This window comes from Martinezella calliandrae (assembly GCF_030272695.1).
GTDB lineage: Bacteria > Pseudomonadota > Alphaproteobacteria > Rhizobiales > Rhizobiaceae > Rhizobium > Rhizobium calliandrae.
Genome location: NZ_JARFYN010000041.1, coordinates 1 through 57,671, shown reverse-complemented (window position 1 = coordinate 57,671; position 57,671 = coordinate 1). Strand labels below are relative to the sequence as shown.

Below are 57,671 nucleotides of genomic sequence, written 5' to 3'. Positions count from 1 at the left end.
TCGGCGAGGCTGGTCTGATCGACCGCTATCAAGAGGGCGCGTGGGCCTATTTCCGTCTGAAGCAGGAAGGCAAGGCGGTCATTCTCGTGCGCACGCTTCTCCGGCACGCGGCTGAAAATGATCCAGTGTTGTTGCGCGATGGCGAGCGGCTCGCCGCCGTCAAGCGCATTCGTGCCGAGCGGGCGCAAGCCTATTTCAGCCGCAATGCCGCCGAATGGGACGAATTGCGCCGCCTGCATGTGGCCGATGAGGATGTCGACAAGGCCTTGATCGAGTTGATCGGTCCGCAACAGATCGACTCTTTCCTCGATCTCGGCACAGGTACAGGCCGGATGCTGCAATTGCTGGCGGGCAATTATCGTCGCGCAGTCGGCATCGACGCCAGCCGCGACATGTTGGCCGTGGCACGAGCCAATCTCGACCGATCGAACATTACCGCCGCTTCGGTCAGGTATGGCGATATCTTCAATCTGCCGCTCGAGGCGCAGGATTTCGACCTGATTACCATTCACCAGGTGCTGCATTTCCTCGACCAACCGGAGATCGCCATCAACGAGGCGGCCCGAATGCTCAGGCCCGGCGGCCGGCTGGTGATCATCGATCTTGCCCCGCATGGGCTGGAATATTTACGCGACGAACATGCGCATCTGAGACTCGGCTTCTCGCATCAGACCATATCGGAATGGCTGAAATTGGCGGGGCTCGATGTCGAGCAGGTGCTGGACCTTCATTCGGGGAGGGAAGGCGGTAAAGCGCTGACGGTCACGATCTGGCTGGCACGCGACCCGCGGCTGCTGATCGCCGCCGGGCAGGACCGTCAGTCGTCCCCCGTTCTTGCCGGGAGAGCTTGATATGTCTTCAAAGACTGAAAACGGCCAGCGTGACATTCGAATTTCCTTCGAATTCTTCCCGCCGAAATCGGAAGAAGCCGAGACGCAATTGTGGAACACTGTCGCTGAACTGACCGAGTGGGACCCGGACTTCGTCTCGGTCACCTATGGCGCCGGTGGTTCGACCAAAGCGCCGACATTGTCTGCTGTGCGCCGGATGGTTCGCGAGACGCCGTTCTCGACTGCTTCGCATCTGACCTGCGTCGGTGCAACGCGCGAGGAGACGCATCGCGTCATCGACGATTTCCTCGCCGCTGGCGTCCTCCGCTTCGTGGCGCTGCGCGGCGACCCGCCGGGCGGCGCAGGCTCCGCCTACCAGCCGCATCCCGACGGCTATGCCAATGCGGCCGAGTTGGTATCGGCACTGCGCGAGCGCGGTAATTTCGATATTTCCGTCTCCGCCTATCCGGAGAAACATCCGGAAAGCCGTGATACCGCAGCCGATATCGATATGCTGAAGCGCAAGGCCGACAACGGCGCCGACAGGGCACTCACCCAGTTCTTCTTCGACAATGACGCCTTTGAACGCTATCACGATCGCGTTCGTGCCGCCGGCGTCAAGATCCCCGTTGTGCCGGGCATCATGCCGATCCAGAACCTGACGCAATTGAAGCGTTTTGCCGGCACCTGCGGCACCAGCATCCCTTCCTGGCTGGACGAGCGTTTTGACGGCCTAGACCAGCAGCCCGATAAGCGGGCCAATGTCGCCGCAGACGTCGCCGCAGAGCAGATCGAAGACCTGGTTCGTCGCGGCATCAATGAGTTTCATCTTTACACGATGAACCGCTCGCCGCTTGTCTCAGCCGTTCTCGAGCGGTTGGGCATTCGGCGCAAGGCAGAGGCACCCGCGGGCGCGGCTGCCTAACAGCATAGAGGATGCGAACATGAAAAAGCGCATGTCGAATTTCGGCACGCGCTCTTTGAATGGAATAGGTTGTTTTGTTAGCTTTCAGGAGTACGGCTGCCTGCGATGTTCGCTGTTTGCGTTAGATGAAAAGCATCGTCAGCACGAATACGAACGCTGCACTGACCACTAGGACGTTGATGGATCGCGTCAATCCCATGTCTTCCTCCCCAGTCAACTGGTAAACTCTATGTCGAAAATGTGTTGCTTGGAAAGCGAATTCGATGCTGCGTCGCGGCATGCAGCGCCGATCTTTGATGGCGATCATCAAGCAAGCTATTGTTTTTATATCGATATTTTGAACGTGACCTTGCTCACGAAATTTAATGTATCGTTAATTTAGCCGTGATTAAATTAAGGCGAATGTGTTCGACTGAACCAGGAATCGGTTAATCTTGACGATGGTCCAGCGATTGAGCGCTCGTTCTTGAGTTCGGTCGCATGCGCGTATAGAGCCGCCCGTCGAGAATGAGCAGGCCGGCACCGATCAACAGCATGCCGGCGATTTCAGTTATCCCCAGTTGCTCGCCCAAGAAAAGAAAGCCAAGCAGAATGGCGCTCGGCGGCACGAGCAAGGTCACCAGTGAGGCGTTGGTGGCGCCCGAAAGCGCCATGATGCGGAAATAGAGGATATAGGCGAAGGCGGTCGACAATAGCGCCATGCCGAGAATGGCGGCAAGGGCGCTGGCCGGAGGCGTGGCCAAAGCGAAGGGCTGGTCAAGTAAAAGAGCCACCGGCAGTATGAGAGCGGCCGAGCAAGTCAGTTGACCCGCCGCGATAACGGGCGGCGCCATGCCTTTGAAACGTTTGGCATAGATCGCGGCGAAGCCATAGGAGATCGCAGCGAGGATCGGCAGCAGCAGCGCCCAGAACGGCACCTCGGCTCCACTCGTCACGCTCGGCCCGATGAGCACGACCGTTCCGATGAGCCCTGTCAGGCAACCGGCGAGCTTGGCAGAAGTCAGCCGCTCGTCGGTGGTGAAGTGGTTGCCAATCAATACGGTCCAGATCGGCGTTGTTGCGTTCAGGATGGAGGCGAGCCCCGCACCCATCTGCGTTTGGCCGACAAAGATCAGCGCATGCGGCACTGCATTGTTGATCAGGCCCAACAACAGGAACTGCCGCCAATGCGTTCGCAGGAGATCATAGATTGCGAAACGACCGGCGATGTAGGCATGCAACGCCATTGCCGCCAGCGATAAGCGGAGGAAGACCAGCGTAAAGGGCGGCACATAGTGAACGGCGATGCGGGCAAAGAAGAACGAACCGCCCCAGATGAGGCCGAGCAATAGCAGCAGCCCCCAGGTCAATGCGGTCATGCCATTGTTGGTGTTCAACGTCTGCTTCCCCGCCATTTTGGTCCATATTGACGAAAGCAAGGGCAGTTGCCACCCGTTTCTTGCCGCGCCTGGATCAGCTTCGGTCAATCACCAGATGCCGGGGTCGGCGCCACAAAAAGAAAAAGGCGACCCGACAAGGCCGCCTTCGACAATAGAGCATCAGCGCTCAGAGCGCGTTCAACAGCGATTGCGTTGCCCAGCCATCAGCGGGAAGGCCGAGGCGAAACTGTTCCTTCTGGACGGCGACGCGCGTGCCGGAGCCGAGAATGCCGTCAATCTTGCCGACATCGTAGCCGCGCGCCACGAGTTTGGTCTGAAGCGCTTTCATATCGCCATCGCTCAGGCCCGCTTCTGGTGCGCCCTTATTGTAGGTCGGAGCGCCGCTGAAGCGTGTCGCGAAATAGGCCGCGGACGTCGTGTAGATGAACGACTGGTTCCATCCGAGATAGGCGTTGTAGTTCGGATAGGTCAGGAAAGCCGGGCCCTTGCGGCCCTGCGGCAAGATGAGGGCGGCCGGAAGCGAACCGAAATTCGTATTGCCGTCGCGCGGCTTGACGCCGAGCTGGAACCAATCGCCGGCCGTGAGCGTGCCGCCGATGCCGGATTTCTCCCAAGGCAGATTATCCGGCACGGTGACCTCCTGCAGCCAGGGCTGGCCGCGCTGGAAGCCGAGATGCTGGATAAATCTTGCCGTGGTCAGAATGACGTCAGGTGCGCTTGTCTTCAAATTGACATGACCGTCGCCATCGCCATCGGTGCCGTAGGCAATGATATCGGGAGGCAGCATTTGCGTCTGGCCGATTTCGCCGGCCCATGCGCCTGTCGTTGTTGCCGGGTCAACATCGCCACGCTGCACCAACTCGATCAGCGCGATTAGGCGCGGGCGGAAGAAATCCGGCCGGCGGCAGTCATGTGCGAGGGTGACCAAGGCGTTGCGGGTGTTAAAATTGCCTTGAACGGCTCCGAAATCGGTTTCCATGGCCCAGAAGGCTGTAATCACGCCGGGCGGCACGCCGTAGTCCTGCTCGGCCTTGGCGAAGACATCGGCATATTGCTTCATCTTCTGGCGGCCGATATCGAGGCGAGCCTGGCTGACAGTGCGCTGAGAAAACTCAAGGAAGGTCTGGCGGAAAACACCCTGGCCGCGGTCCATGGAGACAACCTTGGGGTCGATCTGTGCGCCGGCGAGCGTCTTGTCCGCGGCGGCCGCGTCCGCGCCGGCGGCGATCGCGTCGGCCTTGACGCCGGCCAGGAAAGAAGAGAGGTCACCGCCGCAAGCCACTTGCGGGCCACCGCTCCCACCTGCATTCGGCGCGGCGGCGGGGGTCGCGTTCTGCGCCATTGCCACACTTGCCATGGCTGAAGCGAAGACCAGCGCGAGTGCGCTGCGTCGAATGGTATAGCGGTCCATGGGCGATCCTCTTTGCCGGTAGAATAGGGTCGCTTTCACAGAAGATTGTGACAGAAGCAAGAGAGAAGTTCAGGCAGTCTCAAGAATTTCCTTCCTTCTTTACTGCCGCCACCCAGTTGTGCCAATTCTGTTCGGAACCGGCAAAAACATTGATGTCCGTCGGCCCCTTAATGCCCGGGATCAGGCCGGTCGACGTGTATTGCCAGAAGTCCCAGCTGCGATCCGCGTAGATCTCCTTGGGATGCTTTGCGACCGAGCGCACCCAGAACTTGTAGTCCTTGAAGTATCCGACGAGGTTGTCGCGGTGGAAATCGACCGACGTATAAATGATCGGGCGTTTGCCGTAGTAGGCTTCCAGGCGATCCATGAAGCGCTTGATCTCGGCGCGCACCGTTTCAGGAGCCGGTCTCGTCCGGCAGGTCGGTGAGTCCGGATTCCATTCGACGTCGACGACAGGCGGAAGCGCCATGACATCCTTCGGCACATTGTGGATGAACCAATCGGCCTGCTCGTCGGCGGTGGAGCAGAAATAGAAGAAATGATAGGGCGCGTGCAGAAGTCCTGCGGCGCTCGCCTCATTCCAATATTGGGCGAAACGTGGATCGATCCTATCCTTGCCTTCGGTGGCCTTGATGAAGACGAAGGCGACACCGGAACCCTTCACCGACTGCCAGTTGATATCGCCCTGCCATTTCGAGATGTCGATGCCGTGGATCGGATGGCGTTGGGGACGATCGCGGCCGAAGTCCTGCGGCTTCGTATCCTTGAAACGAGACTTCACCACCGACGCGGTCTGAAAACTGTCATAACCCATGGTGCAGCTGGTGAGAAGGAAGGCGAGCGGCAGTAAGCATGACAGAAGCCTGCGCATGGATATCCCGTTATGGCGCGAGTAATCTAGCTGCCCCAAAGCTTGGCTTCCGTGATGTGTGGTCCCCGAAATTCCAAAAGAGGCGAAGAACCAGGCTGTTGTCAGCCGGCCTTTGCCACTTATTCACCATATCAACGTAAAAAATGTGTTATCTTCAAGAAAATTCTTATACTTGGGACGCCGTTTGAGCGGATTTCATGTCGAATTCCACTGTTTTCGCTAGGCGCGGGGCTTAACGACGACGGCTCTCCAAGCGTAACCCCGTCCGATTTCTTCGAACATCAGCTTCCCGCCGCGCGCCTCAATCCGATCTTCCAGCACGCTACGCAGGTCGGCTCGCGGCGTGACGTGGAACTTCGCCAGCCAGCCCTTCAGCACGGTGCGGAACCAGCCCGGCAGTCGCTCCTGCTGACCAAAATCGACGATATGCAGCTCTCCGCCGGGGATGACTGCATCGAGCGAGGCATCGATCGCGCTCTTCCAATCCGGGATCATCGACAAAGCGTAGGAGACCATAACGCGGTCGAAACCGGCGACACCGAATTCGGCAGCCGAGAAGGCGGTGGCATCGGCGACACGGAAGTCGGGCACCTGCTTCAGGCCGCGAAAATTATTGCGGGCCGAGATCAGCATTTCCTGCGAAATGTCGAGGCCGTAAAGCTTGGCCGATGGAAAGCGGCGATGCGCCAACAGCATGTTGCGGCCAGTGCCGCAGCCCACTTCCAGCAGCGTGCCGCCGAAAGGCACGTTGAGGTGGGCGATGGTGCGGTCGCGGCCAAAAAGGTAGTATTTGCGGGTCAAGTCGTAGATGTGCCGTTGGTAGCGGTACATTCCGTCCATCAGTCCGGCATGGCTCTTAGAGCTTGTCTGAAGACCTGTGTCCGCCTGGCTCACGCTTTTTTCCCATAGATGTGGAAGCCGCCATAGATCGCCGAGCGGTCGCGCACGTTAAGCTCTTGCGAGCGCTCTTCGAAATAGACCCACTGGTCGCGAATGGCAGGGGAGAGGCGGCCTTCGATGATGCTCTTTTCGGCGGCGGTGCGGAAAATCACGCGCGCACCTTCGCGAGCCGTGCGGGTGATCTCCGCCCAGAGTTGATTGAGCTGCTCGTCGTTCATCCAATCCTGCGCGTCGAGCAGGATGTAGCGGTCGCGAGAGGCGGCCGGCTTGGAAGCCAGGAGTTCGGTGAAGTTGGCGTGATGGACGTCGACGCGGTCGGCGTTGGCGCGAATGGCGGCGTAGTGCTCCGGCCTTAGATAGGTGGGCAGCGGACCCTGATGCTGGGCGGCATAGCGCCGTGCGAAGGCCTGCCACGCAAAATAGTTGTCGCGCATCGGGAAATGGCATGACAGCTTTTCCAGACGGTGTTTCAAAACACCCGAGATCGAATCGTCCCCGGCGAGGCTCGCAAGTTCGTCATATTGCTGCGGTGGAATGCCGAGGCCGAAAAGCGAGCTTTTGCGGCCGAGCAGCCAGCGCACCACCGGCTTGTCGAAGATCGGCGCAATCTCGTTGTCGAAAAACTGCCGCTGTTCGCGGAGCGTGCGCGCTTCCGTCATCTTGGCGAGACGGACGCCATGCAGGCGCGCCAGCACGTGAGCCGCGCCGATGAAGCGTCCGAGCAGGCCCGTCTTGTAGATGTTGCGGTTGAAGACGGTAACACGTCGGCGGCCATACATATCGCGGCCGCCCCAATAGGCAGCCGTTGCCGGATCGAGCCGAGGCGCGATGAACTGGTCATAGGCCTGGCTGTTGGCGCTGACGCCGGGCGTGCCGAAGAATCGCACCAGATCGGCGTGAGCCGGCAGCAGCCGGAAGGCAGCGAGCTTGAGCTTGTTCAACGCGATGTGGTGACGATTGAGGTCAACGACATCGATCGAAGCCGGGCTCTTGGAGAGGTAGGCGAGCATATTGCAGCCGCCAGAGCCGATTGTGACCAGACGGTGATGGGGCTGAAGCTCCATCGCCTCCATGTCGATGTCCGGATCCTCCCAGATCTGCGGATAGACAAGGCCGGAAAACAGCATGCCGAACAGGCGCTCGGAAAAGCCGGCTTTCGACAGGGCCTTGTGTTGCAGAACGGCTTCCTTGACTTTCCGGTTCTTGCGGAGACCGGCATCCGGGGCGAATTCCGTCATCTGAGTCTTGTCACCAATTTGTCAGGTTCAGGGCGTGTAACTCGGCAATGCTACAGTCTGATGACGTGGGCTGTTGGTAGACCTGCTCGAAGGACCGTCATGCCGGCATTTGCAACGCCGCGATGACGATAGGCCTTTTATATTGCGGCGTTTCCTGATTGTGTCCCGCATGGTTTCGGAGGGTGTGACATGCGTTTGATATCGAGAGTGATCGCAGCTCTTTTTATTCTGCTGCTGATCATTGTCGCAGTTGGTGGCGTCATGCTTTCGGTTTCGCCGCCGGAATTGCTGCGGGTTGGCGACGGCTACGCCGCCAAAATCGTCTGCTCGAATACCTTTATCGCCAAGCGCGATCCCGAAGAGGTGTTGGCCGATGATGTCCAGGCACCAGGCAATCCGGCGCTGCAGCTCGTCAATGTTTCGGTTGATCGTGAAGATAGGGTGGTAACCGCCCGCTTCCTCGGCATGTTTGCACCAAACTATGCGCTCTATCGTGGAGCGCTCGGTTGCACGACCGTGCCGGACGGCGACCTTCAGGCAGCACGCAGCGCCGCCTTCCTGAATAAGGTGAGGGTGGCCAAAAGCGATTCTCTTTGGCCGGAGGGCAACAAGGTCGTACCGGTTCAGGATGAGACCGGCGTCGCGCTTGCGAAACTGATCGCCAATCCGGACTTTGCCGGTCCGGCAATGCGTGCCATCGTTGTCGTCAAGGACGGCCGCATCGTCGCGGAGGCCTATGGCGACGGGTTCAACAACGCCACTCCACTGATAGGCTGGTCGATGACGAAGACGGTCAATGCCGCCATCATCGGTCGCCTGATGCTTTCCGGCCGTATGTCCTTCGACGATCAGAACCTCTTACCGCAGTGGAGCGGCGACGCGCGCAAGAACATCAAGCTCAGCGATCTGCTCGGCATGGAGAGCGGGCTGGCCTTCAATGAAGGATATGGCGCTGTCTCCGACGTGACGCGCATGCTTTATCTCGATCCGGACTCGACGAGGATCGCCGCCAGCGCGCGGCAAGTGGCCCCGGCCGGCGAACGTTTCAACTATTCCAGCGGAACGGCGACGCTGCTCTCGAGGCTCTGGATGAACAGGTTTCCGAATGAGAGTGCTGCGATCGCCTATCCGCGAGAGGCTCTGTTTGCACCGCTCGGCATGTCCAGCGCGGTGCTGGAGGCCGACGAGCGTGGCACCTATGTCGGCGGCTCCTATCTTTATGCGACGGCGCGCGATTGGGCGCGCTTCGGGCAATTCCTGCTGCAGGATGGCGTCTGGAAAGGCCAGCGCCTGTTGCCTGAAGGTTTTGTCGGGGCGATGCGCACCCCGACGACGTCATCGCAAGGCATCTATACGCAAGTTCAAGCCTGGCTCGCGGGTCCCGGTGGCTCCGACGCGCAATTCGGCCTGCCGACGGATACGTTCTGGATGCTCGGGCATGACGGGCAGAGCGTCGCTATCGCACCATCGGCCAATCTCGTATTGGTGCGAATGGGGCTGACGCCGGGCTGGGTGGACTACAAGCCGCAGATCCTGCTGAAGAGGATTCTGGATATAACGACGCCGGCCAAGACCAAAGGTCCGACCGGCGCTGATAGAGTGGTCCAGGAAAATCAGTAATTGCCGTTTGCGACGTCCCCAAGACCCTTGCGCTTGGCGTCGAAGTAATAGCCATGCGCGTAGAGCTGAACGGCATTGACTTCCTTGTTCTCGGCCTTGCTGTCAGCCACCATCCAAGCGCCACGCAAATATTTCGCGGCATATTTGATGTTGGTCTCCGCATCGAGCAGGCCTGACGGCGGACCCTCGTAACCCATGGACTTGGCGGTATTGTATTTGATCTGCATCAGGCCGAAATAGCCGGCCCTGTTATAGGCCTTCGGATTGTAACGGCTTTCGCGGTGAACAACACGATGGATGAGCGATTCCGGAATTTCGTAAAGCTTGGCATATTTCTGAATGAGCTTCGAAACATAGCTCTTCTCAGCAGCCGGCACTTCGGACTCCTCATTTTGAGGGGCAAGCACCGCGGGAATGACCGTCGGGCCGCTGGCGTCGAAGTTGAAATCGTAATGCATGCGGTTGTCGACATAACCCATGCCGGGGATCTGCGTGGGTGCAGCAAAGGCGACTTCGGTCGGCGCCATCATCTTCGCATCTTCACCGGGGCGCGGGGTCGGAACGACGGATTGGATGGCGGCCACGTCCGATGTCATCGGAATGGTCGCTTGCGCCGCAGCCACCGAGCTCGCAACAGGCAGAAGTGCGGTATCGCCCGGACGCGCCGGATTTGGAATCGGGATGGCGACGACGGCGGGGATCGGCGGCTCGTCGGAGGCTGCATAGGCGGCGGCTGCGGATGTGTTCGCCGCGGGCGTGCCGGTCACGGACGCAATGGCGACGGTGCCCTGGTTGGCGGCGCTCGGCGCATTCGTCACCGGAGCACCCATGCGGTCCTTTGCTAACTGGACCTGGTTTTGAGCGGCCGAACCGCCACCAACGTTTTGAGCTGGAGAACCGGCACCAGCGTTTTGAGCAAAGCCGCCGCCAACCCGGTCGGATTTCATCAATGCGGCCTGTTGCATCGGCGCTGCCTGCTGCGGCTGGAGCGCGGCCTGCGGTTGGGATGCTACTTGCGGCTGCGGCTGGATCTGCTGACCTGCTGTCGCCGGTGTGGTGGACGCCACCGCTACGCCGCCTGAAGACGATGCAGCACCGACCGAAGCCGGGTTTGTATTCGGATGCGGCACGTTGGCTTGTGCCGACGGGAGTCCTGCCTGAGATGTCTGTTGCTGAGTGCTTGCACACCCTGCAAGAACGCCGCACATCATTGCCGAAAAGGCAACGCTGCGCTTTAGGCTGGGAAATCCGATCGCTACCATTCTGTCACTTTCGAAAAAACCAAACCTCCCTGCGATGCAAATCAGTCACAGGGCCAATAAATTTATGAATCCCCCATTAACCTATCCGTGATCCTCTCGCAACCCTAGACGGCGATCAAGCGGCCATCCGGCGGTATCCGGCGGTCACTGCACCGGCCGCGATCAACAGCGTTCCGCCCGTCCGGTTGACGGCACGCTGCACGCTTGCCTTGCGGATGAAGCCACGCGCCATGTCGGCGATGAACACGTAAATCAGCGAGTTCAATGCCGCCAGAGTGAGGAAAGTCGCCTCCAAAATAAGGGTTTGCTGAAGGAAGGGCTTCGACATGTCGAGAAACTGCGGGACGAAGGCGATGAAGAAGACGATACTCTTTGGATTGAGTGCCGTCACAACATAGGCGTGCAGCAGAATCTTCAGTGGTTTTTCCTCGGGAAGGTTGTCATTGTCGCCCATCGGACCGGTCACAATCGGGGCGCGCCAGAGCTTAATTCCCAGGAACATCAGGTAGGCTGCGCCGATCAGCTTAAGAATCATAAATAGGCTCGCTGAGGTCGCGAGAATTGCGCCTAGACCGGCGAGCGAGGCGGTCATCGCCGTGAAGTCGCCAAGCGTCACGCCTGTCACGGTCGCCAGCGCCGTCTTGCGACCATGGCCGAGTGCATAAGAGATCACAAGCAGAATGGTCGGGCCGGGTATGGCCAGCATGATTGAGGACGCGGCGGCGAAAGCGAGCCAGGTTTCGATGGACATGGAATCCTCCTCTATTCCTATTCGCCGCCAGCAAAGACATTGGATTAATGATACGTCAATTAGGATTGGGTGTATTTTTGCCCGATATGATCCATGACCTCGGCAAACCACGGCGATGACAGATCGAAAGGCTTGCCTCCCTTGATGCGCGGGAATTCAATGGTGCGCAACTTGCAGCCCTGGCCTTCGTCATGGCCGGTGACGCCAGACACCTTGTTCAATGCGCTTTCGACCGAAAGATCGACCATGCCTTGGATGAGGCGCAGGTCTTCGCCGTTGGCGGGCGCCGAGCGGGCGAAATAGCCCGACTTCTGCACCAGCGAGCGCTCGGCGCCAAGAAGGGTGGCGAATTGCTTCTGAAACCAGTTGCCGACATTGATGGTATCGATCTTCACATGACCGAAGGCATCGCGCTTGATGGTTTCACCGGCAGCTTCGCGCTCGGCGACGATAGCGTCGAGGCCCGCACCTTCCGAAACGAACAGCGTCACTTGGCCGGTCTTTTCCATGATGGCCTTCAGGCGGTCAGCTTCCGATTCGATGTCGAAGGCCATTTCCGGCAGGTAAAGGCCGTCGATGCTCTTCATCGCGGCGTTCATCATGAAGCCCTCGACATATTCGTTGGCGCTGGTCTTCTGGATATAGGCGCGGGCGGTCGCAGCCGTCAGCCAACCGCAGCTGCGACCCATGACTTCATGGATAACGAGCGTACGCGGCGCCGCGGTCTGTTCATTGCTGACATTGTCGAAGAAATGGGCGCCGACTTCGGCTGCTGTCCAGGCGCCGAGCGACTGGCGGATCGGCACGACATCGTTGTCGACCGTCTTAGGCAGGCCGACCACGGTCAGCTCGTAGCCGTTGGCGCCGAGATAGGCGGCAAGATCGGCGGCCGTCGTGTTGGTGTCGTCGCCGCCGATGGTATGAAGGATGGTGACACCGTCGGAGGCGAGGCGCTCAGCGGCGACGCGCAGCGGGTTTTCGCCTTCCTTGACAAGGCCGCGCTTGACGCAATCTGCAGCGTTGGTGAGCTTGACGCGGCTGTTGCCGATCGGCGAACCGCCGTAGCGGTGGAGCAGATGGGCACGGTCGCGCATGCCGGGCGTGATCTCGATGCGATCGGCCAGCAGAACGCCCTGATAGCCGGAGCGATAGGCGATGATGTCGAGATCGGGCGCCACGTCATTGTAACGCTGGATCAGGCCACCGACCGCGGAGGAGAGACAGGGCGCCAACCCGCCGGCGGTGAGCATCGCGACTTTTTGTTTGGCCATGGGGATCCTCCTTGCAGCAGGGCTGCTTCATTGCAGTGATTTCCGTCCGAATGGATGCGACAGGCGGGCATGGCTGTAAAGTAAAGAATTTAAGAAGGGCATGCTTTGTTTTTTCAATCGGGCCATCAGCATGGCCCATCGTGCGGCGTCGCAAATTGCGGCTTCAAACACGTTATCATTACCGAAATGTGAAAAGTGTTTTCGACCATGCGACCAATGGACTGCTTGCAATCGCAACCATTATTTGATCAACGTGTTTGTTATTCAGAAGGGGTAGTTGAGACCAAAATGTCGTTCTGGGAAAAATTGCTGAATGCTGTTGGCGGCACCGCTGGCAATGCCCTGTCGGCGGTGGTTGAAGCCATTCGCACGCTGTTCGAAGGCGATCCGGAAACCCGTCGCAAGGTGGCTTTTTCGGTCGCCATCATCGCGCTTTCCGCCAAGATGGCGAAGGCCGATGGCGTGGTGACGGAAAACGAAGTCAACGCATTCCGCGAGATCTTCGAGTTTCCGCCTGATCAGGCCAAGAACGTCGCGCGCCTTTATAATCTGGCGCGCCAGGACGTCGCCGGCTACGAAGCCTATGCCGCGAAGCTGTCGTCGCTCTGCGTGACCTGCGCGAAGAATTGTCCAGTGCTGGAAGACGTGCTCGACGGCCTTTTCCATATCGCCAAGGCTGACGGCCTCATTCACGAGAAGGAAATCGACTTCCTGCAGCACATTGCCCAGATTTTCCATATGAGCGAGCAGCGGTTCGAGCAGATCATGGCCCGCCATGTCAGTGTCGACGGCCGCGACCCTTATAAGGTACTCGGCGTATCGCCCCAGGATGATTTCACGACCATCCGCCGCCGCTACCATGGCCTTGTTTATGAGAACCATCCCGATCGCCTGGTCTCGCGCGGCGTGCCGGAGGAATTCCACCTCATCGCCAATGAGCGCATGGCGGCCCTCAACGCAGCCTATGCGGAAATCGAGAAAGAACGCCGCGCGGCATGAGTTCCTTTGCGGCTGATTTTTTAGGCGCCAGCGTGCAGCCCTCGGCCAACCATGGCGAGCGGAAGGACGGGCGCAAGCCGGACATGATCCTTCTGCACTATACCGGCATGGGTACAGCCGAAGGCGCGCTTGACTGGCTCTGTCGCGACGAGAGCCAGGTGTCGAGCCACTACTTCGTCTTCGAGGATGGGCGCGTGATCCAGCTCGTGCCGGAGGAGCGTCGAGCCTGGCATGCCGGCAAGAGCGCCTGGCACAACGAGGTGGACATCAACTCGCTATCGATCGGCATCGAAATTGCCAATGCCGGCCATCCCGGCGGGCTGCCCGACTTTCCCGACGCGCAGATCGAAGCGGTCATCGAACTTTGTCGCGATTGCGGCCATCGCTGGGCAATTTCACCTGAGCGTGTACTTGGGCACTCCGATGTCGCCCCTGTCCGCAAGGTCGATCCGGGCGAAAAATTCCCGTGGTCGCGACTGGCCGCGGCAGGGGTCGGTCATTGGGTCGAACCGACGCCGATCAGCGGTGGGCGGTTCTTCCAGAAGGGCGATTTAGGACAGCCGATCGAGGCGTTGCAGTCCATGCTCTCGCTTTATGGATACAATACGGAAATTACAGGTGAATTCTCCACGGAGCTTAAGGGTGACGTCGAGGCTTTCCAGCGTCATTTCCGCCAGGAACGAGTGGACGGGATCGCCGATTTTTCGACCATCGACACGCTGCATCGCTTGCTGTCCGCATTGCCTCGCTTTTCCTAAGGTTAGGTGGGCCTCCGTTTCGTAATGCTAAAAAAACCGGAGCGCGCAAAATGCCTAACGTGCTTCAGCGCCACATCATTTCCCTATTATCTCCGCATTACACTGGTCTAACGACGCCCGCTTAACGGCGGTCGCGCAAGTCTGGTTTGTGTGTCGCGCGGCCGTAAAGAATAACGGGGACCGTGCACTCCGGCGGCTCTTTTTGCCTCCCGCCGGACTGATGGCTTAGTGCTGTCCGCGATCCCGCGCCTGGAGACAAAAGACTACATGAAAAATCTGATTATTGCCGCTGCAGCGTGCGTGAGCGTGCTGCTGACAGGATATGATTGCGCCTTTGCCGGTCCGCGCGACATTAAAACCACGACAGTTCCTCTAAAAATCATCACCCGCACGACCGGCTATGCCACGCCGAATGCTCCTACCCAATTGCACGATGCGGAAAATTCCTTCGCGGGACGTAATCCCTACTCGGCAGTGATTGCCAAATACGCCAACCAGAACGGCGTCCCGGTCGAATTGGCAACCGCTGTCGTTCAGATCGAAAGCAATTTCAATCCTAAAAAGCGCGGCAGTGCCGGCGAGATCGGCCTGATGCAGATCAAGCCTACCACTGCGAAGCTGATGGGCTATTCAGGCAGTGCCAAGGGACTTTACGATCCCGACACGAACATCGAATTCGGCATGAAATATCTCGCCAAGGCGCAGAAGCTTGGCGGCGGCCCGACCTGCAATACCATCCTCAAATACAATGCCGGCCACGCGGCAACGCATATGAATCCGATCTCGCAGGAATATTGCGGCAAGGTGCTGGCCCTTCTTGACTAACGGTGCTTTCGGGAGGAATGCGGGTAGGGCGCAGTTGCTTTCCATGTTATCGAGTTCGCGGTCATTTGTGAGGGAGATAACATGGCTGCGGATTTCAGGTTCATCGTCGTCGGTCGCGGAATGATGGGAGCGGCTGCCGCCCGCCATCTGGCCAATAAGGTGGACGGCGTCGCCCTTATCGGCCCGGATGAGCCTGAAGACCGCGCAAACCATCAGGGTGTCTTCGGCAGTCACTACGACGAGGGCCGGATCACCCGCACCATCGATCCCGATGCCGATTGGGCGCGGCTCGCCAATCGCTCGATCGCCCGCTATGCAGAGATCGAGCGCGACAGCGGCATTCAATTCTTTGCACCGGTCGGCTGTCTCGTGGTGGGGCCGAAGCGGGGTGGCGCCGATAGCTATGTCGACAACGTCGTCGATGCCGCCGCTCGGCTCGGTGTCCAGACGGAACTCCTGGACGATGCGGGGCTGAAGGCGAAATTCCCCTTCTTCTCGTTCGCTGAAGGCAGCGAAGGCGTCTACGAGCCACACGGCGCAGGCCATATCAGCCCGCGGCGGTTGGTGAAGGCGCAGTCGCTGCTGGCGCAGAAGGCAGGGGCTCGCATCATCAATCAAACCGTTGTCTCGATCCGAGACGAGGGCGGTCTGGTGACGGTCGCCACGGCGCATGGCGAGACATTCCGGGCGGAGAAGGTTCTCCTCGCCGCCGGCGGTTTTTCCATTGCCGAGGTTCTGTTGCAGCGGCCCGTTCAGATGAGGGTTTATGGTCGCACGGTGACATTTTTCGAGGTGAGCGAGGCGCAGGCCGAGGCGCTTTCGGCCATGCCATCGCTGATATCCTCCAAGCCCGACGATATCGACAGCATCTACCTGTTGCCGCCGATCCGCTACCCGGACGGGAAATATTATATCAAGATCGGCGGCGACCCGGATGATCTCGAGCTCGACAGCGAGCCGGAACTCCGCACCTGGTTTCGAACCACCGGTCGCGACAAGGTGCGCGATCATCTGACGCGGATTATCGACGAACTGGTTCCGAGCGTGACCGGTCCGTCGGCCTTTACCAATTCCTGTGCCGTTTCCTATTCACCGACGCGCTATCCGATGATCGGTTACACGTCGTCACCGCGCGCCGCCGTTCTGACCGGCGGTTGCGGAATGGCGGCGAAAAGTTCCGACGAGATCGGCAGGCTCGGCGCCGAATTGTTGTTGGAAGGTCGAATCAAGGATGACGCCTACCACACGGATTTCTCTGCGCATTTCCGCACTTGAGCCGACGGGAAATAAAAGCCGCATATTTCGGTGGCAATTGCCGGCGCTCTCGGCTAATGGAGCCCTGCCAGTTGGCCGGGCAGCCGCGCCTCACCAATGCCGAAAGGCGGTGGGGTGAGGAAAGTCCGGGCTCCACGGAAACACGGTGCCGGATAACGTCCGGCGGGGGTAACCTCAGGGAAAGTGCCACAGAAAGCAAACCGCCCGGTCTTCGGATCGGGTAAGGGTGAAAGGGTGGGGTAAGAGCCCACCGCGCCTCTGGCAACAGCGGCGGCACGGTAAACCCCACCGGGAGCAAAACCGAATAGGGATGACGCGGATCGCGAAAGCGCTCCAGCCTGTTTCCGGGCCGGTCATCCGGGTGGGTTGCATGAGGCGCCGCGCAAGCGGCGTCCAAGATGAATGGCTGCCACGTTCCGGCCTCGGCCGGAGCCATACAGAACCCGGCTTACAGGCCAACTGGCAAATATCCTTCGATGAGGTCGATGCTCGTCGCCTGCCCTGTGGAAACAATTTTTGGGACCGCTGAGACGCCCGGTTTTTCAGCCTCTCCATTGCGGTCGAGGGAAGCGTTTTCATTCGTGAAAACAAACCGTTTTGGCACCTTGGTTCAGGGCGCTCCTAACCTTTCGTTAAACTTAACAGCTTATGAATATTCAGGCTGTGGCCACGTCTGCGTGGCTTCATCCCATTGACGCCCATATAGTCCCATGGTATCCCAAAAGCACACTGCACAAGGGCAAATCATTGCCCATTCATCGCAAGGCTATGGTCCCTCCTTTTCTGGAGGTGTCGGAAGGGCGTTGTCTCTTTCGGCTTGCGAAGCTGTGTCCGATTTTGGCTATGTCTGCGGGCAAATGATCGCCCGTATGTCATGGGAAACGGGTGTTTCGCGTCATGAACCGCTTCCTGTCAAATGCGACCAACAGGATAGATGCCAAGGGCCGAGTATCCGTGCCGGCGGTCTTCCGTTCCGTGTTGGCGCAGCGCAATATCCAGGAGCTTTATTGCTTCCAGGATTTTGTGTTCCCGGCGATCAGCGTCGGCGGTCTCGATCTGCTCGATCGGTTCGAGCGCCAGATCGCGGCGGACGATCCTTTTTCGCCGGCGGCGAACCAGATGTCGCTCCTCATTCACGGGGGCGGGGTCTTCATGAAGCTCGATGCGGAAGGGCGGCTGATGATCACGGATTTTATCCGCGGTTTCACCGGTATCGCCAACGAGGTAACATTCGTCGGGCGGGCGGATCATTTTCAATTGTGGCAGCCGGAGGCTTTTCAAGCCTTGCAGGCGCAGGCACGAGAGGAGCGCATGCTGGCGGGCAGGCGCTCGGAATAAAACGGGGAAACGGAATGGTGGCGAATCCTGGCGGAGGCTCGACTGATGCCGGTGGCGGACCGGTTCGCCACATTCCGGTTCTTCTTGCCGAGGTGCTCGAGGCGTTGGCGCCGTCCGCCGGCAAGCTCATTCTAGATGGCACGTTCGGTGCCGGTGGCTATACCTCGGCTATTCTGGCCGGTGGTGCCGATGTGATCGCGCTCGATCGTGATCCGACTGCGATTGCGGCAGGCCAGGCAATGGTTGCCGCCAATGCCGGCCGTCTTTCTCTCATTCATTCGCAGTTTTCGCAGCTTGGAGACCACGCGCCGCAGGGTGGGCTTGATGGCGTCGTGCTGGACATCGGCGTTTCCTCCATGCAGCTCGACGAGGCCGAACGCGGTTTCTCGTTCAGCAAGAATGGCCCGCTCGACATGCGCATGTCGGCAAGCGGCGTATCGGCTGCCGATGTCGTCAATCGCGCCAAGCTCGCCGACCTCATTCGCATCTTCGCCTTTCTTGGCGAAGAGAAGCAAGCACCGCGCATCGCCCATGCAATCGAAAAGCGTCGGGCGGAAGCACCGTTCGTTACCACCCGTGACCTTGCCGGATTGATCGAGATCGTTACGCCGCGAAAGGCCAAGGACAAGATTCATCCGGCAACCCGCGTCTTCCAGGCGCTGCGCGTCTTCGTCAATGATGAGCTTGGCGAGCTGGCTCAGGCTCTGTTTGCCGCCGAGCGGGTCCTGAAGCCGGGTGGGCGCCTGGTCGTCGTGACCTTTCATTCCCTGGAAGACCGGATCGTCAAGAAGTTCTTCGCCGATCGCTCCGGCCGCGCCGCGGGCTCCCGTCATATGCCCATGGTGCATGAGCGGCTGGCAACCTTCGACCCCATCGGCAAGTCGATGGTTTCAGCCAGCGAAGCCGAGGCAGAGGCCAATCCGCGGGCGCGTTCGGCCAAGCTGCGCGCCGGTCTTCGCACAGCTGCCCCGGCCGAGGCTGCTGATTTCTCGATCTTCGATCTGCCCAATCTAGCCAGTCTCGGAAAGCTCGGAGGTTGATATGCTGAAGACTTTTGACATCGTTCTGATTGGCGTCATGACGGCGATGGCCAGCGTTACCTACACCATCAAGCATCGTGCCGAGCTGAAGCTCGAAGAAGTTCATCGCCTCGAATCGGAGATCAAGCTGGAAAAGGACACGATCGAGCTTCTAAAGGCGGACTGGGCGCTGGTTGTGCAGCCGAACCGCCTGGAGCGATTGGTCAATAATTATAGCGACGAACTCAAGCTGCAGCCGACGCTGTCGACCTCGATCGTGCAGCCGAACGAGTTGCCGATGCTGCGCTCGCAGCTTCCGCCCGAAATCGTTGCCGATACCAAGGATGGCACCAAGGGCGGCAGCGCCAAGACGCCTGGCAGCAAGAATGCCGTGGCGGCGTCGAAGAATGGCGACACGACCGATGCGGAAATCAGGAAGGCGATTGCCGACGTCGCCGCCGCTCCCGCGCCGCGTCCGGTCGCCAAGGCGCCGCCCTTGCCAAAGCGCAAGAAACAAGAAGTCGACAATATCGCAACCGGATCGGTGGACGAGTGATGTCTTTTCTTTCGCGCATCATGGTCCTGAAAAGCAAGGCGCATTTCTCCACCGACGGCAATAACCGCCCGAATGACGGTTTCAGAGGCTCGACCTTCGAAGGTGCCCGCAAACGCAAGGCCAATCAGGCCAAGAGCCGTGTCGTTCTGTTGGTCGCGAGCTTCGCCGTCGTCTACTTAATCATCGGCGGCCGCCTTGCCGAGTTTGCCATGACGCCGCCGGATACGACGTCGAGCATTCTGCCGCCTGACCGGCTCATGGCCTCACGCCCTGACATCATCGACCGCAACGGCGCCCTGCTTGCGACCGATATTCGCACGGTGTCGCTGTTTGCAGAGCCGAACAAGATCATCGATCCCGATGAGGCCGTCGAGCAATTGCGCACCGTACTGCCCGACCTCGACGCCAAGGGCACCTATAGGAAGCTTGCGGTCAAAACCTCGCATTTCGCCTGGCTTCGCCGCCAGTTGACGCCGAAACAGCAGAGCCAGATCCTGGCGCTCGGCATTCCCGGCATCGGCTTCCGTCCGGAAAAGCGCCGCTTCTATCCGGGTGGCTCGACCGCCGCCCATATTCTCGGCTACGTCAACATCGATAATCGTGGCGTTACCGGCATGGAGAAATATATCGACGACCAGGGTCTCGCCGATCTCGCGGCCGCTGGTATGACCAGTAACCAGCCGCTCCAGCCCGTGAAGCTTTCGATCGACTTGCGCGTGCAGGACATCGTCCATGATGCGGTCGTCAACGCCGTCAATAATTTCCAGGCGAAGGGTGCGGGTGCGGCGGTGCTCGACGCTCGCACCGGCGAAGTGCTGGCAATGGCGTCTGCGCCCGACTTCGATCCAAACAATCCCAACGAGGGCGCCGCCGAAGGCTGGCTCAACCGCATGACGAATGGCACGTTCGAAATGGGCTCGACGTTCAAGACCTTTACCATGGCGATGGCGCTGGATTCCGGCAAGGTCACGCTGCGTGACGCCTTTGACGCCACCAACCCAATCCGTATCGGCGGCTTCACCATTCACGACTTCCACGGCCAGCATCGTGTGCTGACCGTCCCTGAAATCTTCCAGTATTCCTCCAACATCGGCACGGCGAAGATCGCAGACCTCGTGGGCATCGATGCACACAAGGAATTCCTGACCAAGATGGGCCTGCTCACCAAGATGAACACCGAGCTGCCGGAAGTGAAGATGCCGAGCCAGCCGCATGTGTGGAAGAAGATCAACTCGATCACCATTTCTTTCGGCCACGGTGTCTCCACCACGCCGCTGCAGGTGGCGGTCGCCGGTGCGGCTCTCGTCAACGGCGGCAAGCTCATCGAGCCGACCTTTCTGCCGCGCAGCCGCGATCAAGCCGATGCGGTCGCCAAGATCGTCGTCAAGAAGAGCACCAGCGACGATATCCGCTTCCTGCTCGATTTCAACGGCTCCAAGGGGTCAGGTCGTGCCGCCCGTGTACCCGGCTATGACGTCGGCAGCAAAACCGGCACGGCTGACAAGGTCGTCAACGGCCGCTACTCGCACACGCTGAATTTCAACACCTTCCTTGCCGCGTTCCCGATCGACAATCCACAATATGTCATCATGACCTTCTGCGACGAGCCGAAGACCGGTGAGCACGGCGGCACGATCTCGGCCTATACGGCAGCGCCGATCGCCCGTGATATCATCGCTCGGGCCGCACCCATCCTCGGAATCCAACCCAGCTTCGGAAACGGCAACTCGGCCTTGCTGGTGTCTTATTAAGCGTGAAAGAATACACGGGTCGATTCGCGAGGGGCGGACTGATCAAGAAGGCGAAAAGTATATTCGATGAACTTGCGGGACATTGCCGGAACAGCGTTTCCGGAACTCAACGAACAAGTCGGCGGGACACTTGGCGATCTTGAGATAACAGGCCTTTCCGCCGATAGCCGTAAGGTTGCTCCCGGCATGGCTTTCGTAGCCGTCGCCGGCACGAAGGCCGACGGCGCAAGTTTCATTGCCGACGCCGTTTCGCGTGGTGCCTCCCTCGTCGTCGCCGGCCATGGCGCCCTTGCCACCGGTGCGCCACTTTTGACCGTTGCGGAGCCGCGCCGTTTCCTCGCCGTCGCTGCTTCGCGCCTTTACGGCAGGCAGCCAGAGACGATGGTCGCCGTTACCGGCACGGCCGGCAAAACCTCTGTGGCGTCATTCACCCGTCAGATCTGGGCGCATGCGGGTCATCCGGCGGCGATGATCGGCACCACCGGCGTCGTCTCGCCGACGCGCAACGATTACGGCTCGCTGACGACGCCCGATCCGGTGTCGCTGCACCAGCTGCTTGCCGAGCTTGCGGACGAGGGTGTTACCCATGCCGCGATGGAAGCTTCCAGCCACGGCCTCGACCAATTCCGCCTTGATGGCGTCAGGCTCGCTGCCGCCGCCTTCACCAATCTCGGCCGCGATCATATGGACTATCATCCGACGGTCGAGGACTATATGGCAGCCAAGATGCGGCTGTTTCGGGATCTGCTAGCGAAGGGCTCGCCGGCGGTAATCTTTGCCGACGATGTGTGGTCGGCACAGGCGATCGCGGCTGCGCGCGAGGCAGGGCAGGATATACGCACCGTCGGCCGAAAGGGCGAATTCCTGACGCTGAAGCGCGTCGAGCATTTCCGTCATAAGCAGGTCGCCGAAGTTCATATCGGTGACGACATTTTCGAAGTTCATATTCCGCTTGCCGGTGATTTCCAGATCGCCAATGCGCTCGTTGCCGCGGGTCTTGCCATTTCCACCGGCGTTGCCGCACCGCTTGCCATGGCGGCGCTGGAAAAGCTCGCGGGTGCTTCCGGGCGATTGGAGCTTGTCGGCCATACCCATGACGGCGCGCTTGCCTATGTCGACTATGCCCACAAGCCGGACGCCTTGGAAAACGTGCTGAATTCGGTGCGGCCGTTCACCACCGGCCGCGTCATCGTCGTCTTTGGTTGCGGCGGCGACCGCGATCGCGGCAAGCGGCCGATCATGGGCGAAATCGCCTGCCGTCTCGCCGATGTAGTTGTCGTCACCGACGATAATCCGCGCTCGGAAGAGCCGGCGGCGATTCGCGCCGAGATCATGGCGGCAGCGCCCTGTGCCACCGAGATCGGCGATCGCGCCAAGGCAATCCGCGAGGCGGTCGGCATGCTGAAATCCGGCGATACGCTGATCGTTGCGGGCAAGGGGCATGAGGAAGGTCAGACGATCGGCAGCGTTACGCTGCCCTTCTCCGATCATGCCGAACTGCGCAAAGCACTGGAGGAGGGAAGGTCTTGAGCTGGCTATGGACAACGGAAGACATGATCGCCGCCATTGCGGGCCGCTCTTTTGGAGCGCTGCCTGAGGGCGTGACTGGGATTTCCATCGATAGTCGTTCAATCAAGCCGGGCGAGGCTTTCTTCGCCATCAAGGGCGATCGCGTCGACGGCCATGACTATGCCAACCTGGCGATGGCCAACGGCGCTGCATTGATTGTGATCAGCGAGGCGCGGCTGCCGGCGATGGGCCGGTTGACGGTGCCGAAGATCGTCGTCGACGACGTGTTGGCGGCACTCGCCAGGCTGGGTGTTGCCGCCCGCCAGCGCGCACAGGCGCGCATCATCGCCGTCACCGGTTCGGTCGGCAAAACCACGACGAAGGAGATGCTGCGCCGGACATTGTCGCCATCGGGCAAGGTGCATGCCTCCGTCGCCTCCTTCAACAACCATTGGGGCGTGCCGCTGAGTTTGGCGCGTATGCCCGAGGATACTGATTTCGGTATCTTCGAGATCGGCATGAACCATCCGGAGGAAATCCGGCCGCTGACCAAGATGGTGCAGCCGCATGTGGCCATCATCACCACCATCGCGCCGGCTCACCTCGGCAATTTCAAGAACATCACCGAGATTGCCGCCGCCAAGGCGGAGATTTTCGACGGCGTCGCCCCAGGCGGTCATGTCATCCTCAACCGCGACAACGACCAGTTCGATTTTCTTGAGCGCGCGGCGCTTACCGCCGGCGTCGAGCATGTGCACAGTTTCGGCCAGCATGCCAAGGCCGACGTGCGGTTGGCGGAATTCAACGCCTCCGAAGAGAATTCGACGCTATGGCTGACGATTGGCGGCGAGACGATGGAAGTGGCGATCGGCGCGCCCGGTCGGCATATCGCGGAAAACGCACTGGCCGTTCTCGGCGCCGTGATGCTCGTCGAAGCCGATCTCGACAAGGCGATCGATGCGCTGGCGACGCTGAAGGCGGAAAAAGGCCGGGGGCAACGCCACAGACGCGCGATCGGCAATGGCTATTTCACGCTGATCGACGAGAGTTACAACGCCAATCCCGCCTCCATGCGCGCGGCTATTGCGCTTTTGGCGACATCCTCGCCAGATGCCAATGTCGGCAGCAGAGCGGGCGGGCGGATCGCCATCCTCGGCGACATGTTGGAAATGGGGGATTATGCCCAGCGAGTGCACGCCAATCTCGCCGGTCCGCTGCTGGCCGCCGGCATCGAGCATGTCTGGCTGGCAGGTCCGGAGATGGCGGCGTTGAGGGATGCGCTGCCGGAAAGTGTTCATGTCGAATATCGTGAGACTACGGAGGAGCTCTCGGAATTCGTGCTCAACTCGGTCGCCCCTGGCGACGTTTTGATGGTGAAATCGTCGCTGGGGATAGGGTTCGGGAAGATCGTGGCAGCTTTGCTTGACAAGTTTCCTGCATTCCCCGACACGGAGCCCCATTCCCATCAGGGGCTTTAGAAAGGGCTCTTATGCTGATTTGGCTTGCCGAACTGTCGGACCACGTTCATTTTTTTAGTACTCATTTCAGATTTCTCAATCTGTTCAGATACATCACGTTTCGCACCGGCGGCGCTTTGTTCACTTCGGCGTTGATCGTCTTCCTCTTCGGGCCGCGAATCATCTCCTCCCTGCGCGTACGCCAGGGCAAGGGACAACCGATCCGCGCCGACGGTCCGCAGACTCATTTCAAGAAGGCTGGTACGCCGACCATGGGCGGGCTGATGATTTTGGCCGGCATCGTCGTGTCGTCAATGCTCTGGGCCGATCTTGCCAACGTTTATGTGGTCGCAACACTGCTGGTTACATTGGGCTTCGGTGCCATTGGCTTCTACGACGATTATCTCAAAGTCACGAAGCAAAGCGACAAGGGCTTTTCCGGCCGTGCGCGCCTTGGCATCGAATTCCTCATCGCCGCAATCGCCGTTTATTTCATGATGAACACGGCGCTGTCCTCCGGCACCGCTGGTTCGACCTTCGGCTCATCGATTGCGTTTCCGTTCTTCAAGAATTTCATGCTCAACCTCGGCATGTTTTTCGTCCTGTTCGGCGCGTTCGTTATCGTTTCCGCAGGCAATGCCGTGAACCTGACGGACGGTCTGGACGGACTTGCCATCGTGCCGGTCATGATTGCCGCCGCCTCTTTCGGCGTTATCGCCTATCTCGCCGGCAACTATGTCTTCGCCGACTATCTGGCGATCAACTTCGTGCCCGGCACCGGTGAATTGGCCGTGGTACTCGGTGCTGTCATCGGTGCTGGCCTCGGCTTTCTCTGGTTCAACGCGCCGCCGGCGGCCATTTTCATGGGGGACACCGGTTCTCTGGCGCTCGGCGGCATGATCGGTTCGGTGGCGGTCGCCACCAAACATGAGATCGTCATGGCCATCATCGGCGGCCTCTTCGTGCTGGAGGCCCTTTCGGTCATCATCCAGGTCGGCTTCTTCAAGATGACCGGCCGCCGCGTCTTCCTGATGGCACCGATCCACCATCACTTCGAGAAGAAGGGCTGGACGGAAAGCCAAGTGGTCGTGCGCTTCTGGATCGTCGCGGTCATCCTGGCAATGATCGGCCTCTCGACCCTGAAGCTCCGGTGAGGCGGCGATGATCCCTGTCACCACGCTCAAGGGGAAAAAGGTCGCACTCTTCGGCCTCGGGGGCTCGGGTTTTGCCACCGCACGGGCGCTTGTTGCCGGTGGCGCCGAGGTGACCGCCTGGGACGACAATCCCGACAGCGTGGCGAAGGCCGGCGCCGAGGGCATTGCCGTTGCCGATCTCAGAACCATCGATTGGAACGGGCTGTCGGCCTTGGTGCTGTCACCCGGCGTACCGCTGACGCATCCGAAGCCCCACTGGACAGTCGACCTCGCTCATGCCGCCGACGTCGAAGTCATTGGCGATGTGGAGCTCTTCGTCCGCGAGCGGCGGGCACATGCGCCGGATTGTCCCTTCATCGCCATCACCGGCACCAATGGCAAATCGACCACGACGGCGCTGATCGCCCATATCCTGCAATCGAGCGGGCGCGACACGCAACTCGGCGGCAATATCGGAACGGCCGTCCTGACGCTGGAGCCGCCGAAGGCCGAGCGCTACTACGTCGTGGAATGCTCCTCCTATCAGATCGATCTCGCCCCGACGCTCAATCCCTCGGCCGGCATTCTGCTCAATCTGACGCCCGATCATCTCGACCGGCACGGTACGATGCAGCACTATGCTGATATCAAGGAACGGCTGGTGGCCGGTAGCGACGTTGCCATCATCGGCGTCGACGATAGCTACTCTTGGCTGATCGCCGACCGTGTCGAACGGGCGGGCGTCAAGGTAACCCGCATCTCGCGGCGGCATCCGCTGGCAGACGGACTTTATGCCGAGGGCAGCCGCATCATCCAAGCAGCGACCGCGGCGAGCTCGGAAATTGCCGATCTCGACGGCATCCAGACGCTGCGCGGCGGCCACAATGCGCAGAACGCCGCGGCGGCGATCGCGGCTTGCCTTGCCGTCGGCTTGTCAGCGGACCAGATTCGTGCGGGGCTCAAATCCTTCCCGGGCCTCAAGCATCGCATGCAGCCGGTCGGCCGGCGCGGCCGCGTCGTTTTCGTCAATGATTCGAAGGCAACCAATGCGGACGCCGCCGCCCCGGCGCTCGCAAGCTACGACAACATCTACTGGATCGCCGGTGGTTTGCCGAAAGAAGGCGGTATTACGTCGCTGGCGCCGCTATTTGAGCGCATCGCCAAGGCCTATCTGATCGGGGAGGCGGCTCCCGCCTTCGCGGCGACGCTCGGCGAAAAGGTGCCCTACGAGATTTCAGGCACGCTGGAGCGCGCGGTCGCCCATGCGGCAGCCGATGCGGACAGGGATGAACATGCGGCGTCGGCGGTAATGTTGTCCCCGGCTTGCGCAAGCTTCGATCAGTACAAGAATTTCGAGGTCAGGGGTGATGCCTTCGTCAGCCACGTGGCTGCGATCGAAGGTGTCACCATGCTGGTCGGTTCAGCAACTGGAGGCAATTGATATGGTAAGCCGCGTTGAGCGTGGGGCCTTGGCCGATTGGTTCTGGACCATCGACCGCGTGTTCCTGGCACTATTCATCCTGCTGATCGGCATCGGCTTCATGCTCTCCTTCGCGGCGTCGCCCGCAGTCGCCGAGCGCATCGGGCTCGAACCCTTCCATTTCGTCAAGCGCCACGCCCTGTTCCTCGTTCCGGCGATCGCGACGATGATCGGCATCTCCTTTATGTCGCCCCGGCAGGTGCGGCGCACGGCGGTCATACTGCTCGTCGTTTCGCTGGCGATGATGCTCTTTGCATTGTTCTTCGGTGTCGAGGTCAAGGGATCGCGGCGCTGGGTCAATATCGCGGCGCTCTCCATCCAGCCGTCGGAATTCATGAAACCCGCCTTCGTCGTCGTCTGCGCCTGGCTGTTCGCCGAGCATGCGCGCCAGCCAGAAATTCCCGGCAATCTCTTTGCCATCATTCTCTTCGGCATCGTTGCGGCGCTCCTCGTTGCACAGCCCGACCTTGGGCAGACGATTCTCACCACTGCCGTCTGGGGCGGCATGTTCTTCATGGCCGGCATGCCGTGGCTGTGGATCGGGGTCCTCGGCGGTCTTGGTGCCGGCGGCTTCGTGGCCGCCTACTACGTCTTTCCCCACGTGGCGCTTCGCGTCGACAAGTTCATGACGGGCGAGGGCGATACGTTTCAGGTCGATACGGCCAAGGAAGCGATCATTCATGGCAACTGGTTCGGCGTCGGTCCGGGTGAAGGTATCGTCAAGCGCATCATTCCCGATGCTCATACCGACTTTATCTTCTCGGTTGCTGCCGAGGAGTTCGGTGTCGTCTTCTGCATGGTACTCGTCTGCATCTTCGCCTTCCTGGTGCTGCGCGGTCTGTCGCATGCCTATAGAGAAAAGAACGATTTCAACCGCTTTGCCGTCGCCGGCCTGGTACTGCAGATCGGTATTCAGTCGATCATCAATGTCGGCGTGAACCTGCAGTTGCTGCCTGCCAAGGGCATGACCTTGCCGCTGATCTCTTATGGCGGCTCGTCGATGACCGCCATCTGCGTGACGGCAGGCTTCATTCTCGCGCTCACGCGCCATCGGCCGGAAAAGAGGGCGCAGGACCGCACACTCTTTCGCGTGACGCATGGATTGCCGGCGGAGTGATCGTATTGGACTGGTCTACACGTCACCCGCATTTGCCGGACTACGCCTATTCTTTGTTCGCTTTCGCAAGGACGGGGGTCTATGAAGGACGCTTGACGTACGTCAGTGACGCGGGGATGGCGGCTTCCTATATTACGGAGATGCCCCGTGTAGAGGGGTATTCGCGGGAGCGAAGATCATGAGTAAAGGCATTATCCTGCTTGCCGCCGGCGGAACCGGCGGCCACGTATTTCCTGCAGAGGCGCTGGCCTATCAGCTGAGGGAGCGCGGCTATTCAGTGCACTTGGTCACCGACAGCCGCGCCGAACGCTATGCCGGCAAGTTCCCCGCCGATGAGATTCATGTCGTGCCGTCGGCAACGATCGGCTCTAAGAGCCCCATCAAGGTCGCCAGGTCGCTCTGGACGCTGTGGACGGGCATGCGCGCCGCGCGCAAGTTGATCCGCAATATCAAGCCGCTGTGCGTCGTCGGATTCGGCGGCTATCCGACCGTGCCGCCGTTGCTTGCCGCCACCCGCATGGGTGTGCCCACCATGATTCACGAGCAGAATGCCGTCATGGGCCGCGCCAACAAGGCGCTTGCCGGGCGCGTCCAGGCGATCGCAGGCGGCTTCCTGCCGGAGAAGGGCGGGGCGTTTGCCGAGAAGACGGTGACGACCGGCAACCCCGTGCGTCCGGCGGTAATCGAGGCAGCAAGACGGCCCTATGTGCCGTCCGGCGCCGATGATCCTTTCAATCTGGTGGTCTTCGGTGGCAGCCAGGGTGCGCAATATTTCTCCAAGGCGGTGCCGACGGCGATCAGCCTGCTGGAGGAGCCGCTGCGCAAGCGCCTGCGCATCACGCAGCAGGTGCGCCCCGAGGACATGGAGACGGTCAATAGCTGCACCAGGCGGCTGGAAATGGACGCCGATGTCGCACCGTTCTTTACCGACATGGCCGAGCGTATCGGTGCTGCGCATCTCGTTCTTTGTCGGTCCGGCGCTTCGACGGTGTCCGAACTCGCCGTCATCGGCCGCCCGGCGATCCTCGTGCCCTATCCTTACGCCCTTGATCACGACCAGGCGGCCAATGCGGCGGCCCTTGCGGCGACCGGCGGCGTAAAGGTCATTGCGCAAGCCGAGCTGACGCCGGAGAAGCTGTCGACGATATTGCGCGGCGCGATGACGATGCCGGAGAAGCTTTTGAAGATGGCGGCGTCGGCCAAACAGGCGGGCAAGCCGGATGCGGCGAGCTTGCTGGCGGATCTGGTAGAGGCTATTGCCGCAAAACGTTCAATTCAGGAATTCAAGGGGGCGGGCGCATGAAGCTGCCGAAGGCTATCGGCCTTGTGCATTTTATCGGTATCGGGGGGATTGGGATGAGCGGCATCGCCGAGGTGCTGCATAATCTCGGTCATCGCGTGCAGGGGTCCGACCAGTCGGAGAGCGCCAATGTGCAGCGGCTCCGCGACAAGGGCATCCCGGTCCATATTGGTCACAAAGCGGACAATCTCGGCGACGCCGAAGTCGTGGTGGTCTCCACGGCCATCAAGAAGAACAATCCGGAGCTTGTAGCCGCGCGCGAAAAGCTGCTGCCGGTGGTGCGCCGCGCCGAGATGCTGGCCGAGCTGATGCGCTTCCGCAACGCCATCGCCATAGGCGGCACGCATGGCAAGACCACGACGACCTCACTGGTCGCGACCCTGCTCGAAGCCGGCGGGCTTGACCCGACCGTCATCAATGGCGGCATCATCAACGCTTATGGCACGAATGCCCGCATGGGCGAAGGTGAGTGGATGGTGGTGGAGGCCGACGAATCGGACGGCACGTTCCTGAAGCTGCCCGCCGACGTCGCGGTCGTCACCAATATCGACCCGGAGCATCTCGATCACTATGGCAATTTCGACGCCGTGCGCGCCGCCTTCGGGCAGTTCGTCGAGAACGTGCCGTTCTACGGCTTCGGCGTCATGTGCCTCGACCACCCGGAAGTGCAGGCGCTGGTCGCCCGCATCGAGGACCGCAAGGTCATCACCTATGGCGAAAATCCGCAGGCCGATGTGCGCTTCATGAATGTACGCATCGACGGAACCCGCTCGCTGTTCGATATCGAAATCCGCAGGCGCCGAACCGGCAAGGTGATCCAGATCAGGGATCTCGTCATGCCAATGCCCGGCCGGCACAATATTTCGAATGCGACTGCGGCGATCGCCGTCGCCAACCGGCTCGGCATTTCCAATGAGGCTATCGCGAAGGGTCTCGCCTCCTTTGGCGGTGTCAAACGCCGCTTCACGCTGACCGGCGAATGGAACGGAGTTAAGGTCTTCGACGATTACGGTCATCATCCGGTCGAGATCAAGGCAGTGCTGAAGGCGGCGCGCGAGGCTTGCAAAGGCCGCATCATCGCTGTCCATCAGCCGCATCGCTATACGCGCCTGTCGAGCCTGTTCGAGGAATTCGCCGCCTGCTTCAACGATGCCGACAGCATTTTCCTCGCACCGGTCTATGCCGCTGGCGAGGAGCCGATCGAGGGTGCGGATTCGCAGGCGCTGGTGTCGCGCATCAAGGCAGGTGGCCATCGCGATGCGCGCTATCTGGCGTCTCAAGAGGATCTTGCCCGTATGGTTGCGGAGATTGCGCGACCGGGTGATTTTGTGGTTCTCTTGGGGGCTGGTAGCATCACTTATTGGGCAGCTTCATTGCCAAAGGAATTGGAAGGCCTTTCGGGTAAGTCCGCATGAAACAGGTAAATGGGGAAAAGCTTCTGGCGTCGCTCGGCGACAGCATTAAAGACATTCGCGGCCGGTTGACGCCGGATGCGCCGATGGATCGCGTCACATGGTTTCGCGCCGGCGGGTTGGCGGAGCTGATGTTCCAGCCGCACGACACCGACGATCTGATCGCTTTCCTGAAGATACTGCCAGCCGAAGTGCCGTTGACGGTGGTGGGCGTCGGCTCGAATATCCTGGTGCGTGACGGCGGGATTGCGGGCGTTGTTCTGCGCCTGTCCGCCAAGGGCTTCGGTTCGGTCGAGCTTGCCGGTGAGAACCGCATCCTGGCCGGCGCCATTTGCCCGGATAAGCACGTCGCCGCCATGGCCATGGATAACAGCATCGGTGGCTTCCACTTCTTTTACGGCATACCCGGCGGTATCGGCGGCGCGGCGCGCATGAATGCCGGCGCCAATGGCTGTGAGACGCGCGATCGCGTTGTCGAGGTGCATGCGCTCGACCGCAAGGGGAGGAAGCATGTGCTGACCAATGCGCAGATGGGCTACTCCTATCGCCATTCGACCGCATCGGACGATCTGATCTTTACCCAAGTTCTTTTCGAGGGCTATCCCGAGGATCGAGCGAAGATTCGCGCCGAAATGGATGCCGTGCGCGCGCATCGCGAGACGGTGCAGCCGATTCGCGAAAAGACCGGTGGTTCGACGTTCAAGAACCCCGAAGGACATTCCGCCTGGAACCTGATTGACGAAGCGGGCTGCCGCGGGCTTGTCATCGGCGGAGCGCAGATGTCGTCGCTGCACTGCAATTTCATGATCAATATGGGGCAGGCGACCGGCTACGATCTCGAATATCTCGGCGAGCAGGTTCGTCGCGAAGTCTTCGAGAAATCCGGCATCAAGCTGGAATGGGAAATCAAGCGTCTCGGCTGCTTCATGCCTGGCCGCGAGGTCCGGCCGTTTCAGGGGGTGACGACGGAATAGGCATTCGGCCGCGTTTTTCCCTCATGCGATGGCTCAACAAAAAGGCCGGGTTTTCACCCGGCCTTTTCAATTGGTTATGGGGAAGTCCTCAAACTTCGTCGTTGCCCGACAGCAGAATGCCAATCAGCGAGAGAGCGGCGGCCAGCGCCAGATAGTAGCCGACATAGACGAGCCCGTAGTTCGATGCGAGCCAGGTGGCGATATAGGGAGCCAGCGAGGCCCCGACGATGCCGCCGAGGTTGAAGGTCATCGAGGCACCGGTGTAGCGCACGGCAGTCGGGAACGGAGCGGAAAGTGCTGCGCCGATCGGACCATAAGTGAAGCCCATCAAGCCTAGGCCGATGATCGAGCAAGCGAACGCGCCGGCAAGACCCGCGGTCAAGAGCGTCGAATAGTAAAGACCGAAAATCAGGATGGCGATCGTCGTCAGGATCAGAACGAGCCGGCGCGAATAGCGATCCGACAGCAGACCGGAAAGGGGGATCGTCAGACCGAAGAAGACCACGCCGACGAGCTGGACGACCAGGAACTGGCCCTGCGAAAAGCCTAGACCCGGGGGGACGGCCGTAAGCGACCGGGTGCCCCAGCTCAGCGTGAACGCGGTCATCAAATAGAACAGCACGAAGGTTGCAACGGCGATGATCGTTCCGAGGATAAGGCTGCGCAGATGCGAGCCGAAGATAACCGCGATTGGAACGGAAACGCGCTCCTCTTTTTCGATCGCGCGCCGGAATTCCGGCGTTTCGGTGATCTTCAAACGCACGTAGAGGCCAATCGCAACTAGCGCCAGGCTGATGAGGAACGGAATACGCCAGCCATAAATCAGGAAGTCGGCATCGGTCATGCTTTCACGCAGGATCAGGAAGAGACCCGCCGACAGGATGAAGCCGATGGGCGCGCCAAGTTGCGGGAACATGGCGTACCAGGTGCGCTTGCCTTCGGGTGCGTTTTCCGTGGCGAGCAGCACCGCGCCGCCCCATTCGCCGCCGAGGCCAAGGCCCTGGCCGAGACGGCAGAGCGCCAGCAGCAATGGTGCGAGAATGCCGATCGAATCATAGCCGGGAAGCAGGCCGATCACGACCGTCGAAAGGCCCATGGTCATCAGGGCGGCTACCAGCGTCGCCTTGCGGCCGATCCTGTCGCCGAAATGGCCGAAGATCATCGCGCCGATCGGTCGCGCGAAGAAGGCGATGGAGAAGGTCGCGAACGACTGCAGTGTTGCCGACGTTGGGTCGCTTGCGGGGAAAAACAGCTTCGGGAAGACGATAACCGCCGCCGTCGCATAAATGTAGAAGTCGAAAAATTCAATCGTTGTGCCGATAAGGCTCGCGATCAGAACACGTGCCGGGGAATTCGCAACGACGCTGTTCGATGACGAGGGGGTCGGCGATAAGGGTGATATCGCGTCAGTCATGGTCCTACCGATTTAGAATTTGCCAAGGTTAACTTAGCGGGTAACGCGTGTCCTTAGCGCAATTTTCGTTCGGCGCAAACGTTCGAAACGCAAGAAAGCAATAAATGCGTGCTAATCTGTTGCCGCATTCGTCGACTGGAGAGCGATCGATTGGAGAGCGATTGAGCGAACGTTTGCTGTTTTGAAGGGCGTTTGTCCGGCGAACCTTGACCGGAATCTTTTTTTCATAAATGGCTGACTACCGCTCTGGTTGAGGGCTGAGGAGAAGCTTTTATGCAGAAAAAACTTATTGCAGAATTTCTTGGAACATTCTGGCTCGTGTTCGGTGGCTGCGGCAGTGCAATCTTTGCGGCAGCGTTCCCGAACCTCGGTATCGGTTTTCTAGGTGTTGCTTTCGCGTTCGGGTTGACGGTGCTCACCATGGCCTTTGCGGTCGGGGGTGTGTCGGGCGGCCATTTCAATCCGGCTGTTTCAGTCGGTCTGACGGTTGCGGGTCGCTTGCCCGCTTCGCAGCTCATTTTCTACGTCATTGCCCAGGTCGCAGGCGCAATCGCCGCCGCGGCGGTGCTTTACCTGATCGCCAGCGGCAAGGCTGATTTCCAACTTGGCAATTTTGCCGCCAACGGCTACGGCGAGCATTCGCCAGGCGGCTATTCGATGGTATCGGCACTGATTGCCGAAATCGTGCTGACGCTGTTTTTCCTGATCGTGATTCTCGGTTCGACCAGCGCGAGGGTACCGGCTGGGTTCGCGCCGATCGCCATCGGCCTCGCGCTGACGCTTATCCACCTGATTTCGATCCCGATCACCAATACGTCGGTCAATCCGGCCCGCTCCACCGGCCAGGCATTGTTCGTCGGGGGGTGGGCGCTGCAGCAGTTATGGCTGTTCTGGGTGGCCCCGATCGTCGGTGCTGCACTTGGTGGCCTCGTTTGGAAACTTCTCGGCGATCGCGACTGATTGAGGGTCGAAATAGCCTTAGGAAGGCCCGCACCGAACACCCCGGCGCGGGCCCATTTGTTTAAAAATTTCTAAAGATCGATATTCAAAAGTAGCAACTCTCTGATTCCAATGGCAGAATTCTTCAAGCCGATTTGATTCGAAGAAACCGATGTCGGTGAAAGCCGTCGGAAGTTAACGAAAGTAAACGCTTCATTAACCTTAATGTAGTTCTAATGGAGCCGCAAAAGACGTAGCGAGAATCGTTGCTTAGCGGTCCAGAGGCGTCGATCGAACTGGGTGAAATGGGGGTATTGATGGGTGGCAAGCATGTGGCTGTCCTTATGGGCGGATTTTCCTCGGAGAGGCCGGTTAGCCTGTCTTCGGGAAAAGCATGCGCCAATGCTCTGGAGTCCGAGGGTTTCCAAGTCACGCGCATTGACGCGGGCCGCGACGTGTCCCAGCGCCTTGCCGATCTGAAGCCGGATGTCGTTTTCAATGCTCTGCACGGACCTTTCGGCGAAGACGGCACCATCCAGGGTATCCTTGAATACCTCGAGATCCCCTACACTCATTCCGGCGTGCTTGCGTCGGCGCTCGCGATGGACAAGTCGCGTGCCAAGAAGGTGGCCGATGGCGCCGGCATTCCAGTGGCTGATTCGCGTGTGATGAGCCGTTTTGCCATTCTCGGCGAGCACCCGATGCGGCCGCCCTACGTGGTGAAGCCGGTGCGGGAAGGTTCGAGCTTCGGTGTCGTGATCGTCAAGGAAGGTCAGGCGCATCCGCCACAGATCATCGCCTCTTCAGAGTGGCGCTATGGCGACGAGGTGATGGTCGAGCGTTATATCCATGGCCGAGAGCTGACGTGCGGCGTCATGGGCGATAAGGCGCTCGGCGTAACCGAGATCGTGCCGCAGGGGCATAGCTTCTACGACTACGATTCCAAATATGCAGAGGGCGGATCAAAACACGTCATCCCTGCTAAAATTTCACCGAATCTTTACCAAAAGATACAAATATTAGCGTTAAGGGCGCATCAAGCTATCGGCTGCCGTGGCGTCAGTCGATCTGACTTCCGTTATGACGATCGCTTTTCCGAAGAGGGCGAGCTTATCTGGTTGGAAATCAACACCCAGCCCGGCATGACGCCTACCTCGTTGGTGCCTGAAATGGCCGCTCATGCCGGCTACTCCTTTGGCGAATTTCTCCGGTGGATGGTGGAGGACGCGTCTTGTTTGCGCTGACGGTCAAATATATGAGGCGGTCCCGCCACCGCGTCCCGCTCGCGATCGACGATGTCGAGGATGCGTTCGTGCTGCCGCGGCCAATGCGTCGTATCGTGCGTTTCCTGGTGAGCCTCGGCTCCGGGCGCGTCAACATTCCGGCTCACACAGGCACGGTTTGCGCTCTCGCCCTCCTGGCTGCGACGGGCCTCTATGGCATGTCAATCGGCGGTCATACCCAGGACGTGGCGCAGGCAACGACAACGGCTGCTGGCTTTGCCATCGAAGACGTGAAAGTCTCGGGCAATGATCAGACCTCAGAAATCGAAATCCTGCAGCTTCTCGGTCTTGATGGCACCACGTCGCTTGTGGCGCTCGATGCCGATGCGGCTCGCCAGAAGATCGCGAGCCTGCCCTGGGTGCAAAACGTCGAAGTCCGCAAGGTCTATCCGAAGACGGTCGAGGTGAAGCTTACGGAGCGCAAGGCCTATGCCATCTGGCAGCACGGCGCGGAACTGTCGCTGATTGAGAAGGATGGCAGCGTCATTGCGCCGCTGCGCGACAACAAATTCGCCAAGCTGCCGCTGTTCGTCGGCCGTGATGCCGAAACTGCAGCAGCGTCGATCGATGACGAGTTTGCCAACTGGCCGGATGTTCGCGGCCGTGTGAAGGCGTATGTGCGTGTCGCCGGTCGCCGTTGGGATCTCTATCTCGACAATGGCGTGATCATCAAATTGCCGGAAAACAACATTGATGGCGCGCTCGCACGGCTTACCAAGCTCGACAAGGACGAGAACCTGCTGCAGCGCGATGTCGCCGCCGTCGATCTTCGCCTCGATGACCGTACCGCTATTGAATTGACACCGGATGCAGCGCTTCGCCGCCAGGCGGCGTTGGATGCAAGAACCAAGGCTTTGAAGAAAGCAGGGCAGGATACATGAGCTTATTCAGTTCGTCCCATTTCGGTCTGCCGCGCCTAAAGCCGCTGTCATCCAAGCGGTCGCACATCGTATCGGTCCTCGACATCGGTTCGACGAAGGTCGTCTGCATGATCGGCCGGCTGACGCCGCGCGAAGAAAGCCAGGTTTTGCCGAACCGCACGCATAATATCGAGATCATTGGCATCGGCCATCAGCGTTCACGTGGCATCAAGACCGGTGTGATCGCCGACCTCGACGCATTGGAAAACGTCGTTCGTCTCTCGGTCGATGCCGCCGAGCGCATGGCTGGCCTTACCGTCGACAGCCTGATCGTCAATGTTTCCGCGGGCCGTCTCGGCAGCGACATCTACACGGCCACGATCGATCTGGGCGGTCAGGAAGTCGAGGCCAACGATCTGAAGAAGGTGCTCGCCGCCGCCTGCCAGCAATCGTTGCGCCAGGATCGGGCCGTGCTGCACTCGCTCGCGACCGGTTACTCGCTTGACGGTGAGCGCGGCATTCGCGATCCGCTTGCCATGTTCGGCGACTCGCTCGGCGTCGACATGCATGTGGTCACCGCGGAGCGCGCAGCCCTTCGCAATCTCGAGCTCTGCATCAATCGTGCGCATCTCTCCGTCGAAGGTATGGTTGCGACACCCTATGCCAGCGGTCTTGCCGCTCTCGTCGACGACGAAGTCGAACTCGGCTGCGCCGCGATCGATATGGGCGGCGGCACGACGACGATCTCGGTCTTTGCCGAAGGCAAGCTTGTGCACACAGACGCCGTTAGCCTTGGCGGTCATCACGTGACCACGGACTTGGCCCGCGGTCTTTCGACCCGCATCGAGGATGCCGAGCGCCTGAAGGTAGTCCATGCGTCCGCGCTCGCCAATTCCTCGGAAGAGCGCGAGCTGATTTCCATCCCGCCGATCGGCGAGGACGAACGCGACCAGCCGACCCAGGTGCCGAGGGCGCTTGTGTCGCGCATCGTCAAGGCTCGCATAGAGGAAACGCTGGAGCTCATTCGTGATCGCATCCAGCGCTCGGGTTTCAGCCCGATCGTCGGCAAGCGCGTGGTTTTGACGGGTGGCGCAAGCCAGTTGACCGGCCTGCCGGACGTGGCGCGGCGCATCCTTGCCCGCAACGTGCGTATCGGCCGCCCGATGGGCGTGTCCGGCTTGCCGACGGCAGCCAAGGGGCCCGCCTTTTCAACGGCGGTCGGACTGATGATCTATCCGCAGGTTGCGGACATGGAGACACATGCGACGGGCAGCGGCCTGCTCTCGTCGCTTGGGGGTAACAACAGCCGCATCGGCCGCGTTGGCCAATGGCTGAAGGAGAGTTTCTGAGTGCCTGATCCCGGATCGCGGCAAGCGCTTTCCGGGCAGGGGTCAGGCGAGTGAAATATAGTGAATTGGCCGGCGTGGCGATGCGGCCATAAAGAGAAGGAACGGGTACCATGACTATCAAGCTGCATAAGCCAGATATCACCGAGCTGAAGCCGCGGATCACCGTGTTCGGTGTCGGTGGTGGTGGCGGCAATGCCGTCAACAACATGATCACGGCAGGCTTGCAGGGCGTCGATTTCGTCGTCGCCAATACGGACGCACAGGCTTTGACGATGACGAAGGCGGAGCGGATCATCCAGCTCGGCGTCAATGTCACGGAAGGCCTCGGCGCCGGCTCGCAGCCGGAAGTCGGTCGCGCAGCCGCTGAAGAGTGCATCGACGAGATCATCGATCACCTGAACGGTACCCACATGTGCTTCGTCACCGCCGGCATGGGCGGCGGCACGGGCACGGGTGCTGCGCCGGTCGTCGCACAGGCCGCTCGCAACAAGGGCATCCTGACCGTCGGCGTTGTTACCAAGCCGTTCCATTTCGAAGGCGGTCGCCGCATGCGGCTCGCCGAAATGGGCATCCAGGAGCTGCAGAAGTCGGTCGACACGCTGATCGTCATTCCGAACCAGAACCTGTTCCGTATCGCCAACGACAAGACGACCTTCGCAGACGCCTTCTCGATGGCCGACCAGGTTCTCTATTCGGGCGTTGCCTGCATCACCGATCTGATGGTGAAGGAAGGTCTGATCAACCTCGACTTCGCCGACGTCCGTTCGGTCATGCGCGAAATGGGCCGCGCTATGATGGGTACGGGCGAGGCTTCCGGCCAGGGCCGTGCAATGCAGGCTGCTGAAGCTGCTATAGCCAACCCGCTGCTCGACGAAACCTCGATGAAGGGTGCGCAGGGCCTGCTGATCTCGATCACCGGCGGGCGCGACCTTACCCTGTTCGAAGTCGACGAAGCTGCGACCCGCATTCGCGAAGAAGTCGATCCGGACGCCAACATCATCCTCGGCGCCACCTTCGACGAATCGCTGGAAGGCATCATCCGCGTGTCCGTTGTTGCAACCGGCATCGATCGCGCAATGAACGAAGCCGCCGACAAGGCGATGGAATTCCGTCCGGTCGCAAAGCCGGCTGTCCGTCCCTCCGCGGCCGTTGCTCCGGCAGCGGCCGCAGCTCAGCCTGCCCATGTCGCGCAGGCACCGAAGGCCGCCGTCGATCCGATCGCCCAGACCATCCGTATGTCGGAAGCCGAAATGGAGCGTGAGCTGGAATTCCAGATCGCCCGCCAGCAGCAGCCGGCCATGCAGCAGCAGCCCGTCGCTCAGGAAGAGACCTTCCGTCCGCAGAGCCGCATTTTCGCAGGCGCACCCGAGGCACAGCCGATGCGTCAGGCTCCGGTTCAGCATCAGCCGGCTCCGGTCATGCACCAGCAGCCGGTGATGCAACATCAGCCGGCCCCCGCGCAGATGCAGCAGCCGGTCCGGCAGGAGCCGATCATCCGGCAGGCGCCTGAGCAGATCCGCATGCCGAAGGTCGAGGATTTCCCGCCGGTCGTTAAGGCCGAAATGGAGCATCGTGCTCAGCCGGTTGCCGCACAGGCTTCGGAAGAGCGCGGTCCGATGGGGCTGCTGAAGCGAATCACCAATTCGCTCGGTCGTCGCGATGAGGATCCGGCTTTCAACGACATGACGGCTTCGGCTCCGAACGCCGCGTCGCAGCAGCGCCGTCCGCTGTCGCCGGAAGCTAGCCTCTACGCACCGCGTCGTGGCCAGCTCGATGAGCAGGGCCGTCAAGTTCCGCAGGCGCGGATGGCGAACCAAGAAGACGACCAGCTCGAAATCCCGGCGTTCCTGCGCCGCCAGTCGAACTGATCTCATTTAGATCATCCTATTAATAGGATACTAACCATGTTCAAAGAATCCGGGGCTCATCGGCCCCGGATTTCTTTATTTTCGGCCTGTCTTTAATTCTAAAATAACGCAGCAAATTCAATTGTCTGCTTTCGTAACAAAGCGAAAGAAACAGTGATTTGGAATGCGATGCCCTGGCGCGTATGTAAGTAGCAAGCGAACCTGTGGAATCACATTCAACAACTGTTGCATGTGAATTCGCAGAGTAGAAAACAGACTGAACCAGCAGGGAGGGCAAGGGTCCGAAGATGACCGCCTGTTCTGGGACAGATAGACGAAGGCAGAATTTATATGGCAATCGGATTGCTGGGTTTTCAAACCACCATTGCGAACCCTGTAACACTTTCGGGTATCGGCGTTCACTCCGGCGCCAATGTGTCGATCACGCTCTATCCGGCTGAAGCCGGTGCGGGTGTGATCTTCCAGCGCATGCACGACAACGGCGACGTGACCGAACTGCGCGCAGTTTCCTCGCAGGTGGGCAATACCGATCTCTGCACGGTTCTCGGCTTCTCGCCGGCGCGCTCCGTCGCTACCGTCGAGCACGTCATGGCGGCGATCTACGCGATCGGCCTGGACAATGTCATCGTCGAAGTATCCGGCGCGGAAATGCCGATCATGGACGGCAGCGCTTATCCCTTTATCGAAGCAATCGAGCAGGTCGGTATCGTTTCGCTCGGCGTTAAGCGCCGTTACATCCGCGTCACCAAGCCTGTGCGAATCGACGCTGGCGGCTCCTGGTGCGAATTCCGCCCCTATGACGGAACGCGCTTCGAAGTCGAGATCGACTTTGAAAGCCCTCTGATCGGCCGGCAGAAGTGGGAAGGCGATCTGACTGCCAAGACGTTCAAGACCGAGCTGGCGCGCGCTCGCACCTTTGGCTTCATGCGTGATGTCGAACGTCTCTGGGCTTCCGGGCACGCGCTTGGCTCTTCGCTGGAAAATTCCGTCGTCATCTCCGACGACAACACGGTGATCAATGTCGAGGGGTTGCGTTACGCCAAGGACGAATTCGTCCGCCACAAGACACTGGATGCCGTTGGCGATCTGGCGCTGGCGGGCGCACAGTTCATCGGCTGCTACCGCTCCTATCGCGGCGGTCACCGCATGAATGCCAATGCGTTGAAGGCTCTGTTGAGCGATCCGTCTGCCTACGATGTCGTTGAGACTTCCGCACCGCGGCAGCGTGCGCATAGCCGCGAATTCGTTGCCGTCAGCGCTCCCGAATTCGCCCCCTGGTCTGCATGACCTCCAGGAACCCAGGTGGCTAAGTGGCCGCCCCCGAAAGGGGGCGGCTCTTTTTTTGACAGGAGATTCGCTAACGGTGCTTCAAGGCGGGTGCTGAGCGTCGCATTAGAGCAGGCTGCAAGCGAAATCTCTTGTCAATACAGCGGTCAAAGCCTGCATTCGCGCAGTCTTTGCCACAAAAATGCGTTAATGCATCATCATTGCGTTGCTCTGATGGTGCTTTTGCGGCTAGAAACGCCAGCGAAAGAACGCCGTTTCCGCAACAACGGCTAGTGGGACAGTCATCCGATGGGTTTTGCAGGGTCTGAAAGCATGAAGATTACAACACGGGCTTTGCTCGTCTCGCTTCTCCTGGCCGGTACCGGTGCGGTGGTAACGGGTTGCAATACGGACAAGGATATCGACATCACCAAGCTCGGCGTCGAGACCGATCCACCGGAAACCCTCTACAATCAGGGCCTAGCCAACATCAAAGCCGGCAATATGACCGAAGCCGGCAAGAAGTTCGACGCCATCAACCAGCAGCAGCCCTTCTCCGAATGGGCACGCAAGGCGCTGGTGATGAGCACCTTCGTCAAATATCGCACCGGCGCCTACGATGAGGCCGTCCAGACGGGCAACAGCTATCTCAAGCAGTATCCCGGCTCCGAAGATGCCGCCTACGTTCAGTATCTCGTCGGTTCGTCCTATGCCAAGCAGATCGTCGACGTAACCCAGGATCAGCGCGCCGCGCAGCAGACGATCGACGCGATGTCGAAGGTCGTCAACAACTATCCGAACTCGCAATATGTCAGCGACGCTCAGACCAAGATTCGTTTTGCCCGCGACCAGCTCGCCGGCAAGGAAATGCAGATCGGGCGCTACTATCTCGAGCGTAAGGATTACCTTGCAGCCATCGCCCGCTTCCGTATTGTCGTCGAGCAATATCCGACGACGAATCAGATCGAAGAGGCGCTGGCGCGCTTGGTTGAAGCCTACTACGCCATGGGCATCGTTCAGGAGGCGCAGACGGCAGCTGCCGTTCTCGGCCACAACTATCCGGACAGCCGCTGGTATGCAGATTCCTATAAGCTTCTGAAGACCGGTAACCTTTCGCCGAATGAAAACGAAGGCTCCTGGATTTCGAGAGCGGGCAAGAAACTTCTTCTTGGGACGTGAGATTAAGCGCACATGCTGGTCCAGCTTTCGATCCGCGATATCGTTCTGATCGAGCGGCTGGATCTTGCCTTTGAAACCGGTCTTTCGGTCCTAACCGGCGAGACGGGCGCGGGCAAATCCATCCTGCTTGACAGTCTTTCGTTAGCTCTCGGCGGGCGCGGCGATGGCGGTCTCGTGCGTCATGGCGAGGATCGTGGCCAGGTCACAGCAGTTTTCGATGTGGGCATGCAGCATGCTGCCCGTAAGCTTCTGCGCGAAAATGGCATCGATGACGATGGCGACCTCATCTTCCGCCGCACCCAGTCCTCCGACGGCCGCACCAAGGCTTTTGTCAACGACCAGCCGCTCAGCGTTCAATTGATGCGCCAGGTGGGGCAGCTTCTCGTTGAAATTCACGGACAGCATGACGACCGCGCGCTCGTCGATACCGATGCACATCGCATGCTGCTCGATGCCTTCGCCGGCATTGCCGAGGAAACCCAATCTGTTGGACGGCTTTACAAGATCTGGCGCGATACTGAGCGGACGCTGAAGAAACAGCGCGAGCAGGTGGAGAACGCCGCGCGAGAAGCTGACTATCTCCGGGCCTCGGTGGAGGAGCTGGAAAAATTGTCCCCGCAAGACGGAGAAGAGGACGACCTCGCAGAACGTCGCTCGCGGATGATGAAGGCGCAGCGCATTGCCGGCGACATCTCCGAGGCCTCGGAGTTCCTGAACGGTAACGCCTCGCCTGTGCCGCATATCGCTTCCCTGGTTCGCCGATTGGAGCGCAAGAGCCATGAGGCGCCAGGCTTGCTGGAAGACACTGTAGCCCTACTCGACGCCGCGTTGGATCAGCTCTCCAATGCGCAGATGGAAGTCGAGGCGGCGCTGCGCAAAACGGAATATGATCCGAGAGAATTGGAGCGTGTCGAGGAGCGGCTGTTTGCGCTGCGCGCCGCCTCACGCAAATATTCCGTCCCGGTCACCGGCTTGCCGGCGCTGGCTCGGACGATGAACGCCGACCTCGTCGATCTCGACGCCGGTGAAGAAAGGCTGACGCGTCTGGATGCCGAGCTCGCTATTGCCAAGGCTGATTACGATGCCGCCGCGCGCAGCCTCTCGGATAAGCGTCGTCACGCCGGCGTGGCGCTTGCCGCCGCGGTCATGGCTGAGCTGCCGGCGCTGAAACTGGAGCGGGCGCGCTTCATGGTGGAGATCACCACCGATGCCGACGAAGCGACAGCCGAAGGCATCGATGTCGTCGAATTCCATGTGCAGACCAATCCGGGGACGCGGCCGGGGCCGATCATGAAGGTGGCTTCCGGTGGCGAGTTGTCGCGTTTTCTGCTGGCGCTGAAGGTAGCACTCGCCGATCGAGGTTCGGCTCCGACCTTGGTCTTCGACGAAATCGACACGGGTGTCGGCGGTGCGGTGGCCGACGCCATCGGCCAGCGGCTGAAGCGCCTCTCGGAGCGCGTGCAGGTGCTTTCCGTCACCCATGCGCCGCAGGTCGCCGCGCGCGCAGCAACCCATCTACTGATCTCCAAGGGGCCGGTTGCGGATAATTCAGAAAAGATCTCCACGCGGGTTGCCACAATGGAACCGAAGGACCGCACGGAGGAGATCGCCCGCATGCTCGCAGGCGCGTCGGTGACCGAAGAGGCGAGGGCGGCTGCCAAGCGCTTGCTGGCTGGCAACGGCTGATTACTATCTTCGTCCGGTCGCTGGGTTTTTCCGGTCCTTTCCATTAGATGCCGGGATGCGCATTTTCGGCCCGAAGCGGAGCGCCTAAGGCAGGCATTTGGGGTCAATCATATCCTCTGCGGATCCGCGGTATTTGTTTGCCCCGATTATTCTCGCCAGAATGTAAAAGCCATGCTGTCCATCCGGCAATGTGGAGCCAAAGACGCCAACGACGACGTTTTGCATATTGGAACGGGCTCCATCAACACCGTCTGCGACGAGCCTCAACGGGTTCAATTTTGACAGGTCATCGGCTGTCAGGAATGTTGCCCACCAACCGGCGTTGGTCCCCAGGTTTGTAAACCGGCCGGTTCCAATTTCTGTCGTATGGGTCTTCAGCAGAGCGCGAAAGCGCGGCGTCTCGCACCCCATGTGGATATGCAGCCGATCTTGTGTGCGCCAACTGGCGGCGTTTATCGCCAGCGCAAAATCCTGTGGCGCAACCTTAAAAGCGCGCGGGGCGATTGCGGTCGATTGCTCGCGCCATGCGGCGTCGAAATAGTTCGGCGCTCCCGCCGCAAGAAGGCGGGGGTCTTCGATGCCGGGCACATCGGCTAGTGGCGCAAGAATGGTGCGCTCCTTGTCGGTCGGCTCGCGCAGAACGGCGTAGGATGACAACGGATCCTGCGCCTGGACTATTTTGAGGCACGGATACGGCGAACCTGTCAGGGTCGCGTTAATCTCGCAGGCTCTAACGACCAGCCCCAAAGCAGAGCGGCTGACGAACGAACTCATGATTATGACGACAATGACGAGAGAAATGGAGAGAACGGCAGGACGATGCTTCATACGTGATTTCGAATTTTTACTGACGAGGCCATCACTTCCAAAGAGCTGGCTTCCATTGATACCTTATCTCAAATTGCTTGCGATAGACGTAACACCGCGACTGACCGCTTGTCGCGCAAATATGTCGTGAACGCCACCATCACGGCTGGTAGCGTCTGAAATCGCGCTTTAGATTTTTCTCTTTGTGTTTACGAGTTCCGAACGCAAAACCGCTTCGCACTTTTCCGGGAACTGCTCTAAAACATCTGCGAAATCGGGGAGTGTAGATTGATGAGCACTGAACAGAAGCCCATTGACGATTTGACCGAAGAAGAAGCGGCCGCGGCGCTGGCCCATTTGGCAGCCGAGATTGCGCGAAATGATGCGCTCTATCACGGCCAGGACGCGCCTCAAATCACCGACGCCGAATATGATGCGCTGAAGCGGCGCAACGATGCCATCGAAGCACGTTTCCCGGCGTTGATTCGCGCCGACAGCCCATCACGGCGGGTTGGCGTTGCGCCCTCCGAAACCTTTGCGCCCGTCGTGCATGCAAGGCCGATGCTGTCGCTCGACAATACTTTTTCACAGGAAGACGTGCAGGATTTCGTTGCTGGCGTTTATCGTTTCCTTGGCCGGTCGCCGGATCAGTCGATCGCCTTCACCGCCGAGCCGAAGATCGACGGGCTTTCCATGTCAATCCGCTATGAGAACGGTCGGATGGTGAACGCGGCGACGCGTGGCGACGGCACGACCGGCGAAAACGTCACCGCCAATATACGCACCATCAAGGAAATCCCGCAGACCTTGCCCGCCGGCGCCCCCTCGGTCGTGGAAGTGCGCGGCGAGGTCTATATGGCCAAGAGCGACTTCCTGGCGCTGAATGCGCAGATGGAAGCGGAAGGCAAGCAGACCTATGTCAATCCGCGCAACACCGCGGCCGGTTCGCTGCGCCAGCTCGATCCGAAGATCACGGCCAGCCGTAAGCTGAAATTCTTTGCCTATGCCTGGGGGGAGTTGTCCGACATGCCGGCCGACACCCAGCTCGGCATGGTGCAGACCTTCGGCAGATGGGGTTTTCCGATCAATCCGCTGATGAAGCGGCTGAATTCGGTCGCCGACATTCTCGCCCATTATGACGAAATCGGCCTTCAGCGTCCGGACCTCGACTATGATATCGATGGCGTCGTCTACAAGGTCGACAGCCTCGAGCTGCAGGCCAGGCTCGGTTTCCGCTCTCGTTCGCCACGCTGGGCGACAGCGCATAAATTCCCGGCGGAACAGGCATTTACCCGACTGACGGGCATCGATATACAAGTGGGGCGCACGGGTGCGCTGACGCCTGTCGCACGGCTGGAGCCGATTACCGTCGGCGGCGTCGTCGTGACCAACGCGACGCTGCACAATGCCGACTACATCAAGGGTATCGGCAACAAGGGCGAGCCGATCCGCGATGGCCGCGATATCCGGGTTGGCGACATGGTGATTGTGCAGCGCGCCGGCGATGTCATTCCGCAGATCGTCGATGTGGTGTTGGATAAGCGGGAAGCGTCAAGCGCCCCTTACGAGTTTCCCAAGGTGTGTCCCGTCTGCGGCAGCCATGCGGTGCGCGACATCAATGAAAAGACAGGCAAGGTCGATGCGGTGACGCGCTGCACCGGCGGCTTCATCTGCCGGGCGCAGGCCACGGAGCATCTGAAGCACTTCGTGTCGCGCAACGCTTTCGATATCGAGGGCCTAGGCTCCAAGCAGATCGATTTCTTCTTCGAGAACGAGGATCCGGCACTGCAGGTGCGCACCGCACCCGATATCTTCACTTTGGAAAGGCGCCAGCAGGCTTCGCTTACCAAGCTGGAAAATATCGAAGGCTTCGGTAAGGTCAGTGTTTCCAAGCTTTATGCAGCCATCAACGAGCGGCGCGATATCGCTCTATCTCGCTTCATCTTCGCGCTCGGCATCCGCCATGTCGGCGAGACGACGGCAAAGCTGCTGGCGCGCTCCTACGGCACCTACGAGGCTTTCGAAGTAGGGATGAAGGAGGCGGCGCCTCTTGCGGGGGACGCATGGAACGACCTCAACAATATTGAAGGGATCGGCGAAGTCGTGGCGCGCGCTATCGTCGAATTCTACAAGGAACCGCGCAACATCGCCGTGATCTCGAAGCTGCTCGAAGAAGTGCGGCCACAGGCAGCAGAGCAGCCGACCACATCGGGCAGTCCCGTCGTCGGCAAGACGGTGGTCTTTACCGGATCGCTCGAGAAATTCACCCGCGATGAAGCCAAGGCCAAGGCCGAAAGTCTCGGCGCCAAAGTTTCCGGCTCGGTTTCGAAAAAGACAGATATCGTTGTCGCCGGACCGGGCGCAGGTTCGAAGCTGGACAAGGCGCGGGAATTCAATGTGCAGGTCATGACCGAGGATGAGTGGCTGGCGTTGATAGGGGGATGATCGACGGCGGCGGACCGAAGGATCGTCGCCGTCGCCACTTACATCCTCACGCGCGCCATCGTGAACGCATCCACATATTCACCGTTGCGAAACGCAAAGGCTTTGAGCCGGCCCTCGGTCTCGAAACCAAATTTCTCGTAAAGCCGGATCGCAGGTTCGTTGTCGACGTAGACGGTCAGTTCCAGGCGTTTGATCGCCAGCCAATTGTCGGCGGTGTCGATGAGGGCGGCAAGCAGCGCCGAGCCGATGCCCCGGCCGGTAAAATCGTCGTGGACGCCCATGCCGAGATGGCCGGCGTGAATTTGGCGGCCCGAATGGCGGCGCATGCCGGCGTTGCCAACGACTTGCCCGTTAAGCACAGCAACGAGGCTGAGCTGTTCGGATGCGGGCTTGTCCAGCCATTGTCGGGTTTCCTCGACGCTCTGAAAGGGTAGGCGCAGCGTGCCAGCTCGGTAGCCGGGCAAATTGGCGATGAGGGCTATCGCCTCGGCGTCGGATGGCCGCGCGGCGCGGATCTCGCACTCGCCCCGTTTTCGAAATCGTCGTTCGTCTGGATCTGGTGGCTCGGGATTCATGTCGCTCTCCTTGAGGTTCAAGAGGAGAGCAGAGCCTTCAAAACCCTACTCGCCTCGGCAGGGTTGAAAGGGATCGCAGTCAGCTTAACGCAATACTGCTCCCACTCTCCCTTTAAGGGGCGAGGTGGTGAGACGATGCATCACGATGGCACAGTTTGCGATCATGGGCCGAACTTCCAGAGTTTTTTTTAACAAGTCAACTCCCCTAACGGAAGTAGCAGGGGTTGCAGGCCTACTCGCGCGTGTCGTGCGACCGCTCGCCTTAATACGAAAGGATGAATTGTTTTCTGACACCAACAGGCCCCTGAATACCGCCAGGGGCATGATGTAAAAGGCGAATCCCTTTCGTCCGGCCCCACGCAAATGCTGTTGGTGAGTGTCGGGTTCTATGCGTCTAATACTTGTCAACGATGTCTCGATCATTCGCGGCGGCGCAACCAAAGTTGCGTTGCAATGCATCGAAGCGAGCAGGCAGGCCGGGCTGAATTGCGCCGTTCTGGTCGGCGATGATGGCGAAGGGCTGAAGCCGCGCTTTGCGGGCATACGCACGGTCGCCCTTGGCCAACGACCGCTGCGCGACAGACCTACCTTCACCGACGTTTTCGAGAAAAACTATAACAAGCGTGCCTACGAGGCGCTGGACGCGCTGTTGACGGAAACAGATGAAGAGACGGTCGTCCATGTGCACGGCTGGTCACAAATTCTCTCGCCGTCGATCTTCTACGCCCTCGCCAAACATAAGGCCAAGGTCATCATCACGGCGCACGATTTCTTCTTGAGTTGTCCGAATGGAGGGCTGATCAATTTCCAAACTGGTGCGATTTGTAATGTCCGCCCGCTATCGGCGGAGTGTCTTGCGACCAATTGCGACAAGCGCAACTACCTCCACAAACTCTGGCGCTTTCGCCGCACCTTGACCCAACGCGGCGTCGGCGAGGAGTTCTGGAGCCGCGTCGGCATCGTGCTGGCGCATGAGAGCATGGAAACCTATCTGCGTTCCGGCCCTCTACAACATTTTCTGACATTGCGCACGCCGACCGAGCCGTTGACGCCGGTTCCAGTGGAGGCCTGGCGCAATCGCCGCACCGTCTTCTTGGGACGCATGTGCTGGGAGAAAGGCGTTCGCACGCTCGCCGACGCATTAAACAAGACCGGGAGAACGGCAACCCTGATCGGCCGTGGCCCGCTGCTCGACGAGATGCAGCGGGCGTTGCCGCACTGTTGGGTGCCGGGTTGGCTGGCTGATGAGGAGGTTACGGCGCTCGCGGGGGAGGCGCGCGTCTTTATCATGCCGTCGCGCATGCCCGAACCCTACGGTTTAGTGGCCGCCGAGGCGCTGATGTCGGGCATTCCCGTCATCGTCAGCAGCAATGCGCTGATTGCCGCCGAGGTAGAACGCAACGGCGCCGGGCTGGTCTTTAAAAGCGGCGACGCCGGTTCGCTGGCGGAACGCTTGGCGAGTACCGATGACGACAAGCTGATGCGGGGACTATGCGAAGGCGCGCTTGCACTTGGCCAACGAATTGCGCCGAGCAAGGCGGAATGGGGACGGCGCATGGTCGATATCTATACGGGCAGGAGCGGTTTCTTCGCTCAATAACTAAAACAAAAGGGGGCAATCACATGGCGCGGGCATTGGTAACGGGAGGTTGTGGTTTTGTTGGGAGGCATCTGATCAGGCGACTTTTGGCCGAAGGCCTGGATATCGTTTGCGTCGATCAATTGGTCGAAGGAACTGGGGCACGGCATCCCGAACTCTGGCAGCGTTTTCCCGGATCGCGCTTTACTTTTTTCGAGGAGGACTGCCGCGCTTTCTTTTGCCGTCCGTTGGAGCATTTCGATTATGTCTTCCATCTCGCGGCGCTAGTCGGCGGCCGCGTGACGTTGGAGGCCCGCACGCTCGATGTGGCCGAGGATCTGGCGGTGGATACGGAATTGTGGAAATGGGCCGCGCACGCCAAACCGGGCTGCGTCGTATTCTTCAGCTCCAGCGCGGCCTATCCCATCTCGCTGCAAACGGTCGCGAACCATCGGCTGCTTTCGGAGGATATGATATCTTTCCAGGCCGCCATCGGCGTGCCTGATCTCAGCTATGGATGGGCAAAATTGACCGGCGAATATCTGATGAAGCTCTATGTCGAGCGCTATGGCAACCGGGCCATCTCCTATCGGCCGTTCAGCGGCTTTGGCGAGGATCAGGATCTCGCCTATCCATTTCCCGCCATTTGTCGCCGCCTGCTCGATGAAAGGGGTGCTGCGGAAGTTTTCGTCTGGGGTTCCGGCCGACAATGCCGGGACTTTATCCATATCGATGACTGCATCGATTTTATCTGGCAAACCAAGGAACTGCTGCCCGATGGCGCCAGCCTCAACCTTTCGACGGGCAGAGCTACCTCCTTTATGGAGCTGGCGGGAATCATCGCCCGGCAAATTGGCTGGAACCCCGTTGTAAACGGCCGCTGCGATCGCCCCGAAGGCGTTTTCTATCGCTGCGGCGATACCGCGCTGCAGCGCTCCTATGGGCTTACTCCACGCGTCAGTCTGGAGGAGGGAATTGCACGGATGCTCGAACATCTGCGCATGGAGCAGGATCAATACGCCATCGCCATCTAGCGAATGAAGCGCTGCCTTAATCGGTCTTGCCGCAGTCTGCGAACATGTCGCTTGACATGCAACCAAATAGTTGCCTATAACGCATTAATAGGCAACTAAATGGCTCCATGTTTGGTATGAACGACGATGCGGTTTTTCGAGCTTTGGCGGATGCAAGCCGGCGGCAGTTGCTCGATCGGCTATACGATCAGAGCGGCCAGTCGCTCGGCGAGCTCTGCCAGGGGCTCGAGATGACGCGCCAGGCGGTGGCAAAGCATCTTGCCATCCTGGAGGAGGCGAACCTCGTGTCCGTTAAATGGCAGGGCCGGGAGAAGCTGCATTTCATCAATCCCGTACCGATCAACCATATTGCCGAACGCTGGATCAACAAATTCGAGCGCCGGCAATTGAGTGCTCTTTCCGCTCTCAAGAAAGCTCTGGAGGGCGATGGCGACCAGTAGCGGCCGCCAGATCGCAGCAAACACCAAACCCACGACAGGAGGAGAAATATCATGACCGGAAGCAGCTTTGTTTATGTCACCTATATACGCACCACACCGGACAAGCTCTGGACGGCGCTGACGACGCCCGAATTCATCAAGAAATATTGGTTCAATATCCAGCACGAGACCGATTGGAAGGTCGGCTCACCATGGAAGATGACTTATCCGGACGGGCGGGTCACCGACACCGGCGAAATCGAGGCCTTCGATCCGCCGAAGCGTCTGGCTATCAAATGGCGAAACGAATTCATGCCCGAATTGAAGGCCGAGGGCTGGTCGCAATGCGTGATGGACATCGAGCCCCTGGGGGATTCGGTAAAGCTTACCGTCACCCATTCGATGGAATTGGAAAACGCTAAGTTCATCGGTGCCGTCTCCGGCGGGTGGCCGAAAATTCTCTCCAATCTCAAATCGCTTCTGGAGACCGGCGAGGTCGTCTTGAAAGAATTATGAGGGATAGCGGGGCGCTTGAGGAGCGCCCCGACCTCCTTGCATCCCCGAACCGCCATCTTACCTTAGCGGTGCCGCGGCAAGACCGGCGGCGATGTTGGAGGATGTTCGATGATTTCACTGAAATTGCATGGTGCCATTGCCGCGTCGCTCCTGGTACTGGCGCCTGTTTCCGCCTCGGCCGAAATTGTCGGCAAGGTTGGGGTCGATTGGACCGGCAACGACATTCTGGTCGACGCCGTGCCTGATCCGGAGGTATCCGGCGTTACCTGCCACGTCACCTATTTCGACCGCAGCGTCATCGACCGGCTGAAAAACGGTAACTGGTTCGAGGACCCCTCCAACAACTCCATTGCCTGCCGCCAGACCGGACCGATCGAGATTGGCAATATCAGCTTGTCGGAGGGTGGCGAGGAAGTGTTTCGCGCCGGCCTATCGCTGATCTGGAAGAAGCTGGTGGTCAACCGAATCTATGACAAGAAAAACGACACCCTGATCTATCTCATCCATTCGCGCCAACTGACCGACGGTTCAGCGAAAATGGCGATTTCGACCATTCCACTGTTTGGTCAAAATGTCACCTGGAAGAACGGCAAACCCAAATAGGATTACCGGGATACCGCATTTGCAATCGTCAAGGGGTTTGTACCAAAAAAAGTCCAGCCGTTTGGTTGTTGAATAGCTCCCGGTCGCTTTCGGGCTGCACCGTTTTGGTGCAGTTCTAGGAGCGAACGTGGAAGTCTCATTCCATCTGTTCACGGCCTGCGCGACTGGCGCACCGGCAACACCCCTGCTGGCGGCGTCGGTCTTACAAACACAATCGCCCTGAAGCTGCTGCTCCAGGGCGATTTTGGTTTGCGGCATTTTCCGAATAATCAGGCTGCCTGCGCGAGCTCGTCTGCAATGACGGTGTCGAGGTTCAGGAAGCATACCATGGTCTTTTCCAGCGCCACGATACCGCGGCAGAACGCGCGCTGCGCTTCCGGGATGATTTCCGGCGCCGGCTGCAGATCCTCGCTCTTGATGCTCATCATGTCGGAAACCTGCTCGACCAGCAGGCCGACGAGTTTGCCGGCGATATCAGTGACGATGATGGCGGAGCGTTCGGACGGTTCGGTCATCTTCATGCCGAGACGGCAGGCCATGTCGATGACCGGGATCACCGCACCGCGCAGGTTGATGAGGCCAAGCACATAGGGCGGGGTATGCGGCATCGGAGTTACAGGCGCCCAGCCGCGGATTTCGCGGATGGCCATGATGTCGATGCAGAATTCCTGGTCGCCGAGATGGAAGGAGACGATCTCCAGATAGGCGCCCGATTGTTTGATGGCATTCGTCATGGTCAAGAACTTCCCGTTTGGCGCCGGCGGCAGGCGGCGGCAGCGATTGAAAAGGGATCGGCTGCGGCGGCTCGGCGGCTGCGACAGCATCCGGTGGCGTTGGCGGTCGAAAAACGCTTTCCTGCACCGGCGGGCGTCATGCCCTTCTGAAAGAAGATTGGTCTGCCGCATATCCGGCGGCTGGCGGTTCGGATTTAGCCTCAGTGTCTCTCGATGTTGGCGCGGAGTGGTTAGGATTGGTTTAACAAAGTGGGCCGGTCACCAATCTTTGCACTCGGCTCCTTGATATCGAGATGGACCGGTACGCTCAAAAACATCTTCTTGAATTGCCTCCTCCACTTCAACCGGCTACACCCACGCAATGATGCCCGCCGCCAACATATCGAGCCGCGGCGGGCGATAAGGAAAAGCAGCGATGAAGACCGTGCGGATTGTTGTCTGGATAGTCGTGATAATTGTGGCCGGGCTGTTGGGCTGGCTAAGCTTTGGGACCACCAGGGCACCGGATGTCGCGAGTGCAGGCCCATATGGGGTGCCGTTCACGCTGGTTGCACAGAATGGCCAGCCGATCAGCGACCAGGCGTTTCGCGGCAAACCATCGGCGCTGTTCTTTGGCTACACGCATTGCCCCGACGTCTGCCCGACGACCCTGTTCGAGTTGAACGGCTGGATGCAGAAGGTCGATCCCGACGGCACGAAGCTCAACGCCTATTTCGTGACTGTCGATCCGGAGCGCGATACCCCCGCGATCATGAACCAGTATGTCTCCAACGTCTCGAGCCGTATCACCGGCATTTCGGGCGATCCAGACAAGGTGATGGAAATGGTCAAGGGCTTTAGGGTCTACGCCAAGAAAGTTCCGCTCGACGAGAAGGACCCGAATGGCGATTATAGCATGGATCACACCGCCTCGGTCTTCCTCTTCGACTCCGCCGGTCGTTTCGCAGGCACGATCGCCTATCAGGAAGACCCGGACGTAGCGGTCAAGAAGCTGGAAAACCTGATCAAGAAGGGATAGGAGCGCCGATGGGGGACGGGGCGACGGCCAAATCCATCCTGATTGCCGGTGCTGGTCCGGTCGGCCTGGCTGCGGCCCTGGAACTTGCCCGCCGCGGCTTTGTCCCGCGCATCGTCGATGATGGCCAAGGGCCGGCCCCCTTAGAGGAGAGCCGGGCTCTCGGCATCAATGCCCGCACATTGACACTGCTTTCGGCCGCCGGCGTTACTGACCATATAGTCGCAGCCGCTCAGCCGATCGCCCATTTCCGCCTCCGCTCCGCAGGCAAAATACTTGCCAACGTCGATACGAGGCGTTTGCCCGGACGCTTTTGCGCCATTCACGGCCTGGCGCAGGGAGCAACTGAGCGTTTATTGATCGAAGCGCTTGCGGACTACGGCATCGCCCCGGAATGGCAGACTGCGGTCGCGCCGGAAACGATCGCCGATCCGCTGAAGCCGGAGGTGGCATTGCGGCGCGCCGATGGGACCACCGAAATGGTTCGCCCCGATATCCTCGTCGGAGCCGATGGTGCGCATTCGACCGTTCGCAGGGCGCTCGGCGCCGGTTTTCCCGGCGAAGCGCTGGAGGCTCATTTCTATCTCGCCGATTTTCGGTATCAGAAACCGGTGGATGCGCATTTCGCCGAGATCACCCTTTGCGATCCGGGTATGCTCGGACGTTTGCCGGTGTCGGCCGATGTGCTGCGTTACATCTCGACGCTCGAGGACTTCGAAAGCCGTATCGTTCATCCCGAGGTGGTTGCCGAGAAGACCTGGGTCTCGCAGTTTCGCATCCATTTCCGCCATGTCGAGCCGATGGGCAAAGGCAACGTGTTCCTGGCGGGCGATGCAGCCCATATTCATTCCCCGGCGGGAGCCCGCGGCATGAATCTCGGCATAGAGGATGCCTGCTGGCTCGCCTGGCTCATTGCGGAAGGACGCGAACAGGAGTATTCGGCGCTCAGAATTCCAGCCGTGAAACAGGTGCTGAAGCAAACTTATGGCCTGACCCGAATGGTCACCATGAAAAATCCGCTGGCGATTGTCGCGCGCAATCTGTTTGCGCCGCTGCTTCTGCGTTTCGGACCGGTGCGGCGTCAGCTGCTTCACAGTATTGCCGGCTATGACACGCCAACGCCGCCATGGATCGACTGGGCCGAATAAGAAGCAAGAGAGATCGAAGACTTGAGTGAAATCCGCCTCTATGTGACGACGACCGAGAAAAAGGCTGAACAGATTCTCGATCTGATGACGCCGGTGTTCGAAGACGAAGAATTGCCGATTGCCACCACCGAGATCGATGAGAAGAAGGATATCTGGGAAGCCTCGATCTATCTCTATGCAGTCGACGAGGACGACGTGCGCGCCCGTTTTGCGAACGTCCTAAAGCCGGCCTTTCCCGAGCTCGTCATCGAAAAGGAAGTCATTCCGGATGTCGATTGGATTGCCAAATCACTGGAGGGCCTGAAGCCGGTTCGGGCAGGGCGCTTCCTGGTGCACGGCTCGCATGACCGCGACAAGGTGGGCCCGAGCGATATCGCCATCGAGATCGATGCTGGCCAGGCTTTCGGGACCGGCCATCACGGCACGACGGCGGGCTGCTTGGAGACGATCGAAAGAGTGCTCGCCAGCCGGCGCGTGCGCAACGCGCTCGATCTGGGCACGGGCAGCGGCGTCCTGGCGATCGGTGTGCGCAAATTGCGCAATATTCCGGTTCTCGCTACGGATATCGATCCCGTCGCCGTCCGCGTCGCCCGCGAAAATGTTCGCCGCAACGGCATTGCCTCCGGTATTGCCCTGGAGACCGCGCCTAGTTTTCATTCCACAGCCTTTTCCCGCCACGGGCCTTTCGATCTGATCATCGCCAATATTCTGGCACGGCCGCTGATCAGGATGGCGCCGCAACTGGTCGCCCATCTCGCTCCTGGCGGTTCGGTCATCCTTTCCGGCATCCTCGCCGAGCAGCGCTGGAAGGTGCTGGCCGCCTATAATGGCGCGAGGATGCGCCATGTGCGCACCATCTGGCGCAACGGCTGGGTGACGATCCATCTCGACCGGCCTTGAGCCGGTCCATTTCTAGCGGGTGTGCTTGCCAGCGCTTAAAATGCAAAAGGCGGTGCCGAAGCACCGCCTTGCAGATCGGTATTTCACCGATCTTGCCCGCGAGCGTGTGGAGGAGTGCTCAAGCGGGCTCTACCGTTCAGGCCAAGATCCGGGGAGGGAGGAGGAGTTCCGGATCGCGACAAAAGAACGCGTAGCTCTGTAACTGTTAGTTGCGACCGCCACGGTTGGCGCCGATTGCCTTCGACGTTTCGACTTCGAGCTGACGAAGCGCGCCGATGGAGTGGCGGACGGTGCGACGCTCGCCTGCCAGCGCCGGGCTAACATATGCGGAGCGGGAGATAGTCATTGTCATAGTCCTTTTCGAGTGGGTTCGCCGCGAACCCCGTCTGATGGCGCCGATATAGCGACTAGCCCTCGTGCGTGGCAGGGGGCATGCTTCATGGGAGCTATGCAGTTCATGCATATTATGTGCCGTGATGGTGTCACAATCCATCCTTCTGCTCACGAAATGGGCGCATTCGTTAACGCGCGACTCGCCTCACTTGGGTGTTTGTTGATCGGAACTCCCCATCGGATCGATAGCGTACGATTCGGTCCGAAAATCGTTTCACTCTTGGTGGGATCATGCTCTAACATGCTGTCAGCACACAGTTTCACGGATTCTCGATCAGTTTCGGATTAAGCCATGTTCCAGTCTTTCGACGTCACCTCCACCCCGCAATTCGGGCGCGAACGGGTCACCGGTCTACGCGCCGCCTTCGGCGATCTCGGCATAGATGGCTTTCTGGTGCCCCGCGCCGACGAATATCAAGGCGAGTATGTGCCCAAATGTTCGGAGCGTTTGGCCTGGCTGACGGGCTTCACTGGCTCGGCGGGTGTTGCACTTGTGACACAGTCTCAAGCCGTGGTTTTTGTCGATGGTCGCTATGTAACGCAGCTTGCGGAACAGGTGGACAAATCCGTATTTACCGGCGGCGATCTGGTCGACGAGCCGCCGCATCTCTGGTTGCCGCGCCATGCGCCCAAAGGTTTCAAGCTCGGGATCGATCCGTGGCTGCATACCGGCGCAGAGGTTCGGCGCCTGGAGAAGGCGCTGGCGGAAATCGGAGGCAAGCTCATCGTCCTGCCGCATAACCCGCTCGACAGGCTCTGGAGCAACCGGCCGGCCGAGCCGCTGGGCGCCGTCATTATCCAGGATATCGCGCAGGCCGGCGTGCTGGCCAAAGACAAGCTGGCGACCATGGCGGCCGATCTTAAGGCCAAAAACCTTAAGGCGGCGCTTATCACCGATCCGTCTTCGGTCGCCTGGACCTTCAATATTCGCGGCAACGACGTGCCTCATACGCCGCATCCTCTTGCCCGTGCCATCGTCTATGCCGAGGGCGAGGCTGAGCTTTTCCTCGACAAGCGCAAGACCAATGTCGAGGTGGAGGCCTATCTGGCGCAGATCTGCACGCAATTGCCGCCCTCCGATTTCGTCAAGCAGTTGGCTGCTGCCTCGGCAAATGGCGGGCGCATTTTCGTCGATCCCGATCTGGCCTCCTACGCGCTGACGAACATTATCCGCCGCGAAGGCGGCGAGGTGGTGGAGGGAACAGATCCGGCGCGGCTGCCGCGGGCGCGCAAGAATGCCGCTGAGATCAACGGTTCGGCCGCCGCTCATCTGCAGGACGGCGCCGCCATGGTCGAATTCCTTTATTGGCTGGATACCAGCAAGCCTGGCACCGTCACGGAAATAGCCGCCGCCGAACGGCTGGAGGCAAGCCGCGCCCGCTTTGGTCAGAGCATGCAGAACCCGCTGAAGGATATCTCCTTCGACACCATTGCAGGTGCCGGTGAGCATGCGGCGATCATGCACTATCGGGTGACGACGGCCACCGACCGGCTGATTCAAGCCGGCGAGCTGTTTCTGATCGATTCTGGGGCGCAATATATCAACGGCACCACCGATATCACCCGCACGGTGGGCATTGGCGCGGTCTCTGAAGAGCACAAGCGCCTGTTCACTCTGGTACTGAAAGGCATGATCGCCATCAGCACGGCGCGCTTCCCCAAGGGCTCGCGCGGCTGCGATCTCGATCCGTTGGCGCGCATCGCGCTGTGGAAAGCCGGCGTCGATTTCGCCCATGGCACAGGCCATGGTGTTGGATCCTATCTTTCCGTGCATGAGGGACCGCAGCGCATCTCGCGGCTGTCGACGCAGGAACTGTTGCCCGGCATGATCCTGTCGAACGAGCCCGGCTACTATCGTCCCGGCCATTTCGGCATTCGTATCGAGAACCTGATCTATATACGCGAAGCTGAGGAGATCGAGGGCGGCGATATGCCGATGCTCGGCTTTGAAACGCTGACGTTCTGCCCGATCGACCGCAGTCTCGTTCTTCCGGAACTGCTGACGCATGACGAGCTGCACTGGCTGAACGACTATCACGCCAAGACCCGGGAGGCGCTGATACCTTTGATCCACGATCGGGATATCCGGGCCTGGCTGGAGAACGCGACGCTAGAATTGAGCCATTGAAGCAACCTACCCTCTCCCTACGGGGAGGGTTAGAACAGTTCGCTTGCAATCTTAGTGAATCTATGTATATCCATCCAAAATGGAGAGATTTGTGAGCATAGGCGAAGCGGCGGAAGTTTTGGGCGTGTCGATCACGACATTGCGCCGATGGGAAGCTGAAGGCCGTCTGG

Annotated in this window: 51 protein-coding genes and 1 other RNA gene (1 of these 52 running past the window's edge); 39 read left to right on the top strand and 13 right to left on the bottom strand. The window is 59.8% G+C overall.

Going from position 1 to position 57,671, the window contains the following annotated elements; all coding sequences use genetic code 11:
* Together PY650_RS25655 and metF are read left to right on the top strand one after the other, a co-directional pair.
* Window positions 1-851: the 3' portion of an ArsR/SmtB family transcription factor gene (locus tag PY650_RS25655; protein ID WP_285882399.1), read on the top strand. 175 nt of this gene lie to the left of the window's left edge; 851 of the gene's 1,026 nt are visible here — the last part of the coding sequence; its start codon lies off the left edge, out of view; the stop codon is at window positions 849-851.
* Between the two features lies 1 nt (window position 852).
* Complete coding sequence (gene metF / locus PY650_RS25650) at window positions 853-1,755, top strand: methylenetetrahydrofolate reductase [NAD(P)H] (protein ID WP_285882398.1); 903 nt, start codon at window positions 853-855, stop codon at window positions 1,753-1,755.
* 428 nt (window positions 1,756-2,183) lie between these two features.
* Here metF and PY650_RS25645 read toward each other — a convergent pair whose 3' ends face one another.
* From PY650_RS25645 to PY650_RS25625, 5 genes are all read right to left on the bottom strand, one after another.
* The gene (locus tag PY650_RS25645) at window positions 2,184-3,113 is read right to left on the bottom strand and encodes a DMT family transporter (RefSeq protein ID WP_285882405.1); all 930 of its coding nucleotides are present in this window, start codon (window positions 3,111-3,113) and stop codon (window positions 2,184-2,186) included.
* Between the two features lie 187 nt (window positions 3,114-3,300).
* Entirely contained in the window at window positions 3,301-4,545 is a 1,245-nt protein-coding gene (locus PY650_RS25640) for a lytic murein transglycosylase (RefSeq protein WP_285882397.1), read from the bottom strand.
* A 79-nt stretch (window positions 4,546-4,624) separates the two neighbouring features.
* Entirely contained in the window at window positions 4,625-5,416 is a 792-nt protein-coding gene (locus PY650_RS25635) for a glycoside hydrolase family 25 protein (protein WP_285882396.1), read from the bottom strand.
* Window positions 5,417-5,635: 219 nt separating this feature from the next.
* Window positions 5,636-6,310, bottom strand: a complete 675-nt coding sequence (locus tag PY650_RS25630) for a class I SAM-dependent methyltransferase (RefSeq protein ID WP_432761582.1) — start codon at window positions 6,308-6,310, stop codon at window positions 5,636-5,638.
* Window positions 6,307-7,554, bottom strand: coding sequence for a BtaA family protein (locus tag PY650_RS25625; RefSeq protein ID WP_285882395.1), 1,248 nt, complete (start codon window positions 7,552-7,554; stop codon window positions 6,307-6,309). Before PY650_RS25625 ends, PY650_RS25630 begins: the two co-directional genes overlap by 4 nt.
* 189 nt (window positions 7,555-7,743) lie before the next feature.
* On the opposite strand from PY650_RS25625, the gene PY650_RS25620 reads away from it, so the two are divergent.
* A complete protein-coding gene (locus PY650_RS25620) occupies window positions 7,744-9,174 on the top strand; it encodes a serine hydrolase domain-containing protein (RefSeq protein WP_285882394.1) in 1,431 nt (476 codons plus the stop codon).
* On the opposite strand, the gene PY650_RS25615 is transcribed toward PY650_RS25620, so the two are convergent.
* The 3 genes from PY650_RS25615 to PY650_RS25605 form a co-directional block, all read right to left on the bottom strand.
* Window positions 9,168-10,436 (bottom strand): transglycosylase SLT domain-containing protein, encoded by a 1,269-nt coding sequence (locus PY650_RS25615; RefSeq protein ID WP_432761581.1) that lies wholly within the window; start codon window positions 10,434-10,436, stop codon window positions 9,168-9,170. The genes PY650_RS25620 and PY650_RS25615 overlap by 7 nt on opposite strands.
* A 115-nt stretch (window positions 10,437-10,551) precedes the next feature.
* On the bottom strand, window positions 10,552-11,187 hold the full coding sequence (locus PY650_RS25610; protein ID WP_285882392.1) for a LysE family translocator: 636 nt from the start codon (window positions 11,185-11,187) through the stop codon (window positions 10,552-10,554).
* A 59-nt stretch (window positions 11,188-11,246) separates the two neighbouring features.
* Window positions 11,247-12,458 carry a pyrophosphate--fructose-6-phosphate 1-phosphotransferase gene (locus PY650_RS25605; RefSeq protein WP_285882391.1) on the bottom strand — a complete coding sequence of 404 codons (1,212 nt, stop codon included), beginning with the start codon at window positions 12,456-12,458 and terminating at the stop codon, window positions 11,247-11,249.
* A gap of 288 nt (window positions 12,459-12,746) precedes the next feature.
* On the opposite strand from PY650_RS25605, the gene PY650_RS25600 reads away from it, so the two are divergent.
* The 17 genes from PY650_RS25600 (at window position 12,747) to murB (ending at window position 31,361) form a co-directional block, all read left to right on the top strand.
* Complete coding sequence (locus PY650_RS25600; protein ID WP_285882390.1) at window positions 12,747-13,457, top strand: J domain-containing protein; 711 nt, start codon at window positions 12,747-12,749, stop codon at window positions 13,455-13,457.
* Window positions 13,454-14,215: an N-acetylmuramoyl-L-alanine amidase gene (locus tag PY650_RS25595; RefSeq protein ID WP_285882389.1), complete on the top strand. Its 762-nt coding sequence runs from the start codon at window positions 13,454-13,456 to the stop codon at window positions 14,213-14,215. Before PY650_RS25600 ends, PY650_RS25595 begins: the two co-directional genes overlap by 4 nt.
* A 267-nt stretch (window positions 14,216-14,482) precedes the next feature.
* On the top strand, window positions 14,483-15,040 hold the full coding sequence (locus PY650_RS25590; protein ID WP_285882388.1) for a lytic transglycosylase domain-containing protein: 558 nt from the start codon (window positions 14,483-14,485) through the stop codon (window positions 15,038-15,040).
* A gap of 81 nt (window positions 15,041-15,121) precedes the next feature.
* Complete coding sequence (locus PY650_RS25585) at window positions 15,122-16,315, top strand: NAD(P)/FAD-dependent oxidoreductase (RefSeq protein WP_285882387.1); 1,194 nt, start codon at window positions 15,122-15,124, stop codon at window positions 16,313-16,315.
* Window positions 16,316-16,382: 67 nt separating this feature from the next.
* Window positions 16,383-16,782: RNase P RNA component class A (rnpB, locus tag PY650_RS25580), an RNA gene on the top strand.
* 430 nt (window positions 16,783-17,212) lie between these two features.
* Window positions 17,213-17,653: a division/cell wall cluster transcriptional repressor MraZ gene (gene mraZ, locus PY650_RS25575; protein ID WP_285882386.1), complete on the top strand. Its 441-nt coding sequence runs from the start codon at window positions 17,213-17,215 to the stop codon at window positions 17,651-17,653.
* Between the two features lie 14 nt (window positions 17,654-17,667).
* A complete protein-coding gene (gene rsmH / locus PY650_RS25570; protein WP_285882385.1) occupies window positions 17,668-18,693 on the top strand; it encodes a 16S rRNA (cytosine(1402)-N(4))-methyltransferase RsmH in 1,026 nt (341 codons plus the stop codon).
* A gap of 1 nt (window position 18,694) precedes the next feature.
* Window positions 18,695-19,228, top strand: coding sequence for a cell division protein FtsL (ftsL, locus tag PY650_RS25565; protein WP_285882384.1), 534 nt, complete (start codon window positions 18,695-18,697; stop codon window positions 19,226-19,228).
* Window positions 19,228-20,979 (top strand): peptidoglycan D,D-transpeptidase FtsI family protein, encoded by a 1,752-nt coding sequence (locus PY650_RS25560; protein ID WP_285882383.1) that lies wholly within the window; start codon window positions 19,228-19,230, stop codon window positions 20,977-20,979. Before ftsL ends, PY650_RS25560 begins: the two co-directional genes overlap by 1 nt.
* Before the next feature lie 66 nt (window positions 20,980-21,045).
* The gene (locus PY650_RS25555) at window positions 21,046-22,509 is read left to right on the top strand and encodes a UDP-N-acetylmuramoyl-L-alanyl-D-glutamate--2,6-diaminopimelate ligase (RefSeq protein ID WP_285882382.1); all 1,464 of its coding nucleotides are present in this window, start codon (window positions 21,046-21,048) and stop codon (window positions 22,507-22,509) included.
* Entirely contained in the window at window positions 22,506-23,966 is a 1,461-nt protein-coding gene (locus tag PY650_RS25550; RefSeq protein ID WP_285882381.1) for a UDP-N-acetylmuramoylalanyl-D-glutamyl-2,6-diaminopimelate--D-alanyl-D-alanine ligase, read from the top strand. The genes PY650_RS25555 and PY650_RS25550 overlap by 4 nt, the downstream gene beginning before the upstream one ends.
* 11 nt (window positions 23,967-23,977) lie before the next feature.
* Window positions 23,978-25,099, top strand: a complete 1,122-nt coding sequence (gene mraY / locus PY650_RS25545; protein ID WP_285882380.1) for a phospho-N-acetylmuramoyl-pentapeptide-transferase — start codon at window positions 23,978-23,980, stop codon at window positions 25,097-25,099.
* 7 nt (window positions 25,100-25,106) lie between these two features.
* Window positions 25,107-26,519, top strand: a complete 1,413-nt coding sequence (gene murD / locus PY650_RS25540) for a UDP-N-acetylmuramoyl-L-alanine--D-glutamate ligase (RefSeq protein WP_285882379.1) — start codon at window positions 25,107-25,109, stop codon at window positions 26,517-26,519.
* Between the two features lies 1 nt (window position 26,520).
* Window positions 26,521-27,675 carry a putative lipid II flippase FtsW gene (gene ftsW / locus PY650_RS25535; protein WP_285882378.1) on the top strand — a complete coding sequence of 385 codons (1,155 nt, stop codon included), beginning with the start codon at window positions 26,521-26,523 and terminating at the stop codon, window positions 27,673-27,675.
* 178 nt (window positions 27,676-27,853) lie between these two features.
* On the top strand, window positions 27,854-28,978 hold the full coding sequence (murG, locus tag PY650_RS25530; protein WP_285882377.1) for an undecaprenyldiphospho-muramoylpentapeptide beta-N-acetylglucosaminyltransferase: 1,125 nt from the start codon (window positions 27,854-27,856) through the stop codon (window positions 28,976-28,978).
* Window positions 28,975-30,390: a UDP-N-acetylmuramate--L-alanine ligase gene (gene murC / locus PY650_RS25525; RefSeq protein WP_285882376.1), complete on the top strand. Its 1,416-nt coding sequence runs from the start codon at window positions 28,975-28,977 to the stop codon at window positions 30,388-30,390. The genes murG and murC overlap by 4 nt, the downstream gene beginning before the upstream one ends.
* Window positions 30,387-31,361 (top strand): UDP-N-acetylmuramate dehydrogenase, encoded by a 975-nt coding sequence (gene murB, locus PY650_RS25520; protein WP_285882375.1) that lies wholly within the window; start codon window positions 30,387-30,389, stop codon window positions 31,359-31,361. The genes murC and murB overlap by 4 nt, the downstream gene beginning before the upstream one ends.
* An 88-nt stretch (window positions 31,362-31,449) precedes the next feature.
* Here murB and PY650_RS25515 read toward each other — a convergent pair whose 3' ends face one another.
* Entirely contained in the window at window positions 31,450-32,775 is a 1,326-nt protein-coding gene (locus PY650_RS25515) for an MFS transporter (protein ID WP_285882374.1), read from the bottom strand.
* 273 nt (window positions 32,776-33,048) lie between these two features.
* Here PY650_RS25515 and aqpZ point away from each other — a divergent pair, with 273 nt between their 5' ends.
* The 8 genes from aqpZ (at window position 33,049) to recN (ending at window position 43,205) form a co-directional block, all read left to right on the top strand.
* Entirely contained in the window at window positions 33,049-33,735 is a 687-nt protein-coding gene (gene aqpZ / locus PY650_RS25510; protein ID WP_285882373.1) for an aquaporin Z, read from the top strand.
* 296 nt (window positions 33,736-34,031) lie between these two features.
* Entirely contained in the window at window positions 34,032-34,958 is a 927-nt protein-coding gene (locus tag PY650_RS25505) for a D-alanine--D-alanine ligase (RefSeq protein WP_285882403.1), read from the top strand.
* Window positions 34,946-35,878, top strand: coding sequence for a cell division protein FtsQ/DivIB (locus PY650_RS25500; protein ID WP_432761580.1), 933 nt, complete (start codon window positions 34,946-34,948; stop codon window positions 35,876-35,878). Before PY650_RS25505 ends, PY650_RS25500 begins: the two co-directional genes overlap by 13 nt.
* Window positions 35,875-37,206, top strand: coding sequence for a cell division protein FtsA (gene ftsA / locus PY650_RS25495; protein WP_285882372.1), 1,332 nt, complete (start codon window positions 35,875-35,877; stop codon window positions 37,204-37,206). The genes PY650_RS25500 and ftsA overlap by 4 nt, the downstream gene beginning before the upstream one ends.
* Before the next feature lie 110 nt (window positions 37,207-37,316).
* On the top strand, window positions 37,317-39,074 hold the full coding sequence (ftsZ, locus tag PY650_RS25490; RefSeq protein ID WP_285882371.1) for a cell division protein FtsZ: 1,758 nt from the start codon (window positions 37,317-37,319) through the stop codon (window positions 39,072-39,074).
* A gap of 330 nt (window positions 39,075-39,404) precedes the next feature.
* The gene (gene lpxC / locus PY650_RS25485; protein ID WP_285882370.1) at window positions 39,405-40,361 is read left to right on the top strand and encodes a UDP-3-O-acyl-N-acetylglucosamine deacetylase; all 957 of its coding nucleotides are present in this window, start codon (window positions 39,405-39,407) and stop codon (window positions 40,359-40,361) included.
* A 288-nt stretch (window positions 40,362-40,649) separates the two neighbouring features.
* Complete coding sequence (locus PY650_RS25480) at window positions 40,650-41,519, top strand: outer membrane protein assembly factor BamD (RefSeq protein ID WP_285882369.1); 870 nt, start codon at window positions 40,650-40,652, stop codon at window positions 41,517-41,519.
* A gap of 12 nt (window positions 41,520-41,531) precedes the next feature.
* On the top strand, window positions 41,532-43,205 hold the full coding sequence (gene recN / locus PY650_RS25475; RefSeq protein WP_285882368.1) for a DNA repair protein RecN: 1,674 nt from the start codon (window positions 41,532-41,534) through the stop codon (window positions 43,203-43,205).
* 84 nt (window positions 43,206-43,289) lie between these two features.
* On the opposite strand, the gene PY650_RS25470 is transcribed toward recN, so the two are convergent.
* Window positions 43,290-44,033 carry a CDP-diacylglycerol diphosphatase gene (locus PY650_RS25470; RefSeq protein WP_285882367.1) on the bottom strand — a complete coding sequence of 248 codons (744 nt, stop codon included), beginning with the start codon at window positions 44,031-44,033 and terminating at the stop codon, window positions 43,290-43,292.
* Between the two features lie 270 nt (window positions 44,034-44,303).
* Here PY650_RS25470 and ligA point away from each other — a divergent pair, with 270 nt between their 5' ends.
* Window positions 44,304-46,457 (top strand): NAD-dependent DNA ligase LigA, encoded by a 2,154-nt coding sequence (ligA, locus tag PY650_RS25465; RefSeq protein ID WP_285882366.1) that lies wholly within the window; start codon window positions 44,304-44,306, stop codon window positions 46,455-46,457.
* Between the two features lie 38 nt (window positions 46,458-46,495).
* Here the strand turns inward: ligA and PY650_RS25460 are convergent, their stop codons facing one another.
* On the bottom strand, window positions 46,496-47,032 hold the full coding sequence (locus PY650_RS25460) for a GNAT family N-acetyltransferase (protein WP_285882365.1): 537 nt from the start codon (window positions 47,030-47,032) through the stop codon (window positions 46,496-46,498).
* A 388-nt stretch (window positions 47,033-47,420) separates the two neighbouring features.
* Here PY650_RS25460 and PY650_RS25455 point away from each other — a divergent pair, with 388 nt between their 5' ends.
* From PY650_RS25455 to PY650_RS25435, 5 genes are all read left to right on the top strand, one after another.
* A complete protein-coding gene (locus PY650_RS25455) occupies window positions 47,421-48,632 on the top strand; it encodes a glycosyltransferase family 4 protein (RefSeq protein ID WP_285882364.1) in 1,212 nt (403 codons plus the stop codon).
* A 23-nt stretch (window positions 48,633-48,655) separates the two neighbouring features.
* On the top strand, window positions 48,656-49,645 hold the full coding sequence (locus PY650_RS25450) for an NAD-dependent epimerase/dehydratase family protein (protein WP_285882363.1): 990 nt from the start codon (window positions 48,656-48,658) through the stop codon (window positions 49,643-49,645).
* 116 nt (window positions 49,646-49,761) lie between these two features.
* The gene (locus tag PY650_RS25445; protein WP_285882401.1) at window positions 49,762-50,085 is read left to right on the top strand and encodes an ArsR/SmtB family transcription factor; all 324 of its coding nucleotides are present in this window, start codon (window positions 49,762-49,764) and stop codon (window positions 50,083-50,085) included.
* Between the two features lie 51 nt (window positions 50,086-50,136).
* Window positions 50,137-50,580, top strand: a complete 444-nt coding sequence (locus PY650_RS25440; RefSeq protein WP_285882362.1) for an SRPBCC family protein — start codon at window positions 50,137-50,139, stop codon at window positions 50,578-50,580.
* 108 nt (window positions 50,581-50,688) lie between these two features.
* Complete coding sequence (locus PY650_RS25435; protein WP_285882361.1) at window positions 50,689-51,183, top strand: CreA family protein; 495 nt, start codon at window positions 50,689-50,691, stop codon at window positions 51,181-51,183.
* Window positions 51,184-51,452: 269 nt separating this feature from the next.
* On the opposite strand, the gene PY650_RS25430 is transcribed toward PY650_RS25435, so the two are convergent.
* Window positions 51,453-51,917, bottom strand: coding sequence for a chemotaxis protein CheW (locus PY650_RS25430; protein WP_285866326.1), 465 nt, complete (start codon window positions 51,915-51,917; stop codon window positions 51,453-51,455).
* A gap of 415 nt (window positions 51,918-52,332) precedes the next feature.
* Here PY650_RS25430 and PY650_RS25425 point away from each other — a divergent pair, with 415 nt between their 5' ends.
* Genes PY650_RS25425 through PY650_RS25415 form a run of 3 tightly spaced genes read left to right on the top strand, consistent with a single transcriptional unit; the run spans window position 52,333 to window position 54,980 of the window.
* Window positions 52,333-52,935, top strand: coding sequence for an SCO family protein (locus PY650_RS25425; RefSeq protein ID WP_285882360.1), 603 nt, complete (start codon window positions 52,333-52,335; stop codon window positions 52,933-52,935).
* Between the two features lie 8 nt (window positions 52,936-52,943).
* A complete protein-coding gene (locus PY650_RS25420) occupies window positions 52,944-54,080 on the top strand; it encodes an FAD-dependent oxidoreductase (RefSeq protein WP_285882359.1) in 1,137 nt (378 codons plus the stop codon).
* A gap of 21 nt (window positions 54,081-54,101) precedes the next feature.
* The gene (locus tag PY650_RS25415) at window positions 54,102-54,980 is read left to right on the top strand and encodes a 50S ribosomal protein L11 methyltransferase (protein ID WP_285882358.1); all 879 of its coding nucleotides are present in this window, start codon (window positions 54,102-54,104) and stop codon (window positions 54,978-54,980) included.
* 205 nt (window positions 54,981-55,185) lie between these two features.
* Here the strand turns inward: PY650_RS25415 and PY650_RS25410 are convergent, their stop codons facing one another.
* Window positions 55,186-55,326 (bottom strand): hypothetical protein, encoded by a 141-nt coding sequence (locus tag PY650_RS25410; RefSeq protein WP_285882357.1) that lies wholly within the window; start codon window positions 55,324-55,326, stop codon window positions 55,186-55,188.
* Between the two features lie 339 nt (window positions 55,327-55,665).
* Here PY650_RS25410 and PY650_RS25405 point away from each other — a divergent pair, with 339 nt between their 5' ends.
* Both PY650_RS25405 and PY650_RS25400 read left to right on the top strand, forming a co-directional pair.
* Complete coding sequence (locus PY650_RS25405; protein ID WP_285882356.1) at window positions 55,666-57,501, top strand: aminopeptidase P family protein; 1,836 nt, start codon at window positions 55,666-55,668, stop codon at window positions 57,499-57,501.
* 79 nt (window positions 57,502-57,580) lie between these two features.
* The coding region (locus PY650_RS25400) for a MerR family DNA-binding transcriptional regulator (RefSeq protein WP_285878726.1) at window positions 57,581-57,671 on the top strand (91 nt) is incomplete at its 3' end.

Bases quoted from the DNA above. Each gene is read 5' to 3' on its own strand.
- metF (WP_285882398.1), top strand. From the start codon at position 853: ATGTCTTCAAAGACTGAAAACGGCCAGCGTGACATTCGAATTTCCTTC.
- PY650_RS25645 (WP_285882405.1), bottom strand. From the start codon at position 3,113: ATGACCGCATTGACCTGGGGGCTGCTGCTATTGCTCGGCCTCATCTGG.
- PY650_RS25640 (WP_285882397.1), bottom strand. From the start codon at position 4,545: ATGGACCGCTATACCATTCGACGCAGCGCACTCGCGCTGGTCTTCGCT.
- PY650_RS25635 (WP_285882396.1), bottom strand. From the start codon at position 5,416: ATGCGCAGGCTTCTGTCATGCTTACTGCCGCTCGCCTTCCTTCTCACC.
- PY650_RS25625 (WP_285882395.1), bottom strand. From the start codon at position 7,554: ATGACGGAATTCGCCCCGGATGCCGGTCTCCGCAAGAACCGGAAAGTC.
- PY650_RS25620 (WP_285882394.1), top strand. From the start codon at position 7,744: ATGCGTTTGATATCGAGAGTGATCGCAGCTCTTTTTATTCTGCTGCTG.
- PY650_RS25615 (WP_432761581.1), bottom strand. From the start codon at position 10,436: ATGGTAGCGATCGGATTTCCCAGCCTAAAGCGCAGCGTTGCCTTTTCG.
- PY650_RS25610 (WP_285882392.1), bottom strand. From the start codon at position 11,187: ATGTCCATCGAAACCTGGCTCGCTTTCGCCGCCGCGTCCTCAATCATG.
- PY650_RS25605 (WP_285882391.1), bottom strand. From the start codon at position 12,458: ATGGCCAAACAAAAAGTCGCGATGCTCACCGCCGGCGGGTTGGCGCCC.
- PY650_RS25600 (WP_285882390.1), top strand. From the start codon at position 12,747: ATGTCGTTCTGGGAAAAATTGCTGAATGCTGTTGGCGGCACCGCTGGC.
- PY650_RS25595 (WP_285882389.1), top strand. From the start codon at position 13,454: ATGAGTTCCTTTGCGGCTGATTTTTTAGGCGCCAGCGTGCAGCCCTCG.
- PY650_RS25590 (WP_285882388.1), top strand. From the start codon at position 14,483: ATGAAAAATCTGATTATTGCCGCTGCAGCGTGCGTGAGCGTGCTGCTG.
- PY650_RS25585 (WP_285882387.1), top strand. From the start codon at position 15,122: ATGGCTGCGGATTTCAGGTTCATCGTCGTCGGTCGCGGAATGATGGGA.
- mraZ (WP_285882386.1), top strand. From the start codon at position 17,213: ATGAACCGCTTCCTGTCAAATGCGACCAACAGGATAGATGCCAAGGGC.
- rsmH (WP_285882385.1), top strand. From the start codon at position 17,668: ATGGTGGCGAATCCTGGCGGAGGCTCGACTGATGCCGGTGGCGGACCG.
- ftsL (WP_285882384.1), top strand. From the start codon at position 18,695: ATGCTGAAGACTTTTGACATCGTTCTGATTGGCGTCATGACGGCGATG.
- PY650_RS25560 (WP_285882383.1), top strand. From the start codon at position 19,228: ATGTCTTTTCTTTCGCGCATCATGGTCCTGAAAAGCAAGGCGCATTTC.
- PY650_RS25555 (WP_285882382.1), top strand. From the start codon at position 21,046: ATGAACTTGCGGGACATTGCCGGAACAGCGTTTCCGGAACTCAACGAA.
- mraY (WP_285882380.1), top strand. From the start codon at position 23,978: ATGCTGATTTGGCTTGCCGAACTGTCGGACCACGTTCATTTTTTTAGT.
- murD (WP_285882379.1), top strand. From the start codon at position 25,107: ATGATCCCTGTCACCACGCTCAAGGGGAAAAAGGTCGCACTCTTCGGC.
- ftsW (WP_285882378.1), top strand. From the start codon at position 26,521: ATGGTAAGCCGCGTTGAGCGTGGGGCCTTGGCCGATTGGTTCTGGACC.
- murG (WP_285882377.1), top strand. From the start codon at position 27,854: ATGAGTAAAGGCATTATCCTGCTTGCCGCCGGCGGAACCGGCGGCCAC.
- murC (WP_285882376.1), top strand. From the start codon at position 28,975: ATGAAGCTGCCGAAGGCTATCGGCCTTGTGCATTTTATCGGTATCGGG.
- murB (WP_285882375.1), top strand. From the start codon at position 30,387: ATGAAACAGGTAAATGGGGAAAAGCTTCTGGCGTCGCTCGGCGACAGC.
- PY650_RS25515 (WP_285882374.1), bottom strand. From the start codon at position 32,775: ATGACTGACGCGATATCACCCTTATCGCCGACCCCCTCGTCATCGAAC.
- aqpZ (WP_285882373.1), top strand. From the start codon at position 33,049: ATGCAGAAAAAACTTATTGCAGAATTTCTTGGAACATTCTGGCTCGTG.
- PY650_RS25505 (WP_285882403.1), top strand. From the start codon at position 34,032: ATGGGTGGCAAGCATGTGGCTGTCCTTATGGGCGGATTTTCCTCGGAG.
- ftsA (WP_285882372.1), top strand. From the start codon at position 35,875: ATGAGCTTATTCAGTTCGTCCCATTTCGGTCTGCCGCGCCTAAAGCCG.
- ftsZ (WP_285882371.1), top strand. From the start codon at position 37,317: ATGACTATCAAGCTGCATAAGCCAGATATCACCGAGCTGAAGCCGCGG.
- lpxC (WP_285882370.1), top strand. From the start codon at position 39,405: ATGGCAATCGGATTGCTGGGTTTTCAAACCACCATTGCGAACCCTGTA.
- PY650_RS25480 (WP_285882369.1), top strand. From the start codon at position 40,650: ATGGGTTTTGCAGGGTCTGAAAGCATGAAGATTACAACACGGGCTTTG.
- recN (WP_285882368.1), top strand. From the start codon at position 41,532: ATGCTGGTCCAGCTTTCGATCCGCGATATCGTTCTGATCGAGCGGCTG.
- PY650_RS25470 (WP_285882367.1), bottom strand. From the start codon at position 44,033: ATGAAGCATCGTCCTGCCGTTCTCTCCATTTCTCTCGTCATTGTCGTC.
- ligA (WP_285882366.1), top strand. From the start codon at position 44,304: ATGAGCACTGAACAGAAGCCCATTGACGATTTGACCGAAGAAGAAGCG.
- PY650_RS25460 (WP_285882365.1), bottom strand. From the start codon at position 47,032: ATGAATCCCGAGCCACCAGATCCAGACGAACGACGATTTCGAAAACGG.
- PY650_RS25455 (WP_285882364.1), top strand. From the start codon at position 47,421: ATGCGTCTAATACTTGTCAACGATGTCTCGATCATTCGCGGCGGCGCA.
- PY650_RS25450 (WP_285882363.1), top strand. From the start codon at position 48,656: ATGGCGCGGGCATTGGTAACGGGAGGTTGTGGTTTTGTTGGGAGGCAT.
- PY650_RS25445 (WP_285882401.1), top strand. From the start codon at position 49,762: ATGAACGACGATGCGGTTTTTCGAGCTTTGGCGGATGCAAGCCGGCGG.
- PY650_RS25440 (WP_285882362.1), top strand. From the start codon at position 50,137: ATGACCGGAAGCAGCTTTGTTTATGTCACCTATATACGCACCACACCG.
- PY650_RS25435 (WP_285882361.1), top strand. From the start codon at position 50,689: ATGATTTCACTGAAATTGCATGGTGCCATTGCCGCGTCGCTCCTGGTA.
- PY650_RS25430 (WP_285866326.1), bottom strand. From the start codon at position 51,917: ATGACGAATGCCATCAAACAATCGGGCGCCTATCTGGAGATCGTCTCC.
- PY650_RS25425 (WP_285882360.1), top strand. From the start codon at position 52,333: ATGAAGACCGTGCGGATTGTTGTCTGGATAGTCGTGATAATTGTGGCC.
- PY650_RS25420 (WP_285882359.1), top strand. From the start codon at position 52,944: ATGGGGGACGGGGCGACGGCCAAATCCATCCTGATTGCCGGTGCTGGT.
- PY650_RS25410 (WP_285882357.1), bottom strand. From the start codon at position 55,326: ATGACTATCTCCCGCTCCGCATATGTTAGCCCGGCGCTGGCAGGCGAG.
- PY650_RS25405 (WP_285882356.1), top strand. From the start codon at position 55,666: ATGTTCCAGTCTTTCGACGTCACCTCCACCCCGCAATTCGGGCGCGAA.